The sequence below is a fragment of the Pseudomonas kuykendallii genome (assembly GCF_900106975.1).
Classification (GTDB): Bacteria; Pseudomonadota; Gammaproteobacteria; order Pseudomonadales; family Pseudomonadaceae; genus Pseudomonas_O; species Pseudomonas_O kuykendallii.
Map to the genome: position 1 here is coordinate 108,082 of NZ_FNNU01000002.1, position 55,999 is coordinate 164,080.

Annotated in this window: 52 protein-coding genes and 2 pseudogenes (2 of these 54 running past the window's edge); 18 read left to right on the plus strand and 36 right to left on the minus strand. The window is 67.2% G+C overall.

The features are described 5' to 3' along the window. From BLV15_RS05650 to BLV15_RS05670, 5 genes are all read right to left on the minus strand, one after another. Positions 1–267 carry the 5' end (the start) of an isopenicillin N synthase family dioxygenase gene (locus tag BLV15_RS05650; protein ID WP_090225422.1) on the minus strand. Its footprint begins 705 nt before the window's first position, so only the first 267 of its 972 coding nucleotides appear in the window; it begins with the start codon at positions 265–267; the stop codon falls past the left edge of the window. 516 nt (positions 268–783) lie between these two features. Further along, entirely contained in the window at positions 784–1,734 is a 951-nt protein-coding gene (locus tag BLV15_RS05655) for a LysR family transcriptional regulator (protein WP_090225423.1), read from the minus strand. Positions 1,735–2,065: 331 nt separating this feature from the next. Further along, positions 2,066–2,731, minus strand: coding sequence for a TetR/AcrR family transcriptional regulator (locus tag BLV15_RS05660; RefSeq protein ID WP_090225425.1), 666 nt, complete (start codon positions 2,729–2,731; stop codon positions 2,066–2,068). 238 nt (positions 2,732–2,969) lie between these two features. Then, positions 2,970–4,355: a nucleobase:cation symporter-2 family protein gene (locus BLV15_RS05665; protein ID WP_090225427.1), complete on the minus strand. Its 1,386-nt coding sequence runs from the start codon at positions 4,353–4,355 to the stop codon at positions 2,970–2,972. Between the two features lie 238 nt (positions 4,356–4,593). Then, complete coding sequence (locus BLV15_RS05670; RefSeq protein WP_090225428.1) at positions 4,594–5,514, minus strand: LysR family transcriptional regulator; 921 nt, start codon at positions 5,512–5,514, stop codon at positions 4,594–4,596. Between the two features lie 207 nt (positions 5,515–5,721). Between BLV15_RS05670 and aptA the strand changes: the two genes are divergently transcribed. Together aptA and BLV15_RS05680 are read left to right on the plus strand one after the other, a co-directional pair. Further along, positions 5,722–7,068 carry an omega-aminotransferase AptA gene (gene aptA / locus BLV15_RS05675; RefSeq protein WP_090225430.1) on the plus strand — a complete coding sequence of 449 codons (1,347 nt, stop codon included), beginning with the start codon at positions 5,722–5,724 and terminating at the stop codon, positions 7,066–7,068. A 124-nt stretch (positions 7,069–7,192) separates the two neighbouring features. Then, the gene (locus BLV15_RS05680) at positions 7,193–8,692 is read left to right on the plus strand and encodes a CoA-acylating methylmalonate-semialdehyde dehydrogenase (RefSeq protein WP_090225431.1); all 1,500 of its coding nucleotides are present in this window, start codon (positions 7,193–7,195) and stop codon (positions 8,690–8,692) included. 105 nt (positions 8,693–8,797) lie between these two features. Here the strand turns inward: BLV15_RS05680 and yecR are convergent, their stop codons facing one another. The 5 genes from yecR to BLV15_RS05705 form a co-directional block, all read right to left on the minus strand. After that, positions 8,798–9,268 (minus strand): YecR family lipoprotein, encoded by a 471-nt coding sequence (yecR, locus tag BLV15_RS05685; protein ID WP_090225433.1) that lies wholly within the window; start codon positions 9,266–9,268, stop codon positions 8,798–8,800. A 254-nt stretch (positions 9,269–9,522) separates the two neighbouring features. Then, on the minus strand, positions 9,523–10,338 hold the full coding sequence (locus tag BLV15_RS05690) for an NYN domain-containing protein (protein WP_090227347.1): 816 nt from the start codon (positions 10,336–10,338) through the stop codon (positions 9,523–9,525). Between the two features lie 166 nt (positions 10,339–10,504). Next, complete coding sequence (locus BLV15_RS05695; protein WP_139210690.1) at positions 10,505–10,939, minus strand: hypothetical protein; 435 nt, start codon at positions 10,937–10,939, stop codon at positions 10,505–10,507. Further along, entirely contained in the window at positions 10,936–11,613 is a 678-nt protein-coding gene (locus tag BLV15_RS05700) for a hypothetical protein (RefSeq protein WP_090225436.1), read from the minus strand. The genes BLV15_RS05695 and BLV15_RS05700 overlap by 4 nt, the downstream gene beginning before the upstream one ends. Before the next feature lie 25 nt (positions 11,614–11,638). Then, complete coding sequence (locus tag BLV15_RS05705; RefSeq protein ID WP_090225437.1) at positions 11,639–12,151, minus strand: PAAR domain-containing protein; 513 nt, start codon at positions 12,149–12,151, stop codon at positions 11,639–11,641. 324 nt (positions 12,152–12,475) lie between these two features. Here BLV15_RS05705 and BLV15_RS05710 point away from each other — a divergent pair, with 324 nt between their 5' ends. From BLV15_RS05710 to BLV15_RS05720, 4 genes and pseudogenes are all read left to right on the plus strand, one after another. Further along, positions 12,476–13,240 carry a hypothetical protein gene (locus BLV15_RS05710; protein WP_245728144.1) on the plus strand — a complete coding sequence of 255 codons (765 nt, stop codon included), beginning with the start codon at positions 12,476–12,478 and terminating at the stop codon, positions 13,238–13,240. Positions 13,241–13,496: 256 nt separating this feature from the next. After that, positions 13,497–14,528: pseudogene (locus BLV15_RS22460) on the plus strand (HAMP domain-containing protein); the annotation flags it as partial. Between the two features lie 312 nt (positions 14,529–14,840). Beyond that, positions 14,841–15,389, plus strand: a pseudogene (locus BLV15_RS22465) (methyl-accepting chemotaxis protein); the annotation flags it as partial. Positions 15,390–15,657: 268 nt separating this feature from the next. After that, positions 15,658–16,287: a c-type cytochrome gene (locus BLV15_RS05720; RefSeq protein WP_090225441.1), complete on the plus strand. Its 630-nt coding sequence runs from the start codon at positions 15,658–15,660 to the stop codon at positions 16,285–16,287. Between the two features lie 56 nt (positions 16,288–16,343). On the opposite strand, the gene BLV15_RS05725 is transcribed toward BLV15_RS05720, so the two are convergent. Beyond that, the gene (locus BLV15_RS05725) at positions 16,344–16,685 is read right to left on the minus strand and encodes a zinc ribbon domain-containing protein YjdM (protein ID WP_090225443.1); all 342 of its coding nucleotides are present in this window, start codon (positions 16,683–16,685) and stop codon (positions 16,344–16,346) included. A 106-nt stretch (positions 16,686–16,791) separates the two neighbouring features. Then, positions 16,792–17,715, minus strand: a complete 924-nt coding sequence (locus BLV15_RS05730) for a LysR family transcriptional regulator (RefSeq protein ID WP_090225444.1) — start codon at positions 17,713–17,715, stop codon at positions 16,792–16,794. A 113-nt stretch (positions 17,716–17,828) separates the two neighbouring features. On the opposite strand from BLV15_RS05730, the gene BLV15_RS05735 reads away from it, so the two are divergent. Further along, positions 17,829–18,584 (plus strand): 3-oxoacyl-ACP reductase family protein, encoded by a 756-nt coding sequence (locus BLV15_RS05735; protein WP_090225446.1) that lies wholly within the window; start codon positions 17,829–17,831, stop codon positions 18,582–18,584. A 1-nt stretch (position 18,585) separates the two neighbouring features. On the opposite strand, the gene BLV15_RS05740 is transcribed toward BLV15_RS05735, so the two are convergent. Continuing rightward, a complete protein-coding gene (locus BLV15_RS05740; protein WP_090225448.1) occupies positions 18,586–19,443 on the minus strand; it encodes an SDR family oxidoreductase in 858 nt (285 codons plus the stop codon). A gap of 86 nt (positions 19,444–19,529) precedes the next feature. Between BLV15_RS05740 and BLV15_RS05745 the strand changes: the two genes are divergently transcribed. Then, the gene (locus BLV15_RS05745; protein ID WP_090225450.1) at positions 19,530–19,928 is read left to right on the plus strand and encodes a winged helix-turn-helix transcriptional regulator; all 399 of its coding nucleotides are present in this window, start codon (positions 19,530–19,532) and stop codon (positions 19,926–19,928) included. Between the two features lie 6 nt (positions 19,929–19,934). Here the strand turns inward: BLV15_RS05745 and BLV15_RS05750 are convergent, their stop codons facing one another. The 3 genes from BLV15_RS05750 to BLV15_RS05760 form a co-directional block, all read right to left on the minus strand. After that, positions 19,935–20,426 carry an LEA/WHy family protein gene (locus tag BLV15_RS05750; RefSeq protein WP_090225451.1) on the minus strand — a complete coding sequence of 164 codons (492 nt, stop codon included), beginning with the start codon at positions 20,424–20,426 and terminating at the stop codon, positions 19,935–19,937. A gap of 104 nt (positions 20,427–20,530) precedes the next feature. Next, positions 20,531–21,286 carry a COG4705 family protein gene (locus BLV15_RS05755; protein WP_090225453.1) on the minus strand — a complete coding sequence of 252 codons (756 nt, stop codon included), beginning with the start codon at positions 21,284–21,286 and terminating at the stop codon, positions 20,531–20,533. A gap of 333 nt (positions 21,287–21,619) precedes the next feature. After that, the gene (locus BLV15_RS05760; protein WP_090225454.1) at positions 21,620–22,306 is read right to left on the minus strand and encodes a hypothetical protein; all 687 of its coding nucleotides are present in this window, start codon (positions 22,304–22,306) and stop codon (positions 21,620–21,622) included. Between the two features lie 209 nt (positions 22,307–22,515). Here BLV15_RS05760 and BLV15_RS05765 point away from each other — a divergent pair, with 209 nt between their 5' ends. Beyond that, a complete protein-coding gene (locus tag BLV15_RS05765; protein WP_175534303.1) occupies positions 22,516–23,574 on the plus strand; it encodes a YeiH family protein in 1,059 nt (352 codons plus the stop codon). 34 nt (positions 23,575–23,608) lie between these two features. On the opposite strand, the gene BLV15_RS05770 is transcribed toward BLV15_RS05765, so the two are convergent. Both BLV15_RS05770 and BLV15_RS05775 read right to left on the minus strand, forming a co-directional pair. Further along, positions 23,609–25,336 carry a cobaltochelatase CobT-related protein gene (locus BLV15_RS05770; protein ID WP_090225456.1) on the minus strand — a complete coding sequence of 576 codons (1,728 nt, stop codon included), beginning with the start codon at positions 25,334–25,336 and terminating at the stop codon, positions 23,609–23,611. Further along, the gene (locus BLV15_RS05775; RefSeq protein ID WP_090225458.1) at positions 25,333–26,298 is read right to left on the minus strand and encodes an AAA family ATPase; all 966 of its coding nucleotides are present in this window, start codon (positions 26,296–26,298) and stop codon (positions 25,333–25,335) included. The genes BLV15_RS05770 and BLV15_RS05775 overlap by 4 nt, the downstream gene beginning before the upstream one ends. Positions 26,299–26,505: 207 nt before the next feature. Here BLV15_RS05775 and BLV15_RS05780 point away from each other — a divergent pair, with 207 nt between their 5' ends. Then, positions 26,506–26,748: a hypothetical protein gene (locus BLV15_RS05780; RefSeq protein WP_090225459.1), complete on the plus strand. Its 243-nt coding sequence runs from the start codon at positions 26,506–26,508 to the stop codon at positions 26,746–26,748. Positions 26,749–26,810: 62 nt separating this feature from the next. Next, positions 26,811–27,575 carry a TSUP family transporter gene (locus tag BLV15_RS05785; RefSeq protein WP_090225461.1) on the plus strand — a complete coding sequence of 255 codons (765 nt, stop codon included), beginning with the start codon at positions 26,811–26,813 and terminating at the stop codon, positions 27,573–27,575. On the opposite strand, the gene BLV15_RS05790 is transcribed toward BLV15_RS05785, so the two are convergent. The 7 genes from BLV15_RS05790 to BLV15_RS05820 form a co-directional block, all read right to left on the minus strand. Further along, complete coding sequence (locus BLV15_RS05790) at positions 27,576–28,484, minus strand: glycerophosphodiester phosphodiesterase family protein (RefSeq protein WP_090225463.1); 909 nt, start codon at positions 28,482–28,484, stop codon at positions 27,576–27,578. 165 nt (positions 28,485–28,649) lie between these two features. Then, entirely contained in the window at positions 28,650–29,222 is a 573-nt protein-coding gene (locus BLV15_RS05795) for a HupE/UreJ family protein (RefSeq protein WP_090225464.1), read from the minus strand. A 21-nt stretch (positions 29,223–29,243) separates the two neighbouring features. Further along, on the minus strand, positions 29,244–29,858 hold the full coding sequence (ureG, locus tag BLV15_RS05800) for an urease accessory protein UreG (protein WP_090225466.1): 615 nt from the start codon (positions 29,856–29,858) through the stop codon (positions 29,244–29,246). 70 nt (positions 29,859–29,928) lie between these two features. Then, positions 29,929–30,603 (minus strand): urease accessory protein UreF, encoded by a 675-nt coding sequence (locus BLV15_RS05805; protein ID WP_090225467.1) that lies wholly within the window; start codon positions 30,601–30,603, stop codon positions 29,929–29,931. After that, on the minus strand, positions 30,600–31,100 hold the full coding sequence (ureE, locus tag BLV15_RS05810; protein ID WP_090225469.1) for an urease accessory protein UreE: 501 nt from the start codon (positions 31,098–31,100) through the stop codon (positions 30,600–30,602). Before ureE ends, BLV15_RS05805 begins: the two co-directional genes overlap by 4 nt. Before the next feature lie 221 nt (positions 31,101–31,321). Continuing rightward, entirely contained in the window at positions 31,322–31,957 is a 636-nt protein-coding gene (locus BLV15_RS05815; protein ID WP_090225470.1) for a TetR family transcriptional regulator, read from the minus strand. Between the two features lie 185 nt (positions 31,958–32,142). Beyond that, positions 32,143–32,643, minus strand: a complete 501-nt coding sequence (locus BLV15_RS05820) for a hypothetical protein (RefSeq protein ID WP_090225472.1) — start codon at positions 32,641–32,643, stop codon at positions 32,143–32,145. Between the two features lie 309 nt (positions 32,644–32,952). Here BLV15_RS05820 and BLV15_RS05825 point away from each other — a divergent pair, with 309 nt between their 5' ends. After that, complete coding sequence (locus tag BLV15_RS05825; RefSeq protein WP_090225474.1) at positions 32,953–34,998, plus strand: AsmA family protein; 2,046 nt, start codon at positions 32,953–32,955, stop codon at positions 34,996–34,998. Between the two features lie 57 nt (positions 34,999–35,055). Here the strand turns inward: BLV15_RS05825 and dbpA are convergent, their stop codons facing one another. From dbpA to yrfG, 4 genes are all read right to left on the minus strand, one after another. Beyond that, positions 35,056–36,435, minus strand: coding sequence for an ATP-dependent RNA helicase DbpA (gene dbpA, locus BLV15_RS05830; protein WP_090225476.1), 1,380 nt, complete (start codon positions 36,433–36,435; stop codon positions 35,056–35,058). A 224-nt stretch (positions 36,436–36,659) separates the two neighbouring features. Next, positions 36,660–38,078 carry a multidrug transporter subunit MdtD gene (gene mdtD / locus BLV15_RS05835; protein ID WP_090225478.1) on the minus strand — a complete coding sequence of 473 codons (1,419 nt, stop codon included), beginning with the start codon at positions 38,076–38,078 and terminating at the stop codon, positions 36,660–36,662. A gap of 60 nt (positions 38,079–38,138) precedes the next feature. Continuing rightward, on the minus strand, positions 38,139–39,035 hold the full coding sequence (locus tag BLV15_RS05840) for a LysR family transcriptional regulator (RefSeq protein ID WP_090225479.1): 897 nt from the start codon (positions 39,033–39,035) through the stop codon (positions 38,139–38,141). Positions 39,036–39,038: 3 nt separating this feature from the next. Further along, complete coding sequence (yrfG, locus tag BLV15_RS05845) at positions 39,039–39,713, minus strand: GMP/IMP nucleotidase (protein ID WP_090225481.1); 675 nt, start codon at positions 39,711–39,713, stop codon at positions 39,039–39,041. A gap of 100 nt (positions 39,714–39,813) precedes the next feature. Between yrfG and nudE the strand changes: the two genes are divergently transcribed. The 6 genes from nudE to BLV15_RS05875 all read left to right on the plus strand — a co-directional run bounded on the left by nudE (position 39,814) and on the right by BLV15_RS05875 (position 46,535). Beyond that, on the plus strand, positions 39,814–40,380 hold the full coding sequence (nudE, locus tag BLV15_RS05850; RefSeq protein WP_090225482.1) for an ADP compounds hydrolase NudE: 567 nt from the start codon (positions 39,814–39,816) through the stop codon (positions 40,378–40,380). Next, a complete protein-coding gene (gene cysQ / locus BLV15_RS05855) occupies positions 40,368–41,198 on the plus strand; it encodes a 3'(2'),5'-bisphosphate nucleotidase CysQ (RefSeq protein WP_407072451.1) in 831 nt (276 codons plus the stop codon). The genes nudE and cysQ overlap by 13 nt, the downstream gene beginning before the upstream one ends. 62 nt (positions 41,199–41,260) lie before the next feature. Then, positions 41,261–41,776, plus strand: coding sequence for a sigma-70 family RNA polymerase sigma factor (locus tag BLV15_RS05860; RefSeq protein WP_090225485.1), 516 nt, complete (start codon positions 41,261–41,263; stop codon positions 41,774–41,776). Then, positions 41,776–42,717, plus strand: a complete 942-nt coding sequence (locus BLV15_RS05865) for a DUF4880 domain-containing protein (protein WP_090225487.1) — start codon at positions 41,776–41,778, stop codon at positions 42,715–42,717. The genes BLV15_RS05860 and BLV15_RS05865 overlap by 1 nt, the downstream gene beginning before the upstream one ends. A gap of 99 nt (positions 42,718–42,816) precedes the next feature. Beyond that, the gene (locus BLV15_RS05870; protein ID WP_090225489.1) at positions 42,817–45,285 is read left to right on the plus strand and encodes a TonB-dependent siderophore receptor; all 2,469 of its coding nucleotides are present in this window, start codon (positions 42,817–42,819) and stop codon (positions 45,283–45,285) included. Between the two features lie 65 nt (positions 45,286–45,350). After that, on the plus strand, positions 45,351–46,535 hold the full coding sequence (locus BLV15_RS05875; RefSeq protein ID WP_090225490.1) for a PepSY-associated TM helix domain-containing protein: 1,185 nt from the start codon (positions 45,351–45,353) through the stop codon (positions 46,533–46,535). Here the strand turns inward: BLV15_RS05875 and BLV15_RS05880 are convergent. From BLV15_RS05880 to BLV15_RS05910, 7 genes are all read right to left on the minus strand, one after another. After that, positions 46,511–48,421 carry a beta-ketoacyl synthase gene (locus BLV15_RS05880; protein ID WP_090225492.1) on the minus strand — a complete coding sequence of 637 codons (1,911 nt, stop codon included), beginning with the start codon at positions 48,419–48,421 and terminating at the stop codon, positions 46,511–46,513. The two genes, BLV15_RS05875 and BLV15_RS05880, sit on opposite strands and share 25 nt — an antisense overlap. Before the next feature lie 229 nt (positions 48,422–48,650). Next, positions 48,651–49,580 (minus strand): carbamate kinase, encoded by a 930-nt coding sequence (gene arcC, locus BLV15_RS05885; protein WP_090225493.1) that lies wholly within the window; start codon positions 49,578–49,580, stop codon positions 48,651–48,653. Between the two features lie 55 nt (positions 49,581–49,635). After that, positions 49,636–50,646: an ornithine carbamoyltransferase gene (locus BLV15_RS05890; protein WP_090225495.1), complete on the minus strand. Its 1,011-nt coding sequence runs from the start codon at positions 50,644–50,646 to the stop codon at positions 49,636–49,638. 53 nt (positions 50,647–50,699) lie between these two features. Continuing rightward, on the minus strand, positions 50,700–51,956 hold the full coding sequence (gene arcA, locus BLV15_RS05895) for an arginine deiminase (RefSeq protein WP_090225497.1): 1,257 nt from the start codon (positions 51,954–51,956) through the stop codon (positions 50,700–50,702). Positions 51,957–51,981: 25 nt separating this feature from the next. After that, positions 51,982–53,412 (minus strand): arginine-ornithine antiporter, encoded by a 1,431-nt coding sequence (gene arcD / locus BLV15_RS05900; protein WP_090225499.1) that lies wholly within the window; start codon positions 53,410–53,412, stop codon positions 51,982–51,984. 163 nt (positions 53,413–53,575) lie between these two features. Continuing rightward, positions 53,576–54,949: a sigma-54-dependent transcriptional regulator gene (locus tag BLV15_RS05905; protein ID WP_090225501.1), complete on the minus strand. Its 1,374-nt coding sequence runs from the start codon at positions 54,947–54,949 to the stop codon at positions 53,576–53,578. Beyond that, a protein-coding gene (locus BLV15_RS05910) for a sensor histidine kinase (RefSeq protein WP_090225502.1) crosses the window boundary here: on the minus strand, positions 54,946–55,999 show its 3' portion. 755 nt of this gene lie beyond the right edge of the window; the window shows 1,054 of its 1,809 coding nt (coding positions 756–1,809); its start codon lies off the right edge, out of view — the gene reads right to left on this strand; its stop codon occupies positions 54,946–54,948. The genes BLV15_RS05905 and BLV15_RS05910 overlap by 4 nt, the downstream gene beginning before the upstream one ends.

Genomic DNA, 55,999 nt, shown 5'->3' on the forward strand with positions numbered 1-55,999 from the left:
GTTGGCGCTGGAGTTGGCCTTGTGCAGCGCCAGCTTGTCCGCCTCCGGCAGGGCGAAGAACTGCCGCGACTGCTCGAACATCGCCGCCTGCAACGCCGGGTCGATGCCGTGTCCGACGACGTAGAAGAAGCCCTTGTCGCGGCACGCGCTGCCGATCTCGGCGGCGATTTCGGCCAGGCGCTGCGGGTCGCCGGATTCGGCGCCGGAGAGGTCGATGATGGGCAGGCTGGTGCTGGGCAGGTCGCGGGCGTCGAGTGAGGTGGGCATGTGCTGTCTCCAAGGTTGGCCCGAGCATACGGCGCGCACGCTGATGCTCCCAAGAAGAGAATTACGCCTGCCCCGATGCCAAAACGGCATCGCTCGTCGCTGCCCTTGCACTGCGCGTTCCGTAGGGTGGATCACGCTCCACCGATCCACCGGGCGGTGCTGCGGTGGATGAAAAAGCGTCATCCACCCTTCGTGCTCAGGGAGGGTAAGGACGCGGCTCGCAGCCTTCCGGCCCTCTCCCCCGGCCCCTCTCCCATGAATGGGAGAGGGGAGCGGTTCCGTAGGGTGGATCACGCTCCATCGATCCACCGGTCGGTGCTGCGGTGGATGAAAAAGCGTCATCCACCCTTCGTGCTCAGGGAGGGTAAGGACGCGGCTCGCAGCCTTCCGGCCCTCTCCCCCGGCCCCTCTCCCATGAATGGGAGAGGGGAGCGGTTCCGTAGGGTGAATTACGATCCACCGATCCACCGATCCACCGATCCACCGATCCACCGGGCGGCGTTGCGGTGGCGGAAGTCAGCCGCGTTGCGCCTCGATTTCCTGCGCCTCGGCCCGTTCGAGCTGAGCGATCTCCTCGCCCAGGGCGCGGACGAAGGCGTCCACCGCCACCGGCAGGTAGCGGCCGCTGCGCACGTAGACGCCGAGATCGCTGAACACGCCGCCGTTGTCGTTCAGCGGCAGGTGCTGGAGGAGGCCGCTGTGGCGGTCGGCCTCGACGCCGATGCGGGTCTGGAACGCCACGCCCATGCCGCGCCGCACCAGCTGGCGCGACAGCTCGACCGAGTTCGACTCGATCACCGGGCGCAGGCGCTGGGCGTGGCGGGCGAGGATCGGCTTGAGCAGGTGATGGATCGACAGCTCGCTCTTGGCCAGGATCAGGGTGTGCTCGGCGCAGGTGGCGAAGCTGACATCCTTGCGTCCGGCCAGCGGGTGCGCGGCATCCACCAGCGCGCCGAGGCGGAAATGCCCGACCGCCATCTGGTTGAGGTCGGTGGTGCGCGGCAGGGCGAAGGCCAGGCCGATGTCCGCCGCGCCACTGATCACCGCTTCGGGAATCGCCGTCGAGCCGAGCGTGGTGACGCCGACGGTCACCCGTGGGTAGCGCTCGCGCAGGCGCATCAGCAGGTTCGGCAGCAGGTCGACGGTCGGCCCTTCCACCGTGGCGATCTCCACGTGCCCGGTGCGCAGCCCCTGCATGGCGTCCAGCTCGGAGCGCGCGCGCTCGGCGTCCTGCAGCACCAGCTTGACGTGGCGGGCCAGGGTTTCACCGGCGCTGGTCAGTTGCAGGCCGCCCGGAAGGCGGTCGAACAGCGGCACGCCAAGTTCGTGTTCGAGCTTGAGGATCTGCCGGTTGACCGCCGAGGAAGCGACGTTCAGCTGGCGCGCCGCCTCGCGGATCGAGCGCGAGCGGCAGACCATGTCGAAGTAGTACACGGCGGGGGAATGGATGCGCAGCGGACGACTCATGGCAACTCCGGAAAACGGGGTGAAGGGTGGGGCGCTGCAGTCCTTGCCGGGCCTGCTTTCCAGGCGGTTTTCCGCAGACTTATCCACAGGTTCGCGGCTGGCGGGGATCGTCTCTGCGGCAGCCTGCCACGGCAGCTGCGAAAAACCCGCATGGCGCCGCTGTCAAGCAGGAAAAACCAATAAAGTCAGTGGGTTGTACTGTCGCACCCCAAGCCGTTGGCGATTTTTTGAGCAGCGCCGGCGAAGCCCCGCGAGGCGCGGGATCGGTGCGCCTGTCCCCGTGTTATGCACATTTTTGTGCACAGATTCTGTGGGCGGTTGCGCGGCCGGATCAGGCGCTCGGCGGCGTCAGGCCGCAGCCCTTGAGGATGATGTGGATGAGGTTCTCGGTGGCGACGGCGAAGTCGTCGCGGGTGAGCTTCTTGCGGCCCATCAGGCTGCAGATCTGGCTAGAGAAGTCGGCGTAGTGCTGGGTGCTGCCCCACAGCAGGAAGATCAGGTGGATCGGGTCGACCGGGTCCATCTTGCCCTGGGCGATCCAGGCCTCGAACACCGCGGCGCGGCCGCGTACCCAGTCGCGGTAGTCCTGGCTGAAGTGCTCGGACAGGCAGGCTCCGCCGCTGATCACTTCCATGGCGAAGATCTTCGAGGCCAGCGGTTCGCGTCGCGAGTATTCCATCTTGGCGCGGATGTAGTTGGCCAGCGCGGTGCTCGGGTCGTCCTCGGCGCGCAGGTGGCTGAAGGTGCCGTCCCAGAGTTCGAGGATGTTGCGCATCACCTCGATGTACAGTCCCAGCTTGTTGCTGAAGTAGTAATGCAGGTTGGCCTTGGGCAGCCCCGCGCGCAGGGCGATGGTGTTCATGCTGGTGCCCTTGAAACCGTGCCGGGCGAATTCTTCGGTGGCGGCCGTGAGGATGGTTTCTTCGTTCTTCTGGCGGATGCGACCGGCGGGCTTTCCGTTGGACGGTGCGGTCACGGCGGGGGTATCGGCGGTCATTACCTATCCGGTGAGTCAGCTTGGGCGGGAGAACAGATACTCCACAGATCGGCGCGAGACAAGCCTGCGAAACGATAATCCTGAAAATTGCCGAGGCCTGCCCGATCGCGGTGCGTGGCGGCGTCGTGCTTGCCTTTTTCCGGGGCGTTCGCGGGCGTGTATCGAGCGTCTCGCCAGGTGAAAAAAAGCCCCTCGCGAGGAGGGGCGGTCAGGTCAACCAAAAAGGAGAAGGTCAGGCTCAGAGCGGTTCGGAAGTTTCCGCGCCGGTCCGGGCCGCTGTGTTCGCCTGTTCCAGGGGCAACACCAGGTTGAGGATGATCGCGGTCAGGCCGCCGCAGGTGATCGCCGAGTCGAACAGGTTCTGCACGATCTTCGGCAACTCGTGCAGCAGCGTCGGCTGCGCGGCGATGCCCAGGCCGACGCCGAACGAGGCGGCGATGATCAGCATGCTGCGGCGGTCCAGCGGCGCGCGGGCGAGGATGCGGATGCCGGCGGCGGCGACGCTGCCGAACATCACCAGGGTGGCGCCGCCGAGCACCGGCTTGGGAATCTGCTGCAGCACCGCGCCCAGCAGCGGAAACAGGCCGAGGGCGAAGAGGATCGCGCCGATGTAGAGGCCGACATGGCGGCTGGCCACGCCGGTCATCTGGATGACCCCGTTGTTCTGCGCGAAGGTGGTGTTGGGGAAGGCGCTGAAGGTGGCCGCCAGCAGGCAGCTGACGCCGTCCCCGAGCACGCCGCCCTTGAGTCGCTGCACGTAGCTCGGGCCTTCGATGGGCTTGCGCGAGAGCATGCAGTTGGCGGTCAGGTCGCCGACGGTTTCGATGGTGCTGATCACGTAGATCAGCGCGACCGGAAGGAACGCCGTCCAGTCGAAGGCGAAACCGAAGCGGAACGGGATCGGCAGGCTGATCAGCGGCAGCTCGGGCAACGGCTGCGGGACCAGTTTGCCGCTGAACCAGGCGGCCAGGCTGCCGATCGCCAGCCCGATGATGATCGCCGAGAGGCGCACCCAGGGGCGGTTGGAGCGGTTCAGCAGGATGATGGTGACCAGTACCAGCGCGCCCAGCGCGAGGTTGCGTGGGGCACCGAAGTCCGGCGCGTTGAAGCCGCCGCCGAGGTCGGTGACGCCGACCTTGATCAGGCTGACGCCGATCAGGGTGATGACGATGCCGGTCACCAGCGGGGTGACCAGGCGCTGCAGCCGGCCGATGAAGCGGCTCAGGACGATCTGCACGAAGGCGCCGAAGAAGCACACGCCGAAGATCATCGCGAGGATGTCCTCCGGGCTGCCGCCGCGGCTCTTGACGATGAAGCCGGCGGACAGCACCGCGCCGAGGAAGGCGAAGCTGGTGCCCTGCAGGCAGATCATCCCGGCGCCGATGCCGAACGGGCGACGCGCCTGGATGAAGGTGCCGACGCCCGAGACCATCAGCGCCATGCTGATCAGATACGGCAGGTGGGCGCCGAGGCCGAGCACCGAGCCGATCACCAGGGGCGGCGTGATGATGCCGACGAAGCTCGCCAGCACGTGTTGCAGGGCGGCGAACACGGCGGCGACGGGGGCCGGGCGGTCTTCCAGTCCGTAGATCAGATCGGGGGCGTTTTCGGATTCGGCGTTCATGCGGGGCTCGATAGGTGGCAGTGGCCCGGTGGCGGGCGTCTGCCTGAAGCAAAAAGCTGACCATGTGCCCAGGTTTTGTTCCCGGGTGACGTCTTCAAGTTTTTATTTTTCTATTTGAATCAATTGCTTGTGAAAAGGATCGCGCTTCAGCGCTGGATTCGCGTCGACGTCGACGAGCGTTCCCTGTGCACCGAAATGACGCGCCGAGGGGTTGGCGGCGCACCCGCACAGCGTCCGTTCAGCCCGTCGCGTCGAGCGCTTCCAGAAAACTCTCCAGCACCAGATGCGGGCGCCGGCCCTTGCGCGTCACCGATGCCAGGCTCAGGTCGTAGAAGCGCGTCCCCGGTTTCAGCGCCCGCAGGCGGCCTTGCTGCACCCACTGCCTCGCGTAGTGGTCGGGCAGATAGCCGATGTAGCGCCCGGTGAGGATCAGGAAGGCCATGCCCTCGCGGTCCGAGGCGCTGGCGCTGCAGTTCAGCGCGCCGTAGTGCGCCTGGATTTCGGTGGGCAGGCGGAAGGTCGGCGCGATGGCGTTCTGGTCGTTCAGGCGGCGGTCTTCCAGCGCATCGTCGTCGACGTAGAACAGCGGGTGGCCCACCGCGCAATAGAGCTGCGAACGTTCGCTGTACAGTGGCAGGTATTCCAGGCCGGGCAGGGCGCCGGCCTGCGGCACCACGCCGACGTGCAGGCTGCCGCCGAGCACGCCCTGTTCGACTTCGCCGGGTGGAATCATGCGGATCTGGATGCGCACGTCCGGGCCGCGCTCCTTGAGCCGGGCGAGGGCGTGGGTGATGCGCATCTGCGGCACCGTGACCAGGTTGTCGGTGAGGCCGATGTTCAGCTCGCCGCGCAGGTGGCGGTGCAGCCCGTTGACCTCGGTGCGGAAGGTCTCCAGCGCGCTGAGCACCTGTTGCGACGCCTGGTAGACCTCGCGGCCTTCTTCGGTCAGGGCGAAGCCGGCGCGACCGCGCTGGCACAGACGCAGGCCGAGGCGCTGTTCCAGATCGCTCATCTGCTGGCTGATCGCCGAACGGCCGATGCCGAGCGCGCCCTCGGCGGCGGAAAAGCCGCCGCATTCCACCACGCTGCGAAACAGCCTGAGCAGACGGATATCGAAGTCGCTGACCTGGGCCAGCGGGTCGGGGCGGCGGATGCTCATGCGAGGCTCTCTTGCGTAGGGTGCGCCGCGCGCACCGGGGCTTTTGCAGGGGGCTGCAATTGTTTAGTGGTTGGTAAACCGAAGATAGGAATAATCGGATTTTAGAGAATCTATGCGCGTGTCACTGTCGCCGGCAAGTGCTATTCCGTAGAGGCGAGCCAGCCGCCGCTGCTACGACTCCCTGTCCGCCTTCGCGAGGATTCGCCGATGAACATGCCGCAGACCGCCACTCCGCCCCTGGCCAGCCAGCTCAAGCTCGACGCCCACTGGATGCCGTTCACCGCCAACCGCGCATTCCAGAAGGACCCGCGGATCATCGTCGGTGCCGAAGGCAGCTACCTGTTCGACGACAAGGGCCGCAAGATCTACGACAGCCTCTCCGGCCTGTGGACCTGCGGTGCCGGGCACACGCGCAAGGAAATCCAGGAAGCGGTGGCCAAACAGCTCGGCACGCTCGACTACTCGCCGGGCTTCCAGCACGGCCACCCGCTGTCGTTCCAGCTGGCCGAGAAGATCGCCGAGCTGACGCCGGGCGAACTCAACCACGTCTTCTATACCAACTCCGGTTCCGAGTGCGCCGACACCGCGGTGAAGATGGCGCGCGCCTACTGGCGCCTGAAGGGCCAGCCGGCGAAGACCAAGCTGATCGGCCGCGCCCGTGGCTATCACGGCGTGAACATCGCCGGCACCGCGCTCGGCGGCATCGGCGGCAACCGCAAGATGTTCGGCCAGTTGATGGATGCCGACCACCTGCCGCATACCCTGCAGCCGGGCATGGCGTTCACCCGCGGCATGGCGCAGACCGGCGGCGTGGAGCTGGCAAACGAGCTGCTCAAGCTGATCGAACTGCACGACGCCTCGAACATCGCCGCGGTGATCGTCGAGCCGATGTCCGGCTCGGCCGGCGTCATCGTGCCGCCCACCGGCTACCTGCAGCGCCTGCGCGAAATCTGCGACGCCCACAACATCCTGCTGATCTTCGACGAAGTGATCACCGGTTTCGGGCGCATGGGCAAGGCCACCGGCGCCGAGTATTTCGGCGTTACCCCGGACATCATGAACGTCGCCAAACAGATCACCAACGGCGCCATTCCGCTCGGCGCGGTGATCGCCAGTCGCGAGATCTACCAGACCTTCATGGGTCAGGCCACGCCCGACTACGCGGTGGAATTCGGCCACGGCTACACCTACTCCGCGCACCCGGTAGCCTGCGCCGCCGGCCTCGCCTCGCTGGAACTGCTGGCCAAGGAAAACCTGATCCAGCAGTCGCTGGAACTGGCGCCGCACTTCGAGAAGGCGCTGCACGGAGTGAAAGGCGCCAGCCACGTGGTAGACATCCGCAACTGCGGCCTGGCCGGTGCGATCCAGATCGCCCCGCGTGACGGCGACGCCATCGTGCGTCCCTACGAGATCGGCCTGAAGCTCTGGGCTGAGGGCTTCTACGTGCGCTTCGGCGGCGACACCCTGCAGTTCGGGCCGACCTTCAACGCCAAGCCGGAAGACCTCGACCGCTTGATGAGCGCCGTCGGCGACGCGCTGAACAGCGTTGCCTGATTCCCAGGGCGGGGCGACCAGCACGCCCCGCAATCCACCCCCTCGCAAACGCGTGAACGCCCTTGCGGAGCGACGCGGCGGCACGAGCCCCGCGACCGACACGCCTTAAAAAAGAGAACCGGACATGAGCAACATCCAGCACCTGATCAACGGTGAATTCGTCACCGATACCGGCCGCACCGCCAACGTCTTCAACCCGTCCACCGGCGAAGCCATCCACAAGGTGCCGCTGGCCAGCCGCGCCACCGTGCAGCAGGCCATCGACGCCGCCAAGGCCGCCTTTCCGGCCTGGCGCAACACCCCGGCGGCCAAGCGCGCCCAGGTGATGTTCCGCTTCAAGCAACTGCTGGAGCAGAACGAGGCGAAGATCGCCGAGCTGATCAGCCAGGAACACGGCAAGACCCTCGAGGACGCCGCCGGCGAACTCAAGCGCGGCATCGAGAACGTCGAATACGCCAGCGCCGCCCCGGAAATCCTCAAGGGCGAATACAGCCGCAACGCCGGCCCCAACATCGACGCCTGGAGCGACTTCCAGCCGCTCGGCGTGGTCGCCGGCATCACCCCGTTCAACTTCCCGGCGATGGTCCCGCTGTGGATGTACCCGCTGGCCATTGCCTGCGGCAACTGCTTCATCCTCAAGCCTTCCGAGCGCGATCCCAGCTCCACCCTGCTGATCGCCGAGCTGCTGCAGCGCGCCGGCCTGCCCAAGGGCGTGCTCAACGTCGTGCACGGCGACAAGGAAGCGGTGGACGCGCTGATCGAAGCGCCGGAGGTCAAGGCCATCAGCTTCGTCGGCTCCACGCCGATCGCCGAATACATCTACAGCGAAGGCGCCAAGCGCGGCAAACGCGTGCAGGCCCTCGGCGGCGCGAAGAACCACGCCGTGCTGATGCCCGACGCCGACCTCGACAACGCAGTCAGCGCGCTGATGGGCGCCGCCTACGGTTCCTGCGGCGAACGCTGCATGGCGATCTCCGTCGCCGTCTGCGTCGGCGACCAGATCGCCGATGCGCTGGTCGAGAAGATCGTCCCGCAGATCAAGGGCCTGAAGATCGGGGCCGGCACCAGCTGCGGCCTGGACATGGGCCCGCTGGTGACCGCCGCCGCGCGCGACAAGGTGGTCGGCTACATCGACGACGGTGTCGCCGCCGGTGCCGAACTGGTAGTGGACGGCCGCGGCTACCGCGTCGCCGGCAACGAGGACGGCTACTTCGTCGGCGGCACGCTGTTCGACCGCGTGACCCCGCAGATGCGTATCTACAGGGAGGAGATCTTCGGCCCGGTGCTGTGCATCGTCCGCGTCGACAGCCTGGAAGACGCCATGCAGCTGATCAACGACCACGAATACGGCAACGGCACCTGCATCTTCACCCGTGACGGCGAGGCGGCGCGGCTGTTCTGCGACGAGATCGAGGTCGGCATGGTCGGCGTCAACGTACCGCTGCCGGTTCCGGTGGCCTACCACAGCTTCGGCGGCTGGAAGCGCTCGCTGTTCGGCGACCTCCACGCCTACGGTCCGGACGGCGTGCGCTTCTACACCCGGCGCAAATCCATCACTCAGCGCTGGCCGCAACGCGCCAGCCACGAAGCCGCGCAATTCGCCTTCCCGAGCAACAACTCCTGAGTAGGCGATGAATGAAAAAGGCCAGTCGAGAGACTGGCCTTTTTCGTTTGATAGCGATGGGTGTCGCTACGCTCGACCCATCCTACGGCTCACATTTTTGAAAAGTTACTCCGCTTGGATCGCATTGAACTGGCGCATGTATTCGTCGTAAGGAAGGTTCTGGTTCAGCAGGGCCTTTAGGCGAGAGTCCTTGTACTGCTGCTTGCTCATTAAACCGTTGGCCGCTCCCGGGCCAGGAGCCGACACCGGAGCTGCTGCAGTATCGAGATTACCGAGGCACTGATACTTAACAATCACCTGACCTGCGATACAGTCGCCAAAACCATTGCGAGCAAAGCAGTTTTGGGTTTTTCCACCGAATGCCTCTGCGTCGCTGTACCCCCAAACTGCACATTTGGACTTGGCGACCCCGTATGCCTGCTGCAGGCTCACGACTGGCTTCTCGAATTGCTTGAAGTCGTAGGCCATGTCAATGCTTCCATCGGCCCGGCTTCCGCCCGTTGCATAGAAGTCTTTTTTTACTGCACAGCCTGATGCCAGAAACATGAAGAATATGATGGAAAGAGCCTTGGCCATGGAGAAATCCTTTTCAGATGATGGGGGCTGATAATATCAGCAGGCCATCACGCTAGCATCCGATGACAAGGTTTCAAACAGGCTCGTTTGCTTCCCTTTGCCTTCCATGTTTCGCCAGCTTCGTAGGATGGGGCGAACGAAGCGGTCTCCATCACTCCACTTTTCGAACTAAATCCTTGCCGTGCTCGGTGGGACTTTTCGTCTCGTCCGTTTGTAATGGATAAAGCGAGTGGATCGGCCATCCATCGTCAGTGCTATTTGCTCTTCCGATTTCGCACATACAGTGACTTTCCTCCCGTAGCCGTTGCTCCGCGTTCTTCCAGTTCAAACTGGGCGCTGTAATGGCGTATCAGGTCGCTGAGCTTGGAGTAGCCGTATAACCTCACATCGAAGTCCGATTGCAGTTTGGTGATGTTCTGGCCGAGGGCGCCGAGATGGCTCCAGCCGTCTTCGTCTGAGATGTCTTCGATGGCTTTGGTGATCAGGGCGACCGGGGTTTTCTGCTTGACCGGTTTGGGTGGTGGTGGCGTAACCACCTTTGTTCCAGCGGGGATTGGAGACTCCTCTCTTTCCGGTATGTTGAAAGCCGCTTGGGTTTTAGTCGCTTCCGTTTCCGCTCTAAGAATTTCCGTATAGATGAACTTGTCGCAAGCAGACACGAACGGTTTGGGCGTCTTTTGCTCGCCAAAGCCATATACGGTCAGCCCTTCCTCTCGCAACCGCACCGCAAGGCGGGTGAAGTCGCTGTCGCTGGAGACCAGGCAGAAGCCATCGAAGCGTCCGGTGTAGAGAAGGTCCATGGCGTCGATGATCAGCGAGCTGTCGGTGGCGTTCTTACCGGTGGTATAGGCGAACTGCTGCATCGGCTGGATGGAATAGTCGAGCAGCGTTTTCTTCCAGCCGCCGAGTTGCGGGCTGGTCCAGTCACCGTAGATACGTTTAACGCTGGCGATGCCGTACTTGGCAATTTCCTCGAACAGGCCTTCGACGATGGCGGCGGGTGCGTTGTCAGCGTCGATGAGCACGGCGAGATGCTTCTGTTGGCGTGTTGGCGCTGCTTTGCTGGCCATCATGGGTCCTTTCGCAGAGTGATGGCCGACCATACTGCGCCACGCATACGATTAGCCATTTTTTCAGGCAAGGGCGCGTGAAGCGCGGCGTACTGATGGTGACCAGGGAAGGAAAAGGCCAGTCGAGCGACTGGCCTTTTCGTTTGCGTGCGCTGTGGGGCCGGGCTCAGTCGACCCACTCCAGAACCATCTGCTCCAGTTCCTCGCGAGTGACCTGGCGGGCCTTGAGGATGCGTATCAGGTCTTCCTTGCTCAGCGGATAATCAGCGAGCAGCCCCTTCAGGTCATCGGTTTCCACGGCAAAAAGCTGCAGCGGTGGAGCAGACTCGTCGGGCGCGAGACGCTCCATCGAAAGTCGGCCGTTGACCATCACCTGGAGCGCGTAAATTTCGGGGCCTTCTTCCAGTGCGTACTGATGGTAGAGCACTGTTTCTGAGGGCAGCAGGTAGTACGGCTGGCCGAGTGGGGTAGAGATCAGCGCGGGCTCTTTCAGGCGAAAGGCGGAGGTTTTATCCATGGCGGGGGCTCTCAGTTGAGTGATCGCGAGGGTGAGGGCTGCGGCAGATAACGCGGCGGCCAGATGAGTGATACCTGCTTTCATTGCCTGCTCCCGTAGGTGTCGATCCTTTCGGCTGGCAGGCGTTTGTTGGCCGCGAGCATCGCGCGCAGGTCTTCGGGCATGAACAGCTGTGCCGGCCAGCCGCTGACTCGTGCTGCGGCACGCTCCACCAGGCTCATTCCGCGTCCCTGATTGTGCCTGGCCGTTTCCTGCTCCAACTGCGGCAGCGCCAAGCGCGCGCCGGCCATGGATAGGGTCACGCAGTTGTTGTTCAGCGCATGATAATCGTCCTGCAGGCGGTACTCGGCCATGTACTTGCCGGATGCCCGCAGAGGCTTGCGCCCAGCCAGCAGCGCATCGAAGTGAAGGTTGATCGCCCGTGCCTTCGCTTCGGGTACCGGATAGTGGAAGCCGGCAGTAACGCGCTTGTAGCTGTTCTGGCTGGCGATGTAGCGAGAGAAGTCACTCCATACCCTCAGGCGACCTTCGCCGGTCGGGCCTTTCTCACCCGCATATCTACCGAAATCGTAAACATGATCGGTGCCCTCGGTCGTCACCCGCAGTGCGACGTGACCGTAGGTGTGCTCCTCTCCCTGCGCGTCGGTATAGGGGCCGCCGATCAGCACTTCCAGTGACGCCGGCTTGACGACGATGGGCGTATGGGCGCCGGTTTTGACTGCCAGGCCGCTTCTGGCCTGGCCGTTGGTACTGTCCATGTTCGTGACGTCCTTGTTGGGTAGCTCAGACGCTGCGGGTGATGCCCAGGCGCGGGAACTGCAGGGTGCAGCCGCCGCGCCTGACGCCGTCCAGGCGCGCATGGCCGTTCGCATCCAGAGCGCCCTGGTGGGTGGCGCCGGCACTGTCGGTTAGCACGTAGGCTTCGTCGGCGTAGGCGCTGCCGTGAATGTCGTGCAGGTCGAAGCTGACCCAGGTCGGCGTGTCGCGCAGGTGATTGAGGAACGACACCGGCGCGAAGCTGGCGCCGCCGCCCACCAGCACGTTCCCCGAGCCGGAAACGATCGCGCCGCCGTGCGCGGTGGCGCTGCCGAGGTAGGCGATCGGCTTGCCGTTGACGTAGATGCCCGGCATGCCGGTGCTGATCGCGTCGCCGCAGCCGGTGGGGTCGCCGATCCGCGCGGCGGGCAGGTGGTTGATCAGTACATCGGGGGAGCCGGCGCTGATCGGGTTGGGCCCGTGCCCGGGCTTTGGGCAGGCGTCGGTATCGGAAACGCGTGCGGCGGGTTTTCCTGACATGGCGAGCTCCTTGTCTGTCGATACGGCGTTTGCCGCGATCGCCCCGATCCCTGGGGCCTGGTCAAGTTGCCAGCTTTGCGGGCTCCGGGCCTGATCCAAGTCAGGCCGTGGGAACACGCGCGGCGTGCGATGCGACGGGCTTCACGATTGCGCATGGGGGCAGGCGACGTCGCAGACACATGGCGCGCCGCGCCTGGCGCCCCGACGGCGAAGTTGCCTTGCGAGCGGCATTGCGGCACTTCTATTGCTTGTGTCCGTCACATCAGCACAACCTGGGTGCGCTTTACTCATGCGCGCCCTTCGATGATCTAAGGACCAGATCCGATGTACCTGTCTTTTCGCGACCTTGTCGCCCGTCTGCCTCGTGCGCTGCCCGTGCGCGCGGGTTGGTTGCTGCTAGCGCTGCTGGCGCTGACGGGCGGCTGCGCCCGGCATCAGGACCACCAGGCGTTCGTCGGCAACAAGAGCCCGGTCAAGCCCAGCGAGTTCTTCCAGACCCATTCCGACCGCCTGGCCACGATCGCCATGCGCAACAACCTGAACAGCCTCTACCAGTTGCTCGACAAGCTCTACCGGCGTAACCCGCGGGAATGGCGCAAGACCGGCCTGCCGAGCATCGAGGCGGCGGAGAAACGGGTGCAGATGGGCATCGAGAAGGACCAGCCGCTGGCTTCGCTCGGCGGGCGCAAGGACGTGGCGGCGCTCAGCTATGCGCTGAGCAACGAGTTTCAGGGCGACCGCGTCGGCGCTTTCATCTACGCCGTCGGCAGCATGCTGATCACCGCCCACGGCGGCAGCACCGAGTTCTACCTCACCGACTCGCTGAACGCGCAGTTCATCAACAACGCCGCGCGCAACATCGAGAAGGCCACCTGGATGCTGACCAGCAGGCGCGACCTTCAGGGCAATCCCTGGCTGCTGTCCAACGAGATTTCCGCCGACGCGCGCAACCTCAGCTTCGCCGTGGAATTCGGCAAGATCGTCGCGCGACTGGACCTGCTCAGCGACGTGCTCGATGAGCGCTACCGGCGCATCGGCGTCAATTACGCCCAGGGCCTGCTGTTCCTCAACTTCCTGCCGGTGCAGTAGCGCGTGCCGCCTTTGCGGCCAGCAACTACGCTGATGTTGGCCCTGATTGCCTGCCCTCATCAAAAGCCGCGGCGGGCCGATACCCTCGACCAGAACGCGGCGTCCCCGCCGTCCCCGTAGCGTTTGGCCCCCCGGAAGGCTGCCCAGCATGAACGCACTGCATACCATCAAGGCTCGCTACACCCTGACTTTCGTCGTCTTCATCGTTCTGCTGGTGATCGCCACGGTGCTCGGCATCCGCCGGTTCGTCACGCCGATGCTGGTGGATGCCGGCAAGCAGATCACCCTGGCGCAGGTCGGCGAGATCGGCTCGCGGATCAAGCTGGAGCTGGCCCAGGTCCAGGCTCAGTCGCGCAGCATCACGCAGACCATCCCGCTGCTCGACAGCGACACGATCGACCGCGTGCTGCCCGGGCTGGTCGACCAGTACGGCGACGCCAAGGTGTTCGGCGGCGGCATCTGGCCGCTGCCGGACAAACGCACGCCGGGGCGCGCCAAGCACAGCACGTTCTACCACCGCGATGCCTCGGGAAAGCTGACGCTCAACGAGCACTGGAACTCCGCCGAATCGCTCAACTACTTCGAGCAGCCCTGGCACCGCGCCGGCATGCAGGCCCCGCGCGGTCATTGCGCGTGGGCCGCGGCCTACCAGGACGAAGCCAGCGCCGAACCGCGCACCAACTGCGCGATGACCATCTACAAGGACGGCGAGCCCTACGGCGTGTCCACCATCGACCTGACGCTGGGCTTCTTCAACGCGCTGGTGGCGCAGAAGGAGAAGGACATCCAGGGCGAGGTCATGGTGGTCGAGGCCGACGGCAAGATCCTCAGCAACCAGCCGGAGATCAGCGGCAACATCGTGCTGAAGAACGTCTCCGACCTGGCCGCGCAGTCGCCCTTCATCGCCGCCGTTCAGGCGGCGCTGAAGGTGCCGAACCGTGCCGAGCGCTATGAAAGCGAGTACGAAAGCGCCGGCGGCGAAGACTTCACCTTCTTCCTTTCGCTCATCGAGGGCACGCCCTGGCTGCTGGCCGCGGCGTTGCCGACCAGCCACCTGACGGCCAAGAGCGACACCGTGCTGAAGACCCTCAGCTGGCTGCAGATTCCCATGGTGATCGTGCTGCTGCTGCTGATGCTGTTCGCCCTCGGCCAGTTGATGGGTCGCCTGGGGGTGCTCAAGGCGAACATCGACTCGCTCTCCGCCGGCGACGCCGACCTGACCCGGCGCATCGCCCTCAAGGGCCACGACGAGGTCGACGACGTGGGTGTGTCGGTCAACCGCTTCATCGAGTACCTGCAGAACATGATGGTCGACGTGAGCAAGGCGACAACCCAGATCGCCAGCGAGATCGGCCACCTCAAGCAGCTGTCGCAGCAGACCAACCTGGCGCTGTCGCGGCACGCGTCGGAGACCGATCAGGCGGTGACGGCGATCACCGAGATGAGCTCCACCGCCGACTCGGTGGCGCAGAGCGCCACGGAAACCGCCAGCTTCACCCAGCGCGCCAACATGAACGCACAGAGCACCCGCGAGGTGGTGGAAGACGCCGCGGGCAGCGTGCGTGCGCTGGTCGACGAGGTGGACGCCGCCACCGCCAAGGTGCAGGCCATGCAGGACGATGCGCAGCGCATCAACACCGTGCTCGGCGTGATCGGCGAGATCGCCGGGCAGACCAACCTGCTGGCCCTCAACGCGGCCATCGAGGCGGCCCGCGCCGGCGAGCAGGGCCGCGGTTTCGCCGTGGTCGCCGATGAGGTCCGCGCGCTGGCCGGGCGCACCCAGCAGAGCACCTCGGAGATCAACGACATGCTCACGCGCCTGCAGCAGGGCGTCAGTTCCGCGGTCAGCGCCATGGAGAAGACCAAGTCCAGCTGCCAGGCGACGGCCGACAACACCGCCCGGGTTACCCAGGGGCTCGACGAGATGGTCACCTCGGTGGTGCACATCACCGACCTCAGCACGCAGATCGCCACCGCCGCCGAGGAGCAGAGCGCGGTGTCCGAGGAGATCAACAAGAACATGGTGGCGGTGCGCGAACTGGTCGAGGAACTGGTCGGCAGCGGCGTCAGCGTCGACCGCAGCACCGAAGGGCTGATGAGTTCCAACCAGCGGCTGATCGCGCTGGTGCAGCGCTTCAGGGTGCACTGAGAACCTGTCCGGGATCGGGCGCCTTCTCATTTCACAACGCGAAAACGTCGCCTCCTCGGGTGTTCGCCTTGCCTGGCGTTGTCGCCGGATCGTGAACAGATTCCGATACCCGGAATTCCGTCTCGCTGCGCAGGGCCGGTCGGCGCGGAGTGCGTCTCGCGCGTTCGCATCGGCGCTTTCCTTGACGTGCGTCCGCCAGTGTCGCGATGCCGCGCGGCATAGTCGGCGGCGACGCGGGCCACCGGCCCGCGGTAAAGGACGACTCTCGATGCGTATTCCGTTTCTCCTGCTGATCAGCCTGCTGGCCTTCGGCGCGCACGCCGACGACGAAGACGCGATGGCGCGCTTCAACTACCTGATGGGCGACGCCACGCTGCGCCAGAAGGCCTACGAGGCCGGCCAGGAGCGCATCGTCCTGTGCGGGCATTGCCACGGCAAGGATGGCAACAGCAAGCGCGACTACATCCCCAACCTGGCGGCGCAGAATCCGCTGTACCTGTTCCGCTCGTTCGAGAAGTTCGCCGACGGCGAACGCAACAACTACGTCATGTCGAGCCTGGCGAAATCGCTGAGCCTGGAGGAGCGCGTCGACATCGCCATCTACTTCAGTCAGCAGAAGGTCGTGCCGTTGCCGGCGGTTGGCGACGCAGCGCAGCGCGCGCACGGCAAGGCGCTGTTCGACAGCGTCTGCCATGCCTGTCACGGTCCCCGTGGCGAAGGCCAGGAAAAGGCCCCGCGGCTGGCCGGGCAGTCGGCGGAATACGTGCGCCTGGCGCTGACCCGCTACCACGACAAGGACCCGCGCCGCGCGTTGTCGGTGATGTACTCGGTGGCCGCCGGCCTGACGCCGGATGACATCGAAGGCGTCGCCGCCTACGTCCAGCAACTGACGCCCTGAGCGTCAGCGCAAAAAAAAGCCCGGCATTGGCCGGGCTTTTTCGTGTCCGAGTCGCATCAGACCTTGCGGACGAATTCCGACTTGAGCTTCATCGCGCCGATGCCGTCGATCTTGCAGTCGATGTCGTGGTCGCCGTCGACCAGGCGGATGCCCTTGACCTTGGTGCCGACCTTGACCACCAGCGAGGAGCCCTTGACCTTGAGGTCCTTGATCACGCTGACGGTGTCGCCGTCCTGCAGCACGTTGCCGACCGAATCCTTGATCACCTTCGCGTCCTCGCCGGGTGCGGCTTCGGCGCTGGCCGACCATTCGTGGGCGCACTCCGGGCACACCAGCATGGCGCCGTCTTCATAGGTGTATTCGGAATTGCACTGGGGGCAGGCTGGCAGGGTGCTCACGGGAGACTCCTCGGTCGGAAAGCGAAAGGCCGCGGATTGTATAGGGTTTTGTCTTCCTTGGCCCGCGCGTGGCCACTCCGTGGCGGCGATCACGGCCCCGGCCGCTCTAGATCGCGGACAGGCGCGTGGCCAGGTCGTGCTGGCGGAAATGCTCGACGACGAAGTCGATGAACGCCCGCGTCTTCGCCGGCAGGATGCGCTGCGCCGGGAAGTAGAGACTCAGTGCGCCGCCGTCCACGTACCACTCCGGCAGCACGCGGCGCAGGCGGCCGTCGTTCAGGTACGCCGCCGCGTGCGGCAGGCTGACCAGCGCCACTCCGTAACCCAGGCTGGCGGCCTGGCACGCGGCGCCCGGGTCGCTCAGGGTCATGCGCGGCTTCAGCGTGACCGGCGCCTGCTGGTTGTCGCGTGTGCGCAGCGGCCAGGTACGGATGCGCCCGGTCTGTGGCGAGCGGATCAGGATGCCGTCCAGCGCCGCCAGGTCCTGCGGATGCCGTGGCTCGGCACCGCCGGCGAAGTAGTCCGGCGCGGCCACCAGCACGCGATGCGCCGGGGCGAGCTCGCGGGCGATCACGCCGGGCGGCAGCTCGAAGCCGCCGCCGATGGCGGCGTCGAAGCCCTGGCCGATGAGGTCGACCTGACGATTGTCGAAATGCCAGTCCGGTTCGATGGCCGGGTAGCGGGCGAGAAACTCGCCCAGCAGCGGCACCATGTAGTCGATGGCGAACGCCAGCCCCATGCTGACCTTCAGCGTGCCGGAGGGCTGCCCGGCGCTGTTGCCAAGATTGGCCAGCGCGCTCTTGATGCTGGCCAGGCCCTCGCTGACCTCGCCGAGGAAGCGCTCGCCGTCCTCGGTGAGGCTCAACCTCCGCGTGCTGCGCTGGAACAGCCGCACGCCCATGCTCGCTTCCAGCCGGGCGACGTTCTTGCCCACCGCTGCGGGCGTCAATCCAAGGCGCCGCGCGGCTTCGGCGAAGCTGCCGGCCTCCGCGCTGCGGACGAAGCAATCGATGGCGTTGAGCGTTTCCATGGGCGCCTACGTAAACCGTTGGTTCATTCAGCGTATAGGGATTGCCGGCTAATCGGTATCGATTGAGCGGTAGATACTGGACCTCTCTTTCACCGAACACCCAGGAGACACCCATGAGCACATTCGGTAGCAACACCCTTGGCGGCAAGATTGCCCTGGTCCAGGGCGGTTCGCGCGGCATCGGCGCCGCCATCGTCGAGCGCCTGGCCGCGGAAGGCGCGGCGGTCGCCTTCACCTACGTCAGCTCGGCGCAGAAAGCCGATGAACTGGCCGCGGCGATCCAGGCGAAAGGCGGCAAGGCCCTGGCGATTCGCGCCGACAGCGCCGACGAGCAGGCGGTACGCGCGGCGGTCGCCGCCACCGTGAAGGCCTTTGGCAGGCTCGACATCCTGGTCAACAACGCCGGCGTGCTGGCGCTGGGTCAACTGGACGAACTGAGCCTGGAGGACTTCGATCGCACCGTGGCGATCAACGTGCGCAGCGTCTTCGTCGCCACCCAGGAAGCCGCGCGGCACATGGGCGAGGGCGGCCGCATCATCAGTATCGGCAGCACCAACGCCGAGCGCATGCCGTTCGCCGGCGGCGCCGCGTACGCCATGAGCAAGGCCGCGCTGGTCGGCCTGACCCGCGGCCTGGCGCGCGACCTCGGTCCGCGCGGCATCACCATCAACAATGTCCAGCCGGGCCCGGTGGACACCGACATGAACCCCGATGACGGCGACTTCGCGGACACCCTGAAAGGCCTGATGGCGCTGCCGCGCTATGGCCGCGCCGAGGAAATCGCCAGCTTCGTCGCCTACCTCGCGGGGCCCGAAGCCGGCTACATCACCGGTGCCAGCCTGACCATCGACGGCGGTTTCGCCGCCTGAGTCAGCCGCGCAACTGCTGCGCCACCGCGTCCGCCAGCGTCAGCGTCGGCCGGCCGATGAGTCGGCCGAGCTGGCGGCCGTCGTCGAACAGCGCGCCACGGCTGGCTCCGGCGTCGGAATCGGCAAGCATCGCGGCCAGCCAGTCCGGCAGGCCGGCGCCCTGCAGCGCGGCCTGGTAGTCCGCCTGCGGCAGGTCCTGGTAGGGAATCGTCTTGCCCGTCTGGCGGGAGATTTCCGCGGCCAGCTCGGCAAGGCTGTAGGACGTGTCGCCGGCCAGTTCGTAGACGCGCCCGGCCTGCGCCTGCTCCGCGGTGAGCACGGCCACCGCCGCGGCGGCGTAGTCGGCGCGCCCGGCCGAGGCGATGCGGCCTTCGCCGGCGCAGCCATAGAGGGCGCCCAGTTGCAGCGCGGCGGGGATGCCCGCGGTGTAGTTCTCGCTGTACCAGCCGTTGCGCAGCAGCACGTACGGCACGCCGGAGTCGGCCAGTGCCGCTTCCGTCTCGCGGTGTTCGTCGGCCAGCCCGAGCGGCGAGCGGTCGGCGTGCAGCAGGCTGGTGTAGGCCAGCAGCTTGACCCCGGCGGTGCCTGCTGCGGCGATGGCGGCGCGGTGCTGCGGCGCGCGCTTGCCGACCTCGCTGGAGGAAATCAGCAGCACTTTCTCGGCACCGGCGAAGGCGCGCTCGAGGCTGGAAGGCTGGTCGTAGTCGGCCTGGCGCACCTGCACGCCGAGGGCGGCGAAGGCCTCGACCTTGGCCGGGTCGCGTACCGCGGCGACGACCTGTGCGGCGGGCAGTTTTTCCAGGAGGCCCTGGATGACGAGGCGGCCCAGTTGGCCGCTGGCTCCGGTGACGACGATCATGGTCTGGCTCCGTGTATCGGATAAGGAGCACGGAGCGTATTCTCTACGCTAACTTTTAGTAAGTACGCACGAGAAGGTAAGTGTCGATGGACTCATCCGAAGCCACCCTCGCCGCACAGATGGGCCGCGGCGCGCTGTTTTCCGAGGCGTGCCCGTCGCGTGACGTGCTGCGCCACGTGACCAGCCGCTGGGGCGTGCTGATCCTCGTCGCGCTGCTCGGCGGCACGCACCGCTTCGCCGACCTGCGGCGCAAGGTCAACGGCGTCAGCGAGAAGATGCTCGCGCAGACCCTGCAACTGCTCGAAGGCGACGGACTGCTGCTGCGCATCGCCTACCCGGTGTTGCCGCCGCACGTGGAGTATTCGCTGACGCCGCTGGGCGAGGAGCTGGCCGCCAAGGTCGAGGCGCTGGCCGACTGGATCGAGATCAACCTGCCGCGCATCCAGCAGGCGCAGCGTCAGGTCGCCGCCAGCGTGGCGGAGTGAATACCGTCAGGGGGCGGTCGGCGGCTCGGGCCAGGTCAGGGTGCCGCTGTCGCTGAAGCGCTGGGTGCCGAACAGCCCGCTGGCGAACTTGCCCTTGAGCCGATAGGGCAGCCCCTGGCCAAGCTGGTAAAGGCCCAGGCCCCAGGTCTGGCGCATCACCGAGAACGCCGAGATCGTCACCGGCACGCTGACCAGCGCCTCGCCGAAGCGCGGGATTTCGCCGCGCTGGTCGCTGACGCCGCTGGCCAGCGGCTGGCCGTTCACTTCCAGGTCCAGCGCCACGCCGTCGTAGTCGAGGGCGGCGTCGTTGGGGTTCTGCACGCGCAACTGCACGGCGAAGCGCATTTCCAGGCCCTGGCCGGGCAGCGGCTCGATCCCGGCCAGGTCGATGCGCAGCGGATCGCGCGGGGCCAGGCTGCTGCAGGCGGCGAGACTCGCCAACAGCAGCAGGAGGATGGGCAGGCGAATGGGGGCGAGTGACGCGTGACGGTGGCGCATGCGGGTGGTCCGGTCCGGGGAACATGTTCAGCAGACCGGAACCGGGACGGATTTGCTCATCCGGGCGGGCCCTGGCGGGAAGGTTTTCCGCCAGGGCGCGTCGGTCACAGCACGGGTAGCGGCGCCGCGCGCAGGCGCTTGCGCTGCACCTGGGTGGCGACGATCACCAGGCCCACCAGTATCGCGCCGAGGAAGGCCGAGGCGCCGACGGTGCCGAAGTCCAGCCCGCCTTTTTCCAGAGGCTTGGTGAGGAAGTCGCCCAGCGTGGCGCCGAACGGTCGGGTCAGCACGAAGGCCACCCAGAACAGCAGGACGGTGGAAATCCGCGTGCGGTAGTGCAGCACCGCGATGCCGGCGATCAGGCTGCCGATCAGCAGCGCGCCGCCGCCGAAGCCAAGGCCCGAGTCGTCCGCCAGGTAGTCGCCCAGCGCGGTGCCCAGGGTGTTGGAAAAGAGGATCGCGACCCAGTAGAACATCTCGCCCTTGAAACCACGGATACGATCCACCGCCAGCGTGCTGCCGCTGAGTTTCCACACCGCGAAGATCACCGCGAGAATCCCGATCAGCAGCGCCGAGCCGCTGGCGTAGCCGAGCCCGAGGGTGCGGTCCATGAAGTCCGACATCGTGGTGCCGGCGGTGCTGGTGGAGAGAATCACTGCCCAGTACAGCGGCGGGTTGTAGCGTTTGGAGGCGAGCTGAGCCACCAGGGTGACGAGGAACGCGCTGAGCAGGATCAGCGAACTCATGGCATAGCCGACATCGAGGGTCATCGACAGCAGGTCGCCAGCGGTTTCACCTAGCGTGGTGGCGCAGATCTTCATGATCCAGAAGGCGAGCGTGATCTGCGGGAGTTTGTTCATGGGGCGAATTCCGAAAGCGACAGGGGCGGCGGGGCCGACGATTGCAGTCGGCCGCCATGCAGGCTTTCGACGCGATCCCAGAATGCCGTTCGGAACATCAAGAATGGGTTAAAAAAACATCAATAGAATATGTGTTACAGGTTTTTTCTGCGGCACTGATAGCTAATTGAAAGGCTTCTGCGTTTACCATGCGCGCCCCGCATGGCTGCGCTGCAGTCGTGCCGGGCGACACGCCGTCACGAGCGTCGCGTTGTTCTCCCACTGACGTCATTTCCCTTGCGAAGCGACAGCGGTACCGCCACAAGCGGCACCGCGATTTCGCCTGTCCGCGAATCAGGCCGGCCCGCCGCCCAGTTGCTCGAGCCACTGCGCCAGCACGCGCCGGCGCCACCAGTCGCTGTTCTCGATCAGCTGGCGCACCCTTCGCTGTTCGTCGGGGTTGCCGGCGAACTGGCGCGGCGCCGGCAGCACCGGCATTTCCTTCAGCAACGCCGCGCAGGCGTGCTGGTAGTCGCTGGCGTCGAGGCCGAGCTGGCCGTCGGCTAGCAGTTCCAGGCCGCGCAGGCCGGCGTGGTTTTTGGGCAGCAGCGGCAGGCGGGGGCAGAGCCAGAAGAGGATCTGGCTACCGACCTCGCCGTTGCCTGGCTCGCCGAACAGGCCGGCCTCCAGCGATTCGATCAGGCGCCCGGGCGGTTCCGCCTCGGCGTTCTCCGTCAGCGCCACCCAGCGCGGCACCAGCTGTTCGCGGATGAAGGAGTCCAGGCGCGCGGCCAGTTCGTCCGCGCTCAGGCCCTGGTAATCCAGTGCCGCGCCGCTGAACAGGATGCGCAGGTAGGTCTTGTCGACCAGCGTACGGCCGGCGTTCTGCCAGGCGTAATCCGCTGCGTGCGCGAGGCTGCCGTGGAACAGCAGCAATAGCCCGTTATCGCTGCTGCGCGGGTCGTTGCCGGTGGCGCAGTCCGGGTTTGGATTTCGCCATCGCTGCAGCGCGACGGCGGTGGCTTGGGCGAGTCGATGCACGGGAATTGCCACGCGGGTTCTCACGGGTTGTCGGTGGGGCAGCCTGGAGGCCTGGGTGGCCGTCGCGGTAGGTCCAGTTGCCAGGGCGCGCGGGTGCCATTTCAAATCTGGCCCAGCCTGTGCGGTGATAGTGGTTCTAATGGTGCCAGTTTCGATTCTCTAGCATGCGCTTATGCATTTATGCCCAAGCAATGCAAGGAATCGGAATAATGAGTTCCAAAAACAACAATAATTCAGTGGCTGCCCTTCCGCCTACCGACAGTTGGCTCAGCCGGCGCCGGGAGCGTTTCCTGGAGGTCTCGCCCGGCCTGCTGGTGGCCGTCGTCGTCGCTGCCGGCGCGACCTTTCTGTCCGAGCACTACGGGGCGCCGGTGATGCTGATGGCCCTGCTGCTGGGCATGGCGCTGGGCTTCCTGCACGAGGAAGGCCGCGCGGTGGCGGGCATCAAGTTCACCTCCAGCACCATCTTGCGCATCGGCGTCGCGCTGCTGGGCATGCGCATCACCGTGGAACAGATCTTCTCCCTGGGCGGCACCCTGATGATGGTGGTGATCGGCGCGGTGCTGCTGACCATCGCGGTCGGCGTGGGGCTGTCGAAGCTGCTCGGCCTGGGGCGCGATTTCGGCGTGCTCAGCGGCGGCAGCGTCGGCATCTGCGGCGCTTCGGCGGCGTTGGCGATTTCGGCGGTGCTGCCGCAGGACAAGGACGCCGAGCGCAATACCATCTTCACCGTGATCAGCGTGACCGCGCTGAGCACGCTGGCGATGATCGTCTACCCGATCCTGGCCAAGAGCCTCGGCCTGGACGACCAGCAGGCCGGGGTGTTCCTCGGTGCGACCATCCACGACGTGGCGCAGGTGGTCGGTGCCGGCTACAGCATGTCCAACGAGACCGGCGACACCGCCACGGTGATCAAGCTGCTGCGGGTGGCGATGCTGGTGCCCATCGTGTTCTCCCTCTCGCTGCTGCTGCGTCGTCGCGACGGCGCGGCTGCGGGCGGCTCGAAGACGGCATTGCCGCTGCCGCTGTTCATCATCTTCTTCGTGGTTTTCGTCGGCCTGAACAGCAGCGGCGTGATGCCGGAGTGGTCGCAGAAGATGGCCATCGGCGTATCGAGCTGGTGCCTGGTCACGGCGATCGCCGCGCTGGGCATGAAGACCTCGATCAAGGCGCTGCTGGCGGTGGGCTGGCGACCGGCGACCTTGCTGGTGACGGAAACCCTGTTCCTCGCCGCGCTGATCCTTGTGATCCTCAAGTTCTTCGTCTGAACCGGCGCGGCCGTCCCGGGTGACGGCCGCGGCCTCAACGCCGCGCGCGGCCCCGGCCGAGCAGCCCGAGCACCTCGCCGAACAGCGCGTTCTCGACGCCCTGCTGCAGGTCCAGTTCGAGACTGTGGCGGTAGTAGGCGCTCAGGTCGAGGCCGACGCCCAGCGCGTACAGCTCGATTTCCCCTTCGTCCTCGATCTGCCGCGCCACCTGGCGCAGGTGTAGGTCGAGGATGTCCTCGCGGTTGGCCTGATGGGTGGCGCTGTCCATCGGGCAGCCGTCGCTGATGACGATCAGCAGGCGTCGCGGTTCGTTGCGCTGGCGCAGCCGCTGGCGTGCCCAGAGCAGTGCCTCGCCGTCCACGCCTTCGCGGAACAGGTCGGACTTGAGCAGCCCGGCGATGGCCGGGCGGGCGCGGCGCCAGGGCGTGTCGGCGTCCTTGTAGATCATGTGGCAGAGCTCGTTGAGGCGCCCCGGGTCGGCCGGCGAGCCCTGCCCGCGCCAGCGCTTGAACGGGCGGCCGCCGTTCCACTGGCCGGTGGTGAAACCGAGGATCTCGGTTTTCGCGCCGGCCAGCTCGAGCGCGCGGGACAGGCAGTCGACCAGCAGCGCCAGGCTTTCGATGTGCGTGCGCATCGAGCCCGAGTTGTCGATCAGGAAGGTCACCACGCACTCGCTGTGCGGGCGCAGCGGTTCGCGGCGGAACAGGTCGCGCTGGTTCGGGTTGGTCACCAGGCGGCTCAGCCGACCGCCGTCGAGGCGGCCTTCCTCCTGGGCGAATTCCCAGCCCTGCAGGCGAGGCGCGGCGAGCAGCGCGGACAACTGGCGCGCCAGCCGTTGCAGGTTCAGGCCCTGGCGGAGGATGCGCTGGTCGAGGCGTTGGCGCAGTTCCAGCAGCAGTTCGGCGCGTACCCGTTTGCCGACGACCTGCTCGACATCGTGGTCGCGGCTGAACACCCGGTAGCGGAAACCGTCCTGGGCGCCTGCACGGTCGTTGGCGCCCGCGATGCCGCCGCCGTCGCCGTCTTCGCCGCCGTCGTTTTCCAGCAGCAGGGCGAATGCCGCCAGGCTCTTTTCGCTGGCGGTGTCGCGGCGCTCGTCGGCGCTGCCCAGTTGCTGTTCGAGCTGATCGATCAGCGCGGCGATGCAGAAGGCGATGTTCAGCGCGTGGGTGGCGAAGGCGGCCTGGTCGTGGCGGGTCTTGCGCAGCAGGCCGAACTCCGCGCCGAACTGGCCGAGCAGGCCCATGCGTGGCGCTTCCAGCAGGTCCTGGATGCGCTCCGGCGTGTGCCCGTTGCAGAGCAGCCGCCAGCTCATCAGGGCGAGGGTGAAGAGCATCAGGCCGAGGTGGTTTTCCAGCTGGCCGGAGTCGATGAACTGCTCCGCCCACTGGCTGAAGCGGTGCATCAGGTTGTGGCGCACGCCCGGGAGCTGCTCGCTCACCAGCGCTTCGCAGCGCAACTGTTCGAGCAGGTCGAAGACCAGCCGCTCGATCGGCGAGGCCGGCATCCGGCTGCGGTGCAGGGCCCGATCGCTGTGACGCAGGCGCAGGGCGAGGCTGTCGGCGACACCGCGAAAGGAGCGGAAATCATCGCGGGCGAACTCCGGGTGCAGGTGTGGCGCGCGGATCGGGAAGGCCCGTCCGGCCAGTTCCAGGCGGTTGCCGCGATAGCGCAGGCGCGGGCTCGCGGCCAGCGCACGGAGCACCGCGGCGCAGAGTTCCTCGACCTGTTGCTGGCGCTTTTCCAGGCGCTGCGCGGTCACGAGGATTGCTGCCGCGCGTGGGATTCGGCCAGTTCGACGTCGAAGCAGCGCTGGTAGTACTCGGCCACCAGCGCGCGCTCGCTGTCGTCGCACTTGTTGAGGAAAGTCAGGCGGAAGGCGCGCGCCGTGTCGCCGAAGATCTCGACATTCTCCGCCCAGGAGATCACCGCGCGCGGCGACATCAGCGTGGACAGGTCGCCGGCGGCGAAGCCCTGGCGGGTGAGGTTGGCCAGCGCCACCATGCGCCCGATCAGCGCCGGATCGGTGCCCGGCGCCTGCCCGGTGACGATCGCCACTTCCTGTTCGGCGGGCAGGTAGTCCAGGCGGGCGACCACGTTCCAGCGGTCCAGCTGGGCCTGGTTGAGCACCTGGGCGCCGTGGTAGAGGCCGTTGAGGTTGCCCAGGCCGATGGTGTTGGCGGTGGCGAACAGGCGGAAGTACGGGTGCGGGGTGAGCACCTGGTTCTGATCCAGCAGGGTCAGCTTGCCGTCGCGTTCGAGCACGCGCTGGATGACGAACATCACGTCCGGACGGCCGGCATCGTATTCGTCGAAGATCAGCGCCATCGGCCGGCGCAGCGCCCAGGGCAGGATGCCTTCCTGGAATTCGGTGACCTGCTGGCCGTCGCGCAGGACGATGCCGTCCTTGCCGATCAGGTCCAGGCGGCTGACGTGTCCGTCGAGGTTGACGCGCATGCACGGCCAATTGAGGCGCGCGGCGACCTGTTCGATGTGCGTCGACTTGCCGGTGCCATGCAGGCCCTGCAGCAGCACCCGACGGTTGCGCATGAAGCCGGCGAGGATCGCCAGGGTGGCGTCCTGATCGAAACGGTAGGCGGGGTCGATGTCCGGCACCTGCGCATCGCGCTCGAGGAACACCGGCACCTGCAGGTCGGCGTCGATGCCGAACAGGTCGCGACAGGAAACCAGGCGGCTGGCGTGTTCGAAGTGCAGGTCGGTCATCGGGCGGGTCCGGGTCGAGTGGGGATAGCCGATTCTAGGCAGCGGGCGGCGCCGGCTCTGGCACCAGATGCCGCGCAATCGTGCGTCCAGTGACTGCAACTGGCCCCATTGCCGGGCCAGTTGTGGTTCTGGACCCAGCCCTGGCTCTTTTCCGACCATGCGAACCTGTAGACCCGAGCCGTATCGGCATCACCCACGGAGCGCACGATGAGCGAAACACTTGAATTGAACCTGTCCGACGACCAGTTGCAGCTGCTTCGGCGCTACCATGCGCACACCGGCGTCAGCGCCGAGGATTATGTGATCGCGTTGCTGACCCAGACCCGGCCGACGCTGGAGGCCGTGGTGGAAGCATTCGACGAGGCCGGCGGCGACGGCGAGGCGGTGGGCCGGCTGTTCGGCAGCAGGATGGCGGACGTGTTGCGCGAGCGCGAGGCGAACGCGCGCTGACGCCGGCGATACCCTGAAAACGCGGCGGCGCACCGCACGCCCCAAGGTCCTGAGTACAGGGTATGAGCATCTGGTTGCATCTGGCTTTTCTGATCTGCGTGGCGCTGGCCACCTTCGCCCAGAGCCTCACCGGTTTCGCCTTCGGGCTGATCCTGCTGGGCCTGGTCGCGATGCTGCACCTGGCGCCGCTCAACGAGGTGTCCATCGCGGTCAGCGTGCTGACGTTGTTCAACGCGGCGGTGACCCTGGCCGGCTCGAAGACACGCATGGACATGAGCGTGCTGCGTCCGCTGCTGGTCACCAGCCTGCCCGGCGTGGTGATCGGCATCCTGCTGCTCGGCTGGCTTAGCGGCAGCCAGGTGACGCTGCTGCGGGTGCTGCTGGGCGGGGTGATCCTGCTCTGCAGCCTGATGCTGGTGATGCAGACCCGGCCGCGCGCGCAGCGCTCCGGGCCGCTGTCGTTCCACGTCGCCGGCGCGCTCACCGGCCTGCTCGGCGGGCTCTTCGCCAGCGGCGGGCCGCCGGTTGTCTATCACCTGTATCGCCAGCCGCTGCCCTACGAAGTCATCCGCAACACGCTGGTCGCGGTGTTCGCCGCCAATGCGCTGCTGCGCATCGCCCTGGTGCTGGTGCAGGGGCATTTCACCCTCAACGTGCTGCTGCTTAGCGCCGAGGCCTTGCCGTTGGTGCTGGTCCTCAGTTGGCTGGTCAAGCGCTATCCGCCGCCGCTGTCTCTGCGGGCGATCCGCTGGATCGTCTTCAGCCTGCTGGTGATCGCCGGCAGCAGCCTGATCGGCGAGGCACTGCCAGGCCTGCTGGGGCGCTGATCAGGGCCTGGGGGCGATGCGCGTCGGCCGGCCGAGCAGTTGCAGGGCGCGCTCGGGGTAGTCGGTGATCAGCCCGTCGGCGCCCATGTCCAGCAACTGACGCATTTCCGGTTGCTCGTTGATCGTCCACAGCTGCACCGCCAGGCCGCGCGCCCTCGCGTTGGCGAACAGCCGCGCGGAGGCGAGCTGGGCGTCGCCGCTGCGCGGTGGAATCTGCAGCACCTGGTAGGACGGCGAGAGCACGCCGGCCAGGCCGACCCAGTTCAGCGCCGCCAGCAGGCGCACCGAGGTCGGCCCGGCGGCGGTGGCGACGCCGGGGCAGAGCTCGCGGAACAGTTGCAGGCTGCGCTCGTGGAAGCTGGCGACGATCACCTTGTCGCGCTGGCCGGCACTTTTCAGCAGCGCACACAGGCGCTCCTCCACGCCGGCGTCGGCGCTCTTGATCTCGATCGACTTGGGCCGCTCCGGCAGCCGCGCGAAGACTTCGGCCAGGCTCGGGATGCGGATGCCCTGGCCGCGGTATGGGTAGGTTTCACCACCGTCGGCGGTCCAGGTGTAGCCGGCATCGAGCGCCTGCAACTGCGCCAGGCTCAGCGCCGCCACTGGCCCGCGGCCGTTGCTGGTGCGCTCCAGCGCCTCGTCGTGGATCACCACCAGGTCGCCGTCCCGGCTGGCGCGCACGTCAAGTTCCAGCATGTCCACGCCCAGCGCATCGGCGCGCTCGAAGGCGAACAGGGTGTTCTCCGGCCACAGGCCCATGCCGCCGCGGTGGGCGATCACCAGCGGCTGCTCGCCGAGTTCGACGAGCACCGGCGGGCGGCTGGCCGGATGGCTGGTCAGCAGCAGGCCAAGCAGCACGGCAGCGAGCAGCAGCAGGGGAATCAGCAGGAAGCGGACGAAGCGCAGCATGGTCGGTCCATCGGACGAGGCGGGAGTGGTCGACTATGCCAAAGCGGCCGGTGAAAGGGCAGGTGCGACGTTGCGTGGAGCGGGTGATTGGTGCGCACGGCGCACCCTACGAGAGCGGCGCGCACACCGTAGGGTGCGCCATGCGCACCCTCAGTGTTGCGGTCATCAGCCGGCCAGCATCCATGCGCCGGTGATGGCCGAGGCGGCGCCGGCGAGGCGGACCAGCGGCGCGGCGGCTTGCGGCAGGACGCGCACCAGCGCATAGCCGATGGCATGCAGCGCGGCGGTGGCGGCGACGAAGCCGGCGGCATAGCCCCAGGGGCTGGCGATTTCCGGCAGCTCGAGACCATGGGCGACGCCGTGGGCGAGGGCGAACAGCGCGGTCAGGGCGACCGCCACGGCCATCGGCGGACGTACCGCGACGGCGACCAGCAGGCCGAGGGCGAGCACCGAGCTGGCGATGCCTTGTTCCATGAACGGCAGTTCCATGCCCTCGAAGCCGAACAGCCCGCCGATCAGCATGGTGCCGACGAAGGTCGCCGGCAGCGCCCAGCGCGCGGCACCTTTCTGCTGCGCCGCCCAGAGGCCGACGGCGAGCATCGCCAGCAGGTGGTCCAGGCCGGTGATCGGGTGGGCGATGCCCGACATCAGCCCGGAAGCGTCATGGCCCGGATGGGCGAAGGCCAGCGCCGGGGTGAAGGCGAGGGCAAGGGCGTAAAGCGAGTGGCGAAGCTTCATGGAGGTCTCCTGGTGATGGGCTCAGGCGGCGCTGAGCATGCCGTGGCGTTCGATGAAGGCGATGATCTGGTCCAGACCCTGGCCGACTTTCTGGTTGCTGAAGACGAACGGCTTGTCGCCGCGCATCTTGCGGGTGTCGCTGTCCATCATCTCCAGCGAAGCGCCGACCAGCGGGGCGAGGTCGATCTTGTTGATCACCAGCAGGTCGGACTTGCAGATGCCCGGGCCGCCCTTGCGCGGCAGCTTGTCGCCGGCGGACACGTCGATCACGTAGATGGTCAGGTCGGACAGCTCGGGACTGAAGGTCGCCGAGAGGTTGTCGCCGCCGGATTCGACGATGATCAGGTCAAGCCCCGGGAAGCGCCGGTTGAGCTGGTCGACGGCTTCCAGGTTGATCGAGGCGTCCTCGCGGATCGCCGTGTGCGGGCAACCGCCGGTTTCCACGCCGATGATCCGCTCCGGCGCCAGGGCTTCGTTGCGCACCAGGAACTGCGCGTCTTCCTGGGTATAGATGTCGTTGGTCACCACGGCGAGGTTGTAGCGTTCGCGCAGCGCCAGGCACAGCGCGAGGGTCAGCGCGGTCTTGCCGGAACCGACCGGACCGCCGATGCCGACACGCAAGGGTTGGCTGTTCATATCGTTGTCTCTCCCATGTCTATCCGTGTGCCGCGCACACGGGGCGCGCGGCGGCTGATTGGTTGCGCCTTCACGAGCGGAACAGGCGGCTGTACTGGCGTTCGTGGGCCATGCTGCTCAGGGCCAGGCCGAAGGCGGCACTGCCCCAGGTGTCCGCGGTGCGTTCGCTGGCCTCGCGCTGTGCCTGCTGCAAGGCGGGCAACAGCTCGGAGGTCAGCCGCTGCGCGGCCTGCTGGCCGAGCGGCAGGGTCTTCATCAATACCGCCAGCTGGTTTTCCAGCCAGCCCCAGAGCCAGGCGGCGAGGGCATCCTGCGCGTCGATCTTCCAGGCGCGGGCGGCCAGCGCCCAGGTTACCGCCAGGCCGGGTTCGTCGAGTTCGCCGAGCAGCGTGCGGGCCGCTTCATCCATCTCGGGCAGGCCTTCGAGCAACTGCTGCAGCGAGTAGCCCATCTGCCGGCTCTCCAGGCGCAGCTCGCGGGTTTCCCGGCTGGCGCGCTGCTCGCCGGCGAGGCGTTTGAGTTCATCCCAGTCGCCCTCGGCGGCGGCCACGCAGTGGGCCAGCAGCAGCGGCGCCTCGAAGCGCGCGAGGTTGAGCAGCAACTGGTCGGCGATCCAGCGCCGGGCGCTGGCGCTGTCCTTCACCTGCGCCTGCTCGACGGCCATTTCCAGCCCCTGGGAATAGCTGTAGCCGCCGATCGGCAACTGCGGGCTGGCCAGGCGCAACAGGGCCCAGGCGGGATTCACGGTTTGCTGCCGAACTGGTGCAGGCGCGGCGCGTAGCTGAATTCGGCTTCGCCGGCGTGCGAGTGGTGATGACCGCCGCCGTAGGCGCCGTGCTCCGGTTGGTACGGCGCCTCGATGGCTTCGACGTGGGCGCCGAGCTGTTCGAGCATGTCCCGGAGCACGTAGTCGTCGGGCAGGCGCAGCCAGCCGTCGCCCAGTTGCAGGGCGACGTGGCGGTTGCCCAGGTGGTAGGCGGCGCGGGTCAGTTCGAAGGCGTTGGCGCAGGTCACGTGCATCAGCGGTTCGGCGCGGGCGCGAACGCGGACGATGCGGCCGTCCTCGGCCTGCAGGCATTCGCCATCGGCGAGCGGTGGCTGGCCGCGTTCGAGGAACAGGCCGACGTCTTCGCCGGTGCTGCTGAAGCAGCGCAGGCGACTCTTGCTGCGCGCCTCAAAGGTCATTTCCAGTTCCGCGTCCCATTCGGTGCGGGGTTCGATGCGACGGTGAATCACGAGCATGGTGGTTTCCGGGGCTGAACGTGGCGTAGGCAGAGCAAGGGACTTGCCAAGTCCGTGCCGCCCTCGGGCGGCGCGCTGCGGCGGGGGACTGCGCGAAATTGAACCCCTGGTCAGGTTTGCTTTGGTGCCGAGGTGCGATGGGTGCGCCGTTATGGTGCGCAAAGCCCGTGCGCGGGTGGGCCAGTATGCCAAAGCAGGGCAAGCGTGGGGCGTCTCGGCGCTCAGCCCTGCGAGCCGTTCAGCCCGAGCCAGTGCTTGCCGCCGATGAAGATGAAGCGCAGCTGCTGGGTGATCTTGGCTTCGGCGCTCAGGTGCGCGGGCAGCGAATCGGAGGGTGGGTCGATGAGTTCGGGGAGGGTGGCGAACACCGCTTTCACCACCAGATCGGAGATCACGTCCAGCGCCGCGTCGTCGAGCTGCGGCATGCGGTTCATCAGCTTGAGGTCGGCCGCGAGGTCGTCGGTGATGCGCTGGCGCAGGCTGGAGATGGCCTGGCGCACCGGGCGCGAGCCGCCGTACTGCTCGCGGGCGAGGAAGAGGAACTGCTCGCGGTTGGCGCTCACCGCGTCTAGGAAAATCCGCGTGCTGGCCTCGACCAGCCCGCCCAGCTCGAACTCGTTGCGGCGCACCACGCGCAGGGTTTCGCGAAAGGTCTCGCCGACTTCCTCGACCAGCGCCAAGCCAAGCTGATCCATGCCCTCGAAGTGGCGATAGAAGCCCGTGGGGACGATGCCGGCGCAGCGTGCGACTTCGCGCAGGCTCAGGCTGCCGAAGCCGCGCCCGCTGTCCATCAGGCTGCGCGCGGCGGCCAGCAGGGCGTGGCGGGTCTGCAGTTTCTGTTCGGCGCGTGGAGGCATGCGAGGGCGACGGCGAGCGGGGAGGTGGCCGCACTCTAGCAAAAGGATTTCGCGCCCGTCGATGTCTGGTGATCAGTCGTGCACTGAGCGTGCGGGCGGGGTGTTGCTTGGGCATTCGCGGAAAAGCGCTGGCCGAAAATGAACAAAGCCCGGACGGGCCGGGCTTTTGTCATCTATCGAGGGCTTCAAGCGACTTTACCGCCGGTACGTTCGAAACCGCTGTCGGCGACTTTACCGCCGGTACGCTCGAAACCGCTGTCGGCAACTTTACCGCCAGTGCGTTCGAAGCCGCTGTCGGCAACTTTGCCACCGGTGCGTTCGAAGCCGCTGTCGGCGACTTTGCCACCGGTGCGCTCGAAACCGCTGTCGGCGACTTTGCCACCGGTGCGTTCGAAGCCGCTGTCGGCGACTTTGCCACCGGTGCGCTCGAAACCGCTGTCGGCGACTTTGCCACCGGTGCGCTCGAAACCGCTGTCGGCGACTTTGCCACCGGTGCGTTCGAAACCGCTGTCAGCGACCTTGCCGCCGATACGCTCGAAGCCACTGTCGGCTTGGGGATTGACGATCTGGTGGTAGGCGCTGGCGGCCTTGGCTTCGCCCAGGAACGGTTGGGGCGACTGCGGAAGGGCGAAAGCGGTGGAGGTCAGGGTGGCCAGAATCACGCTTGCAAGGATTTGAGTTTTCATTTGAGTGGCTCCTCATGGGGGGCGATAAGTGGGGTACGGAGCCAATACTACTCAGGAAAATTCGATCAAAAAGTCGTTCCAGGGAATAGTAAAGATCGACTTCATTGATGCTTGGTGAAAATCCAGCCATTTCAGGCAGTTAAGGCTGCACCAAAGCGATTCGCCGGCTTTGGTGGCGCCCTTTGGGTGTGCATTTTCAGTCGCCGCCGCTGGGATGTTGGCGAAGCTTTCGGGGAGTCATCGCCGGGGTTTTCCAGTCGATAGGTAGGAGCGCTGCATCCGTCCGCGGCGCCTGGCTGGAGGGAGCGCATGACGCGTGCAAAGAAGATTCTGATCTGGAGTGTTGCCGGGCTGCTGCTGTTGCTGGCCGCGCTGGTGGTGTTCGTCGCCACCTTCGACTGGAACCGCGCGAAGCCGACGATCAACGAGAAGGTGTCGGAGGCGCTCGGACGGCCGTTCGCCATCGACGGCAATCTCGCCGTGGAGTGGCGCCGCGAGCCCGACGAGAAAGGCTGGCGCGGGCAGGTGCCCTGGCCGCACGTGAGCGCCGAGAAGCTGCGTGTCGGCAACCCGGAATGGGCCAAGGGCGATCATATGGTGGCGCTGGAGCGGGTCGAGGCGAGTCTGTCGCCGCTGGCCCTGCTGTCGAAGACCGTGCGCATTCCGCGCATCCAGCTGACCGCCGCCGATGCCGAGCTCGAACGCCTCGCCGATGGCCGCGACAACTGGACCTTCGATCTGGGCAGTGACGAGCCGAAGGACGAGGAGCCGTCGCCCTGGACGCTGGACATCGGCACCATCGGCTTCGACAAGGGCCAGGTGCGCTATGACGACCGAACCCTGCAGGCCAAGGTCCAGGTCGACGTGCAGCCGCTGGGCAAGCCGATCCCGTTCAGCGATATCGTCGGCAAGGCGCGGGCCGACGCCGGCACGCAACAGGGCGCTGCGGCGCAGGATTATGCGTTCGCCTGGCAGGCCAAGGGCAGCTACCGCGCGCAGCCGGTGAGCGGCGAGGGCAAGGTCGGCGGCCTGCTGGCGCTGCAGGACGCCGCCCAGCCGTTCCCGGTGCAGGTGGATCTGCGCGCCGGCGCGACCCGCGTGCAGGTGGAAGGCACGCTCACCGATCCGAAGAACCTCGGCGCGCTCGACCTGCGCCTGCGGATGTCCGGTGACAGCCTCGGCAACCTGCAGCCGCTGATCGGCGTGGTCCTGCCGGACAGTCCGAAATACGCCACCGACGGGCGCCTGATCGCGCGGCTGCGGGACGCCGACGGCGCCAGCTACGAATACCGCGAGTTCAACGGCCGCATCGGCGACAGCGACATCCATGGCAGCCTGACCTTCGTCGCGCGCCAGCCGCGGCCGAAGCTTTCCGGCACGCTGACCTCCAACCAGTTGCTGTTCAGCGACCTGGCCCCGTTGATCGGCGCCGACTCCAACGAAGAGAAGAAAGCCCGTGGCGAATCCAGCGTGCAGCCGACGGACAAGGTGCTGCCTTACGAGCGGTTCGAGACCGAGGCCTGGCGCAGCATGGACGCCGACGTCAGCTTCACCGGCAGGAAGATCGTGCATGGCGAGACGCTACCGATCAGCGACCTGACCACCCATGTGGTCCTCAACGACGGCGCGCTGAGCCTGGAACCGCTGCGCTTCGGCATGGCCGGCGGCACGCTGGATACGCACATCGTCCTCGACGGCCGGCAGACGCCGTTGCGCGGCAGCGCGCAGCTCAAGGCGCGCCAGCTCAAGCTCAAGCAGCTGTTCCCGTCGGTGCAGGCGATGCAGAGCAGCCTCGGCGAGCTGAACGGCGACGCCAGCATCGCCGGCACCGGCAACTCGGTGGCGGCGCTGCTCGGTTCGGCCAACGGCGACCTGCGCCTGCTGATGAACGACGGCGTGGTTAGTCGCGGCCTGATGGAAATCGCCGGGTTGAACGTCGGGAATTACCTGGCGAGCCGGTTGTTCGGCGACGACGAGGTGCAGATCAACTGCGCCGCTGCCGACCTCGGCATCAAGGACGGCCTGGCCACCAGCCGGGTGTTCCTGCTCGATACCGAGAACTCGGTGATCCGCATCGACGGCTGGGCGAACATGAAGACCGAGCAGCTGGATTTCGACATCGTGCCCAAGTCCAAGGGTGTGCGGATCATCTCGCTGCGCTCGCCGCTCTATGTGCGCGGAACCTTCAAGGAGCCGAAGCCGGGCGTTCACGCCGGCCAGTTGGTGGCGCGCGGTGCGGGGCTGATCGCGCTGGGCGTGGCAGTGGCGCCGGTGGCCGGGTTGCTGGCGCTGGTGGCGCCCAGCGGTGGCCAGGCCGACCAGTGCGCGCCGGTGCTCCAGCAGATGAAGAAGTGAGCCGCAGCGCCGTCGGACGGACATGGCGGGCGCTCGACGGCCCGCCATGCGCCGCCCTCAGAGCATCCGGACCTTGAACGACTTGCCCTTGATCCTGCCCTCGGCGAGGCGCTTGAGCGCCTGACGGGCGATCCCGCGTTCGACGGCGACGAACGCCTGGAAGTCGAAGATCGCGATCTTGCCGACCTGGGCGCCGGGAATGCCGGCCTCGCCGGTGAGCGCGCCGAGGATGTCGCCGGGGCGGATCTTCTCCTTGCGTCCGCCGTTGATGCACAAGGTCGTCATTGGCGCCTGCAGCGGCGCGCCATCGCGGGGTTTCAGGCTGTTCAGCGGGTGCCAGTTGAGCGGCGCCTTCTGCAGCGTCTCGATGGCCTGGGCGCGATGCGCCTCGGCGGGAGCGACCAGGCTCATCGCCAGGCCCTTGTTGCCGGCGCGCCCGGTGCGGCCGACCCGGTGGATGTGGATTTCCGGATCGCGCGCCAGTTCGACGTTGATCACCATGTCCAGCGCATCGATGTCCAGCCCGCGGGCCGCGACATCGGTGGCCACCAGCACCGACAGGCTGCGGTTGGCGAACATCGCCAGCACCTGGTCGCGGTCGCGCTGCTCCAGGTCGCCGTTCAGCGCCATCGCCGAAATGCCGTGGGCGCCGAGGTGCTCGACCAGCTCCTGGCACTGCTGCTTGGTGAAGCAGAAGGCCACGCAGGATTCCGGTCGGTAGGCCGCGAGCAGCTTGAGCACGGCATCCATGCGCTGCTCGGGTGCGATCTCGTAGAAGCGCTGCTCGATCTGCTCGCCATCGTGCAGGGCTTCGATGCGGACCTGCTGCGGGTCGCGCATGAACACCGCGGAGAGCTGCTTGATCGCCGCCGGGTAGGTGGCGGAGAACAGCAGCGTCTGCCGCTTCTTCGGGGTCTGCCCGATGATCTCGGCGATGGCGTCGTAGAAGCCCATGTCGAGCATGCGGTCGGCTTCGTCGAGTATCAGCGTATTGAGCCCGTCGAGTTTCAGCGTGCCCTTCTTCAGGTGCTCCTGGATGCGTCCCGGCGTCCCGACGATGACGTGGGCGCCGTGCTCCAGCGAGCCGATCTGCGGGCCGATGGAGACGCCGCCGCAGAGCGTGAGGATCTTGATGTTGTCGGCGGCGCGGGCCAGCCGGCGCAGCTCCTTGGCGACCTGGTCGGCGAGTTCGCGGGTCGGGCAGAGCACCAGGGCCTGGCAGCCGAAGTAGCGCGGGTTGAGCGGGTTCAGCAGGCCGATGCCGAACGCGGCGGTCTTGCCGCTGCCGGTCTTGGCCTGGGCGATCAGGTCCATGCCCTTGAGAATCACCGGCAGGCTCTGCGCCTGGATCGGCGTCATCGACGCGTAGCCGAGCGCCTCTAGGTTGGCCAGCATGGCCGCGGAAAGCGGCAGGGAGGAAAAAGCGGTCGTGGTCACGGAAGCGGCCTGGGGTGCGGAAATGTCGCGCAGTGTAACAGGCGCGCCGCGCGCGGCTCAGGCCGCCAGGCGGCTCTCGGGCGCGAGCCCGGGCCGGCAGCGTAGCAAGATCGTCGGTACTGCACCCCTCTCCCATTCATGGGAGAGGGGCTGGGGGAGAGGGAGGAGGCTGATCGAGTTCGACCACCGCTGACGTGAACAGCCTTACGGGCCTGAACCGCGCCTCAGCCTTCCACCTCGATCTTGCTGTCGATGTCCGTGCCGTTGCGGCCCTGGCGGTCATCGAGCTGGAGGAAAATGAACGCGGCCAGCATCGACAGCCCGCCGATGCAGAGGAAGGTCATCTGGAAGGCGTGCAGCACCGAGCCGCCGTCGTCCAGGGTGAAGCCGCCGAGCAGCGCCGCGGCGGAGGCCACGCCGAGGCTCATCGCCAGTTGCACCACCACCGAGAGCAGGCTGTTGCCACTGCTGGCTTCCTCGTCGCGCAAGCCGATCAGGGTGATGGTGTTCATCGCGGTGAACTGCAGCGAGTTGATCGCGCCGATGAAGGCCAACTGGACCAGCAGCACCGGGTACGGCAGGCCCTCGCCGGCCAGCGCCAGGCTGGCGATCAGCGCGCCGAGCAGCAGGGTGTTGCCGGTGAGGATGTTGCGGTAGCCGAGACGGTCGATCAGCGGCTTTGCCAGCGGCTTCATCGCCATCGCCGCGGCGGCCAGCGGGATCATGCTCATCCCGGCCTGGGCCGGCGAATAACCCATCGCCACCTGCAGCAGCAGCGGCGTGAGGAACGGCAGCGCGCCGCTGCCCAAGCGTGCGAACAGGTTGCCGAGGATGCCCACGGCGAAGCTGCGGTTGGCGAACAGACTGGGGCTGAACAGCGGTTTGTCGACCTTGCCGGCACGCAGCCAGTAGGCGGCGAGGCAGGCGAGGCCGCCGACCAGCAGGAGCATCACCCGCACGTGTGGCAGTTTCAGCTCGCCGAGGCCCTCCAGAGCGATGGTGATCAGCACCATCGCCGCGCCGAACAGGGCGAAGCCGACGCCGTCGAAGCGCGTGCGTTCGGCGCCGCGCAGGTCCGGCATGTAGCGCAGCGCGGCCCAGCAGCCGAGCGCGCCGACCGGCAGGTTGATCAGGAAGATCCAGTGCCAGGAGGCGTATTCCACCAGCCAGCCGCCGAGGGTCGGGCCTATCAGCGGGCCTACCAGGCCGGGCAGGGTGATGAAGCTCATGATCCGCACCAGGTCGCTGCGCGGGTAGGCGCGCAGCACCACCAGGCGTCCCACCGGCATCATCAGCGCGCCGCCGATGGCCTGCAGCACACGGGCGCAGACCAGTTGGCTGAAATTGTGCGAGAGCGCGCAGAGCAGCGAACCGACGCTGAACAGCAGGATCGCGGCGAAGAAGATCCGCCGCGTGCCGAAGCGGTCGGCGATCCAGCCGGAGGCTGGGATCAGCAGTGCCACGGTGAGCATGTAGGCGATCACCACGCCCTGCATGCGCAGCGGGTTCTCGGCGAGATCGGCGGCCATCGCCGGCAGCGCGGTGTTGAGGATGGTCCCGTCCAGGGTCTGCATGAAGAAGGCGATGGCCACGATCCAGGGCAGGAAGCGGGCGGTGCGGGCGTCGAGCGTAGGCAGAGGCATGGCGATCCGGATCAGAAGGGCGTGCTGTTTAGATAGCGTGCGCAGGCGGGGTTCCGGCGGTCAACCGCTTCCGGCTGCCTCCAGAAGCTCGATCATCTGCGCGAAACAGGCATCGGCGAGCGCCGAGCGCGGCTCGCTGTGACGCATGATCAGGCCCAGCGGCGCGAGCGTATGGGCGTCGTCGATCGGGTGCAGGCAAAGATTCTCCACCAGCCCGGCGAGCCCGCTGTCCAGCGGCATCACCGCGCAGCAGAGGCCGCCGCGCACCGCCTGGAGCAACTGGTGCACCGCGTCGGTCTCCAGCAGCGGCTGTACCTTCAGACCGCGGGAACGGAACGCGTGGTCGATGGACTGGCGAAAGTGCATGCCGCCGGACAGCATTCCCAGCGGCAGCTCGATGAGCGCGTCCCAGCTCAGCGCGCCAGCACCGAACGTGAAGTGGGCCGGATCGTAGAGCAGGCCCATGCGCGTCTCGAGCAGCGCCAGGCTGTGGAAATGCCGCGCATCCAGCCCGTCCAGGTAGGAGAGGCCGAGGTCCAGCCGGTTGCTCGCGAGCTGTTCGAGGATCTGCTCCGAACTCAGTGCCGAGAGCTGGAAGCGCAGGCTCGGGTGGCGCTGGTTGAGGCGTCGCAGCAGCGGCAACGGGTCGAAGCTGGACAGCGGCACCATGCCTAGCCGCAGGGTGCCGACCAGGTTGCCGCGGCAGGCGGCGGCCTCCGCCTGCAGGCCGTCGACCGCCGCCAGAGTGGTCCGCGCCCAGGCCAGGATGCGTTCGCCCGGCTCGGTGAAACCCTCGAAACGCTGGCCGCGCCGCACCAGCTCCAGGCCGAGTTCCTCTTCCAGGCCGCGCAGGCGCATCGACAGGGTCGGCTGGGTGATATGGCAGCGCGCCGCGGCCTGGCCGAAATGGCGCGTCTCGTCGAGGGCGATCAGAAAACGCAGCTGCTTGATGTCCACGGCTCAGGCCTCCGCCAGAGTGCCGGGCAGCACCTGGCGATAATCCTCGACGGCGGCGAACTCCTCGGTGTCGCGCAACTGGCCGCGGCTGTCCGGCTGGCGCACGGCGAGCAACTGGGCGACGCCGAACTGCCGCGCGCTGCGCAGGATCGGCAGGCTGTCGTCGATGAACAGGCTGCGCGCCGGATCGAACCCGAAGTCCTCTTGCAGGGCGAACCAGAACTGCTGGTCTTCCTTGGGAAAGCCGTAGTCGTGGGAGCTGATGAGGCGGTCGAAATAGGGCGCCAGGGCGACCTTCTCCATCTTCAGCGACAGCGAATCGCGGTGTGCGTTGGTGATCAGCGCGACCCGCTTGCCGGCGGCGCGCACGGCGGCGAGGAAGGTGTCGGCGTCGGGCCGCAGGGCGATCAGGTGGGCCACTTCACGCTTGATCTCGCGGATCGACAGGCCCAGCTCGCGGCTCCAGAAATCCGTGCAGTACCAGTTCAGCGTGCCGGCGTGCTCGCGGAACAGCGGCAGCAGCTCGGCGCGGGCCCGCTCGGCGGACACGCCGTGATGCTCGGCATAGCGCCGCGGCAGGTGTTCCAGCCAGAAGTGGTTGTCGAAGTGCAGGTCGAGCAGGGTGCCGTCCATGTCGAGCAGCACGGTGTCGATTTCGGACCAGGGCAGGGTGGTCATGGCGGGTTCCTCGCGGCCGGTCGCGCTGGGCGGTGAATCTCCGACGGGGATAATCGGGAAAGGCGCGGTATGATACCCGTTCGCGCCAAGGAGTCAGCCCATGCGTCAGAAACCCACCGTACTCGCCCGCGAGATCGTCGCCAAAAGTCGCCTGTTTTCCGTCGAGGAGTTGCAGTTGCGCTTCTCCAACGGCGTCGAGCGGACCTACGAACGGCTCGCCAGCAAGGGCGTCGGCTACGGCGCGGTGATGATCGTGGCGCTGACCGACAGCGATCACGCGCTGCTGGTGGAGGAGTATTGCGCGGGCACCGACGACTACCAGTTGTCGCTGCCCAAGGGCCTCATCGAGCCGGGCGAGGACGTGCTGGTCGCCGCCGAGCGCGAGCTCAAGGAAGAGGCCGGCTTCGGCGCGCGGCGCCTGGAATACCTCACCGAGCTGTCGCTGTCGCCGGGCTACATGAGCCAGAAGATCCAGGTGGTGCTGGCCCGCGACCTTTATCCGGAAAGCCTGCCGGGCGACGAGCCCGAGCCGCTGGGCGTCAGCCAGGTCAACCTGCGCGAACTGTCGAGCCTGGTGCAGCACCCGCAGTTCAGCGAGGGCCGCGCCCTGGCGGCGTTGTACCTGGCGCGCGACCTGCTTGCCCAGCGCGGCGAATTCGTCCTGTGAGCGCCGCTCTGCTGCCCGCGGTGATCGAGCTGGTGCAGCGCGCCGGCGCGGCGATCATGCCCTACTGGCGCAGCGACCTGGCGGTGCGGGAAAAGTCCGACGCCTCGCCGGTCACCGCCGCCGATCTCGCCGCCCATCGGGTGCTGGCGGACGGCCTGCGGGCGCTCGATCCGACGATTCCGGTGCTGTCCGAGGAGGATTGCGAGATCGCCCTGGGCGAGCGCGAACGCTGGCAGCGCTGGTGGCTGGTCGACCCGCTGGACGGCACCAAGGAGTTCATCGCCGGCTCCGAGGAATTCACCGTCAACGTCGCCCTGATCGAGCGCGGCCGCGTGCTGTTCGGTGTGGTCGGGATTCCCTGTTCCGGGCGCTGCTATTACGGCGGCGCCGGCAGCGGTGCGTTCCTGTGCGAGCGCGATGGCGCGCCCATGCCGATCGCCGTGCGCGCGCAGCCGGCGGAGCGTTTCACCGTAGTTGCCAGCCGCCGCCATTCCAGCCCGGCGCAGGAACGCCTGCTGCAGGGGCTGAGCGAGCGCTTTGGCGACCTGCAGCTGGCCAGCGTCGGCAGCTCGTTGAAGTTCTGCCTGCTCGCCGAGGGCGCGGCCGACTGTTATCCGCGCCTGGCCCCCACCTCGCAGTGGGACACCGCGGCGGCCCAGGGCGTGCTCGAAGGCGCGGGCGGCGAGGTGCTCGACATCCACGGCGCGCCGCTGGCCTACGAGGCGCGCGAGTCCTACCTCAACCCGCATTTCCTCGCCCTGCCGAAGGCGGTGGACTGGCGCGACGACCTGGTGCGGCTGGCGCAACGGCTGGACTGATCGCCGCTGGAAGCCCTTTATGATATTAATTATCATTTGCTCGAAATGGGCGGGGGATTTCCATGAACAGCGAAGGCATAGTCAGGCCGAACGACCTGCAGCGGCTCTATGCCGATCACCACGGCTGGCTGCAAGGCTGGCTGAGGCACCAGCTCGGATGCGCGCATAACGCCGCCGACCTCGCCCAGGACACCTTCCTCCGCGTGCTCGCCCGCGATCACGACGTCGCCACCATCCGCGAGCCACGTGCCTACCTGCACACCATCGCCAAAAGCCTGCTGGTCAACCACTGGCGGCGCCGGCAGATCGAGCAGGCGTATCTCGATGCGCTTGCGCTGCAACCGGAGACACTGGCGCCCTCGCCGGAAACCCGGGCGCTGATCGTCGAGACGCTGCTGCAGGTGGATGCGCTGCTGGCGCGGCTGCCGGAAAAGGTCCGCCGCGCCTTTCTGCTCTCCCAGCTGCACGGCCTCACCTACGTGCAGATCGCCGGCGAGCTGGGCGTCTCCGAGCGGATGGTGAAGAAGTACATGGCGCAGGCGATGCTGCAGTGCCTGACGCTGATGGACGACGCCTGATGAGCCAGAATTTCCGCGTGTTGCAGGAAGCGGCGGACTGGTTCGCCGTGCTGCATTCCGGGCGCGTGGGCGAGGACGAGCGGCAGGCCTGGCAGGCCTGGCTGGCGCACCCGGATCATGCCCATGCCTGGCGCAAGGTGGAGCGCCTCAGCGGCCAGCTGCAACGCCTCTCCAGCGAGCCTGGCGGCCGCGCAGCCGCCGGCGTGCTGCGCAGCCGCGGCGGTCGTAGACAGGCGCTGAAGACACTTGGCGTGCTCTGTGGCGGTGGCGCGCTGGCCTGGCTCGGCGGTGATCGGCTGACCGCGCGCGGCTGGTTCGCCAGCCAGCGCAGCGCGGTCGGCGAGATCCGCGACCTGCGCCTGGCGGATGGCTCGCAGCTGTGGCTGAACACCGACAGCGCGGTGGACATCGCTTTCGACGATGCCGCGCGGACCCTGTCGCTGTACCGCGGCGAGATCCTCGTCGACGCCCCGACCGAGCGCCGCCCGCTGTTGTTGCGCAGTGCCGAGGGCGTGCTGCGCAGCGAACGGGGCGCGCGCTTTTCGCTGCGCCAGCTCGACGGTGAAACCCAGCTCAGCCTGTATGCCGGCGACTTCCTGCTGCGCGGCGCCGGGCAGTCGGCGGCGACGCTCTTGTCGGCGGGCCGGCAATGGCGGTTTTCCTCCGCCGGGTCGATCGCCAGCGGGCCGCTGGAGCGCGCGCGGCAGGCCTGGGCCAGCGGCATGCTGCTGGCCGACGATATGCGCCTGGACGCGTTCCTCGCCGAACTGGCTCGCTACCGCCACGGCTACCTCGGCTGCGATCCGCGCATCGCCGGGCTGCGCGTGGTCGGTGCCTTCCCGCTGGCCGATACCGAGCGCGTGCTCGATGCGCTCGCCGGCACCCTGCCGGTGCGCGTGCAGCGTCGGTTGCCATGGTGGGTGAGCCTGGAGCCGGCCTGATTCCGGCAGCAAAAAAAACCGTTCGGGCGGTTCCCCTTTTTCGTTCTCGCTTGGCTTTAGAGGCAATCACCGCCCTTCAACGAGAACAAAGGTCCTGCCATGCGCTCCCGCTCTCTGCCTTGCACACCGCGTCCGCTGACGCGCGCCGTCCGTGCCGCCGCCATCGCGCTGCCGCTGAGCATTCTCGCCGCACCGCCGGCGAGTGCCGCCGAAACCGATGCCCGCCGCTACGAAATCCCCGCCGGGCCGCTGTCCAGCGCGCTGAGCCGATTCGCCGGCGACGCCGGGGTGCTGCTGTCGGTGGATGGCAACCTGGTGCAAGGCTTGAACTCCAGCGGGCTGCGGGGTGAATACGCGGTCGACCAGGGTTTCGCCGCGCTGCTTCGCGGCAGCGGCCTGCGCGCGGTACGCGATGCCCAGGGCAACTATTCGCTGGTGGCGGAAAGCGCGCCGGTCGAGTTGCAGACGTTGCACGTGCAGGGCAGCCTGGGCAACGCGCTGGGTTCGATGGAGGGCTACAACGCCACCCACAGCAGCGTCGCCACCAAGACCAGCCTGCCGCTGCTGGAAACCTCGCAGAGCGTCTCGGTGGTCACCCGCCAGCAGATGGACGATCAGGGCTCGCAGACGGTCGCCCAGGCCCTGCGCTACACCCCGGGCCTGATGAGCACGCCCTACGGGGCGACCACCCGTTACGACTACGTGGCGTTGCGCGGGATCAACGACGGTTCGGTGGACAACCTGTTCCTCGACGGGCAGAAGATGCTCGGCGACAGCGGCACCTACAGCAGCCTGCAGGTCGACCCCTATTTCCTCGAGCGCATCGACGTGCTCAAGGGGCCGTCGTCGGTGCTCTATGGGCGCAGCAATCCGGGCGGGCTGGTGGCGTTGACCAGCAAGAAGCCGGAATACGAGGCGCACCGCCAGCTGCAGCTGACCCTGGGCAGCAACGACTTCAAGCAGGGCGCCTTCGACTTCACCGGCCCGCTGGGCGACGAGCAGCGCATGGCCTACCGACTGGTCGGGGTGGTCAAGGACGCCGACAACCAGGTGGACGGCATCGAAGAGCAGCGTTACGCGCTGATGCCCTCGTTGAGCATCGATTTCACCGACGACACCCGCCTGACCCTGCTGGCTATGCTCCAGCACGACCCGAAAAGTGGCTATCACGGCGGCCTGCCGGCCGACGGAACTGTTTATCAGCACAACGGGCAGCGCATCTCCACGCACTTCTTCGAGGGCGAGGACGACCGCGAGAAATTCGAGCGCGACCAGCAGATGCTCGGCTACCAGCTCGAACACCGCTTCAACGACGTGGTGTCCGCGCGGCAGAACTTCCAGTACCTGGATTCGCGCGTGGATTCCGAACAGGTCTACCAGTACGGCTACACGACCCAGTATGGCTACGGCGCCGATGGCGACCTCTATCGCGCCTACACCGGCGCCCAGGAGGCGTTGCACGCCTGGAGCGTGGATAACCAGCTGCAGTTCGAGTTCGCCACTGGAGCGTTCGAGCACACCCTGGTCACCGGCCTCGACTACCAGCGGCGCAAGGCGCGGGTGAACTACGACGGTGGCACCGCCAGCGCGGTCAACCCCTATACCGGGGTGCGGCCCGAGGCGACCTACAGCTTCTACCACCAGTACGACGAGAGCCGCCGCCTGGAGCAGACTGGCCTCTACCTGCAGGACCTGATCGCCCTCGACCGCTGGCGCTTCTCCCTCGGCCTGCGCCAGGACTGGGTGGAGACCTCGTTCGAGCAGACCAATTCGATCTACGGCGACCAATCGGACAGCGACAAGGAGAGCAAGCTCACCGGGCGTATCGGCGTGCTCTACGCCTTCGACAACGGCCTTTCGCCCTATGTCAGCTACTCGGATTCGTTCAACCCCAACACCTCGCCGGCCTACAACGGCACCACCGGCAACTTCGACGTGACGCTGCTCAAACCCACCGAGGGCGAGCAGTACGAGGTCGGCTTGAAGTACCAGCCGCCGGGCACCGACGACCTCTACACGCTGTCGTACTTCGACCTCACCCAGTCGAACCTGTCGAGCAAGGATTCCAGCGAGAACTTCTTCCGCTCGGTGGGCGAGATCCGTTCCAGGGGCGTCGAGCTGGAGGCGCGCACGCGTCCGACGCCGAACAGCAACCTGGTTGCCAGCTACACCTACATGGACGTGGAGTACACCAAGGACTACATCGCCACCTCCGGCGCCAACAACCGGGGCAACACGCCCAACGTGGTGGCGCGCAACATGGCCTCGCTGTGGGCGGACTACACCTTCGCCGACGGAGCGCTGGGCGGCCTGCAGGTCGGTGGCGGGGCGCGCTACTTCGGACGCAGCTGGGCGGACGCCGAGAACACCCTGCGGCTGCCGTCCTACACGTTGTTCGATGCCTCGCTCGGCTACGACCTGTCCCGCGTCGGGCTCGACGGCGTGGGCGTCCGGCTCAACCTGAACAACCTCACCAACGAGAAGTACGTCGCCGCCTGCAACAGCCTCTACCAGTGCTACTACGGTGAGGAACGCAACGTGATGGCCACCCTCAACTACGACTTCTGATACCGCCGGGCCGGCCGCCGCCGTTTCGGGACGGCGGCGGCCTGCTGTTTGCGGGAGGCCAATCGATGCGTACCGTCCTGCTGTTGCTGCACCGCTACATCGGTCTGGCCACGGCGCTGTTCCTGCTCCTCGCCGGGCTGACCGGCAGCGTGCTGGCCTTCCAGCACGAACTGGACGAATGGCTGAATCCGACGTTCTACCGCACGCCGGGCGTCGGCGAGCGGCTGCCGCCGGGGCGCCTGGTGGACCGCCTGGAGCGCGCCTATCCGCGGCTGCAGGTCTGGTACATGGAGTTCTCCGACGAGCCGCAGCACGCCGCGTTGCTGGCGATGGTGCCGCGCACCGATCCGGCCAGCGGCCAGCCGTTCGACGAGAAGGCGGTGGTGCGCTACCTCGACCCGGTGACCGCCGAAGAGGTGGGCCAGCGCCATTGGGGCGAATGCTGTTTCGCGCCGGACAAGCTGGTGCCCTTCCTGCTCGAGTTTCACTACAGCCTGGCGCTGCCGGGCAACTGGGGCCTGTGGCTGATGGGCGGGGTGGCGATCCTGTGGTTCCTCGACTGCTTCATCGCCCTGTGCCTGACCTTTCCGCGGCGCGGGCCGTTCTCCGGCAAATGGGCGACGGCCTGGAAGATCAAGCGCCAGCGGCTCAACCACGACCTGCACCGCGCCGGGGGCCTGTGGCTGTGGCTGCTGCTGACGCCGGTGGCGCTGAGCAGCGTAGCGATGAACCTCGCCGAACCGGTGTTCAAGCCCGTGGTTTCGCTGCTTTCACCGGTCGCGCCGAGCGTCTACGAAGCCCGCGCGCGGCTGCCGAAGGACCAATTGGGCGCCACCACCTACGGCTACGACCAGGCCTATCGCTACGCCGAGGCCCATGGCCGGCGGCTCGGCCTGAGCGCGCCGATCACCGAGCTGTACTACAGCTTCGAATACCACTTCTACGGTGCCGGTTTCGGTGACCACGCCAGCGACCAAGGCAACGCCTGGCTGTTCTTCGACGGCAGCGACGGACGCCTGCTCGGCCAGGAGATTCCCGGCCAGGGCAGTTGGGGCGAACGCTTCTATCGGTTGCAGCTGCCGATCCACGGCGGACGCATCTTCGGCTTCGCGGGACGGGTGCTGATCGCCGTGCTCGGCCTGGCGATCGCCGTGCTGGCGCTGACCGGGCTGGTGATCTGGTGGCGTAAGCGCCGCGCGCGCCTACATGCGCGCGGCCGGACGCGTCAGTCCTCGAGCATGTCGCGGTAGCGTGCGTCCTGCTTGTAGGCGAGCGGCTTGGCGAAGCCCGGCACCTTGACGCCGTCGGCGCTGATGTCGATCTCGCTGTCGTCGATGAGGTCCTGGCCGAAGTTGTAGATGACGTCGAACTGGCCGTTCAGCGCGCGGCTCTCGTAGGCGGCGGCCGCCGCGCGGGTCTGCTCGCGGCGCTCGCTGTAGGCGGCGAAGGCCGCTTCGCCGTGGCGTTTGCGCAGCATCTTCTCGACCAATCGCGGGGCCAGCACGTAGGCGCTGGCGTTGTTGCCGCCGAAGCCCTTGGAGTTGATGAAGCAGACGTCCAGCGCCTGTTCGCCCACCGCGGCGTCCTCGGTGAGGATGCGCAGGTGCTCGCGGTGCACATCGTCGGCCACCGCGTCGATGGTCTTGATGCCGGGAATGATCCCGTACTTGAAGCTGCCCAGGGCTGAGATCAACTGGTCGCCGCTGGCCGGCGCCAGGGAATGCCCGACGAACGCCTTCACCGCGGTCACCGGCCAGTCCTCGATGCCGAACGCCGCGGCGACGCGGTCGAGCAGCTGCGACTCGGTGACCCGGTTGGCCGGCGTGCTGGAGCCGTGGGCGTGGATGAAGCTGCGCTGGCGCACGCCGTCGAGGCCGACCAGCTGGCTGGCGGCGGCCACGGCCTGGGCCATGGTCAGGTAGTTGCCGGGACCGGGGGCGGAGATCGACTTCTTGAAGCCGTCGGCGTTGATGAACACGTCCGGCACAGCGCCGTGGATGTCGGCGCCCAGCTCCAGCGCCAGCTCGTCGTCCATCAGCACCACGTACTGGCTGGATTCGGCCAGGGTGAAGCCGCAGTTCTGCCCGAACGGGCGGCTGGAGCGGCGGAAGTCGACGTCGTCGCGGCCTTCGATCAGGCGCAGGTTTTCCTCGGTGGCCAGCGCGCCCATGGCCGCGTAGCCTTCGATGCATTCGGGAAGGATCGGGGCTTCGCTGTTGCCCACCACGACGACCCGCGAGCGGCCCGAGGCAATGCCTTCGATGCCTTTCTGCAGGTTGTAGAGGAAGGTCGCGCAGGCGCCGGTGATGGTCCCGGTTTCGCCGACGCTGCCCAGCACGTAGGCGTTGATGAAGTCGGTGGGCATGCTGTTGAAACCGAGTGGCAGATGCTTGGCGCTGACCCGGTGCCCGCGCAGGCGCGACTGCAGCAGCCCGCCGTTGCCGTACTCGTCCATCTGGGTCATCAGGCTGCCGGAGAACACGGCAATTTCGCCGGGCGCGACGCGTTCGACGATGCGCGCCCAGTCGATGCCCACCGAGCGCAGCGCGTCGGTGACGCCGACCACGGTCATCTGCAGGCCGCGGGGGTGGAAGCGCGAGTTGTACAGTTCGCCGGGCTCGAAGCCGGTGGGCAACTGGCCGGCGGATTTAACCGGCAGCTCGCGGTAGCTGTCGACCTTGATCTCGCAGCGCTCGTGCAGGGTGACGCAGACCTCGGTGTCGCTGATCGGCTCCACCGACCAGTTCGCCGGCAGCGGCTCCGGCAATTGCTTGGCGGCCACCGTGAAGCTCAGTGGCTGGCCGTTGGCGCCGCCGATCTCGAGGTTCTTGTGCCAGTGCGCGGCGTTCACGTCGAGGTGCTGCTTCTCGATCCGGCGGATCAGCGTGGAGGCGAGAATCTGCCCGGCGAAGCGCTCTTCGATCTGCGCCGGCGTCAGCGCGGCGCCCTCGGCGTCGCGGTATTCGCCGTCGACCACGCTGACCAGCTTCATCATCACGGCCAGGCCGGTCAGTGTCTGCTGGCGCGCCTGGGCGTCCAGCGACTCGATGACGGTGCGGCGGAAGCCGTGGTGGAACGAGCTGCGGCCCGCGGAGTTGTAACCACCGAAGCCGACGATGACGGGTAGGCGAGACATGACTCGAATAGCTCCTCACGCAAGGAAGACAGTGCCGGGAAACCCCGGTCTGTCGATTATTGGCGTTGAATCGGGCGTCTGCCGCCCCGTTCATGGGGCGGTCGGATCAAGCGAATGTACATGCTGACGAATTCGGTGACCGTCGAGTCACTGAATCCGTCGGCAAGTCGCGTGGCGGGGCGCGGCGAAAAGGCCGCGAAGGCCGGGCGGCCTTCGGGCGATGGCGGGATCAGCGGTAGGTGAGGGCGGCGGCGCCGAGGTCGACGCGGGTCCCGGCGCTTCCGGCGACGATGGCTTCGATATCGGCCAGCGAGCCGATCACCGCCGGCTTGCCGGTCTGCCGGGCGAACTCGCAGGCGGCCTGCACCTTCGGCCCCATGGAGCCGGCGGCGAAGTCCAGGGCGTCGAGGTCGTCCGGGCGCGCCTGGGCGATGGCGCGCTTGTCGGGCGTGCCCCAGTCCAGGTAGACGCCGTCGACGTCGGTGGCGATCACCAGCAGGTCGCACTCCAGTTGCCGGGCCAGCAACGCGGAGCAGAGGTCCTTGTCGATCACCGCCTCGACGCCTTCGAGCTTGCCCTCGGCGTCGTAGCGCACCGGGATGCCGCCGCCGCCGGCGCAGATCACCACGCAGCCCTTCTCCAGCAGCCAGCTCAGCGGGCGCAGCTCGAAGATCCGCTTGGGCCTGGGGCTGGCGACCACGCGGCGGAAGTGCTCGCCGTCGGCGGCGATGCTCCAGCCCTTTTCGGCGGCCAGGCGTTCGGCGTCGGCGCGCGTATACACCGGGCCGATCGGTTTGCTCGGCGCGGCGAACGCCGGGTCCGCGGCGTCCACCTCGACCTGGGTGAGGAGGGTGGCGAAGGGCACCTCGAGGGGCAGCAGGTTGCCCAGTTCCTGTTCGATCATGTAGCCGATCATGCCCTCGGTTTCGGCGCCGAGGACGTCCAGCGGATAGCTGGCGACGTCCTTGTAGGCGGCGCCCTGCAGGGCCAGCAGGCCGACCTGCGGGCCGTTGCCGTGGGCGATGACCAACTGGTTGCCGGCCGCCACCTTGGCGATCTGCGTGCAGGCGAGGCGCACGTTGCCACGCTGGTTTTCCGCGCTCAGGGGTTCGCCGCGGCGAAGCAGGGCGTTGCCGCCCAGGGCGATGGCGATGCGCATGGGGTTCTCCTTGTCAGGCCCGCCGCGCACCCGTCGGGCGTAGCGGGCGCGGGGGTCAGATTTCGGCGAGGGTCGAGACGAGGATCGCCTTGATCGTGTGCATGCGGTTTTCCGCCTGCTCGAAGGCGATGTTGGCCGGCGACTCGAAGACGTCCTCGGTCACTTCGATGCCGTTGGCGAGGTTCGGATACTGCGCGGCGATCTGCTGGCCGACCTTGGTTTCCGAGTTGTGGAACGCCGGCAGGCAGTGCATGAACTTCACCCGCGGGTTGCCCGCCGCCTTCATCAGCGCGGCGTTGACCTGGTACGGCAGCAGCTGGCCGATGCGCTCGGCCCAGGCTTCCACCGGTTCACCCATGGAGACCCAGACGTCGGTGTGGATGAAATCGACGCCCTTGACCGCCTCCAACGGGTCCTCGGTGAGCGTCAGGGTGGCGCCGCTGGCGTCGGCGAAGGCCTGGCAGGCGTCGATGTGTTCCTGGCTCGGCCACAGCGCCTTGGGCGCGCCGATACGCACGTCCATGCCGAGCTTGGCGCCGATCAGCAACAGCGACTTGCCCATGTTGAAACGCGCGTCGCCCAGGTAGGCGTAGCTGATCGAATGCATCGGCTTGTCGCTGTGTTCGCGCATGGTCATCACGTCGGCGATCATCTGCGTCGGGTGGTATTCGTCGGTCAGGCCGTTGAACACCGGCACCCCGGCGTATTTCGCCAGTTCCTCGACTATGGCCTGCTTGAAGCCGCGGTACTCGATGGCGTCGTACATCCGCCCGAGCACGCGGGCGGTGTCCTTCATGCTCTCCTTGTGGCCAATCTGCGAGGAGTTCGGGTCGATGTAGGTGACGTTGGCGCCCTGGTCGTAGGCCGCCACCTCGAAGGCGCAGCGGGTGCGCGTGGAGGTCTTCTCGAAGATCAGCGCGATGTTCTTGCCTTTCAGGTGCTGGCGTTCGGTGCCGGTGTACTTGGCGCGCTTGAGGTCCCGCGACAGGTCGAGCAGGTAGCAGAGTTCGCGCTCGCTGTGGTGCATCAGGCTGAGCAGGCTGCGGTTGTGGATGTTGAAGGCCATGGTCGCTGTTCCTTGTGTCGAGCGGCGCGCGGCCGGGACCGCGCGCTGTCGTATCAGTAGTCGATGGGGTCGCGGACGATCGGGCAGGTCATGCAGTGGCCGCCACCACGGCCGCGGCCCAGCTCGCTGGCGTCGATGGTGATGACCTCCACCCCGGCCTTGCGCAGGCGGGTGTTGGTGAAGGTGTTGCGGTCGTAGGCGATGACGACGCCGGGCTCCAGGGCGACCACGTTGTTGCCGTCGTCCCACTGTTCGCGTTCGGCCTCGAAGCTGTCGCCGCCGGTCTCGATGGTGCGCAGCTGCGGCAGGCCGAGTGCCCCGGCCACCACGTCGACGAAGCCTTTCTCCTCGCGGCGGATGTCGATGCCGCCGGGCTTGCTTTCGTCCGGGCGCAGGCTGAACGGCACGATGGCGTTCACCGCGGCGGGGAAGACCGTGACCAGGTCGCGGTCGCAGAAGCTGAACACCGTGTCCAGGTGCATGGAGGCGCGCGACTTCGGAAGCCCGGCGACGATCACCCGCTCGGCCGCGCCGTTGCGGAACAGCGACTGCGCGAGCTGGCCGATGGCCTGGCGCGAACTGCGCTCGCCCATGCCGATCAGCACCACGCCGTTGCCGATCGGCATCACGTCGCCGCCTTCCAGGGTCGCCTGGCCGTGGTCGACTTCAGGGTCGCCGTACCAGACCTGGAAGTCGGCGCCGGCGAATTCCGGATGGAAGCGATAGATCGCCGCGGCGAGCAGGGTTTCCTGGCGGCGCGCCGGCCAGTACATCGGGTTGAGCGTGACCCCGCCGTAGATCCAGCAGGTGGTGTCGCGGGTGAACACGGTGTTCGGTAGCGGCGGCAGGAGGAAGCTGCTGTGGCCGAGGTAGTCGCGGAACAGGCGGATCATCTCGCCGCCTTGGCTGCCCTTCAGGTCGGCGGCCGATACCCCGCCGATGAGGAATTCCGCCAGCGTGCGCGGCTCCAGGCCTTCCATCCAGCTGCGCAGCTCGTCCTGCAGGCCGACGCCGACCAGGTCGACGGCGAGCTTGTGGTCGAGAATCCATTTCAGCGCCTGCGGGTTCTTCACCGTCTCGGTGAGCAGGTTGTGCATCTCCAGCACCTCGACGCCGCGCTCGCGCATCTTGGTGACGAAGTCGAAGTGGTCGCGCTTGGCCTGGCTGACCCAGATGACATCGTCGAAGAGCAGTTCGTCGGCGTTGTCCGGTGTGAGCCTCAGGTGCGCGAGGCCGGGCGCGCAGACCATCACCTTGCGCAGCTTGCCGGCTTCGGAGTGCACGCCGAGTTTTTCTGTGGGGTTGGACATGGTGGTTCTCCTTGAACCGGGTGGATCAAAGGCTGAGGAAGCCGTCGTAGAGGCCGTAGGCGGCGACGGCCGCGCCGACCAGCACTGCGGCGAGAATGACTTTCTCCACGCCGGTGAAGACTGGCTGGCCCTGTTCGCGCTTGGCCTTGGCGAAGAACAGCGCGCCGGGTGCGTACAGCAGGGCCGACAGCAGCACGTACTTGAGGCCGCCGGCGTAGAGCAGCCAGACCGCGTAGAGCACCGCCACCGCGCCGATCGCCAGGTCGCGGCGGCGTGCGCCGGCGGCCTGCTCGTAGGTCTCGCCACGCAGGGCGAGCAGCGCGGCGTAGGCGGCCGACCAGAAGTACGGCACCAGGATCATCGAGGTGGCGAGGTAGAGCAGGTTGAGGTAGGTCGCCGAGTTGAACAGGGTGATGATCAGGAACAGCTGGATCAGTCCGTTGGACAGCCACAGCGCATTCGCCGGGACGCCGTTGGCATTCTCCTTCTTGAGGAAGTTCGGCATGGTGTGGTCGCGTGCACCGGCGAAAAGAATCTCCGCGCAGAGCAGCGTCCAGGACAGCAGCGCGCCGGTCAGCGACACCACCAGCCCGACGCTGATCAGCACCGCACCCCAGTGGCCGACCACATGTTCCAGCACGCCGGCCATGGAGGGATTCTTCAGCGTCGCCAGCTCGGCCTGTCCGAGCACGCCCATGGACAGTACGTTCACCAGTACCAGCAGCAGGAGCACGCTGTAGAAGCCGATCGCGGTGGCCTTTGCCACCTCGCTGCGGTGTTCGGCGCGCGCCGAGTAGATGCTGGCGCCCTCGATGCCGATGAACACCCAGACGGTGACCAGCATCATCCCGCGCACCTGGTTCAGCACGCTGCCCAGGTCGGGGTTGCCTTTACCCCAGAAGTCCGCGGTGAACAGGTCGACGTTGAAGGCCAGGGCGGTGATGACGATGAAGATCAGCAGCGGGACGATCTTCGCCACGGTGGTGATCAGGTTGACCAGCGCCGCCTCGTGGATCCCGCGCAGGACCAGGAAGTGCACGCCCCAGAGCAGCAGCGAGGCGCCGATGATCGAGGCCGGCGTGTTGCCTTCGCCGAAGACCGGGAAGAAGTAGCCCAAGGTGGCGAACAGCAGCACGAAGTAGCTGACGTTGCCGATCCAGGCGCTGATCCAGTAGCCCCAGGCGGACGAGAAACCCATGTAGTCGCCGAAGCCCGCTTTCGCGTAGGCGTAGACCCCGGTGTCCAGCTCGGGCTTGCGCACCGCGAGGTTTTGGAACACCAGCGCCAGGGTGAGCATGCCCACCGCGGTGATCGCCCAGCCGATCAGTACCGCGCCGGCGCCGGCGCTGGCCGCCATGTTCTGCGGCAGTGAGAAGATGCCGCCGCCGACCATCGAGCCGATGACCAGTGCGGTGAGTGCGCCGAGGCGCAGCTTGCGCGTCGTTTGTCGTTCCATGATGCCCTCCGGAATCGGTTAGCTGATTCCATTGGGCGCGCACCACCTTGGCGCAGGATGATCTGAGTCAAGCCGACGAGCGGCGCCGTGGCGGGGTGTCGCAGGAAGAACAGTAAATGGCGCGCCGCCGATCAAGGTGGCGAAACGCTATTCGGCTGACCGCTCAGTCACTTTCATCGCTGCCTTCGCCGAAGTGCAGACCGTGCTTGCGCAGCTTGTCGTGCAGGGTCTTGCGCGGCAGGCCGAGGGCTTCGGCGAGGCTGCGCATCGACCCGTGCGGCCGGCTCAACTCGGCGGCGATCAGCGCCCGCTCGAAGGCCTCGACCTGTTCGCTGAGGCCGCCCTGCACCGCCGGCAGGCTCGGCGCATGGTTGTCCAGCGCCAGTTCCAGGCCGAGGGCGAAACGCTCGGCGGCGTTCTGCAGTTCGCGCACGTTGCCCGGCCAGGCATGCCGCAGCAGCATCGCCCGTTGCAGCGGCTGCAACTCGCGCGGCGGCAGCCTGTGCCGCGCGCTGGCGGCTTCGGCGAAATGCTCGAACAGCAGCAGCGCGTCCTCGCCGCGCTCGCGCAACGGCGGAATGCGCAGCGGCGCGACGTTCAGCCGGTAGTACAGGTCGGCGCGAAAGCGGCCCTGGTCGGCGGCCTGGCGCAGATCTTCCTTGGTTGCGGCGACGACGCGGATGTCCAGCGGGATCAGCTGGTTCGAGCCCATCCGTTCGACGATGCGTTCCTGCAGCAGGCGCAGCAGCTTGACCTGCACGTCGAGGCTCATGCTCTCGATCTCGTCGAGGAACAGGGTGCCGCCGTTGGCGTGCTCGAACTTGCCGATGCGGCGTTTCTGCGCCCCGGTGAAGGCGCCGGCCTCATGGCCGAACAGCTCGCTTTCCACCACCGACTCGGCCAGCGCGCCGGCATTGATGGCGACGAAGGGGCCGTTGCGTCGTGCCGAGAGCTCGTGCAGGGCGCGCGCCACGACCTCCTTGCCGGAACCGGTTTCGCCCAGGATCAGCACGTCGGCGTTGGTCGCCGCCAGCGCGCCGATCTGCTCGCGCAGGCGACGGGTCGGCGCTGACTGGCCGAGCAGCCGGCCGGACAGTTCATGACGGTCGGCCAGGGCCAGGCGCAGGCTGCGGTTGTCCAGTTGCAGGCGGCGCAGGTCGAGGGCGCGGCGCACGCTGTCCAGCAGGTTCTCGCTGGGGAAGGGTTTCTCGAGGAAATCGTAGGCGCCGGCGCGCATCGCCTGCACCGCCAGCGGCACGTCGCCGTGCCCGGTGATCAGCAGTACCGGCAGGCCGGGGTCCTTGGCGTGCAGCGCTTCGAGCAGCTGCAGGCCATCGACGCCGGGCATGCGGATATCGCTGACCACCACGCCCGGCCAGTCGGCGTCCAGGCGCTCGCCGACGCCGTCGGCGCTGTCCAGTGCGAGTACCTTGAGCCCGGCCAGGTCCAGGGTCTGGCTGAGGGCCTGGCGCAGGTGCGGGTCGTCGTCGATCAGCAGGACCTCGACGCGGCCATCGATCGGCGAATCGGTACTCATGCAAAGTCCTCCGGCGGGTGCGGGTTGACGCCGGGCGCGGCGGCGCGCAGGCGCAGGGTGAGCAGGGCACCGCCCTCGGGATGGTTGGCGAGCAGCAGCTCGCCGCCCAGGGCGCGCATCAGGGTATCGCAGATCGCCAGCCCGAGGCCGAGGCCCTGGGTGCTGGTCTTGGTGGTGAAGAACGGCTCGCGGGCGCGCTGCAGGGCTTCCTCGCTGAAGCCCGGGCCGTTGTCGCGGATGCGCAGCTCGACGCCTTGGGCGGTCTGCTCGGCGTTCAGCCACAGGCGCCGCGGCGGGCCCTTGGCGGTGAGCGCGTCGAGGGCATTGGCGAGCAGGTTGCCGAGTACCTGGCGCAGGCGGGTTTCACCGGCCTGCACCCACAGCGGCGCATCCGGCAGGTCGCGGATCAGCTCCACCTCCATCGCCCGCCGACGCTGCGCCAGCAGGGCCAGGGCATCGTCCAGCGCCGGCTGCAGGGCGACGCTTTCCGGCGCATGCCGGTCGCGCCGGGCGAAAGCGCGCAGGTGGGCGATGATCGAGGCCATGCGCCCGGTCAGTTCGCCGATCAGCTTGAGGTTGCCGCGCGCGTCATCGATGCGCTGATGGTCGAGCAGCACGGCGGCGTTCTCGGCGTAGCTGCGGATCGCCGCCAGCGGCTGATTGAGCTCGTGGCTGATGCTCGCGCTCATGGTGCCGAGCACCGAGAGCTTGCCGGCCTGCACCAGCTCATCCTGGGCGCGGGCGGCTTCCTGCTGGGCGTGCTCGCGCTCGAGCACCTCGTCCTTCAGCCGGCTGTTGAGGGTTTCCAGGTCATGGGTCCGCTCCAGCACGCGGCTCTCCAGCTCCTGGCGCGCACGGCTGTCGAAGGCGATCCGTTCCAGGTAGTGACGGCGGCGCTGCATCATCAGACCGAGCATCAGCATCAGCAGGAGCAGGGCGCCGCCGCCGATCGCCACGCTGGTCTGCACGCGGCGCTCGATCATCGAGCGCGGCGCGAGGATGTTCACCGTCCAGCCGGTTTCCTGCAGCACCCGACTCTGCTCCATCCAG

Bases quoted from the DNA above. Each gene is read 5' to 3' on its own strand.
- BLV15_RS05870 (WP_090225489.1), top strand. From the start codon at position 42,817: ATGCGCTCCCGCTCTCTGCCTTGCACACCGCGTCCGCTGACGCGCGCC.
- BLV15_RS05815 (WP_090225470.1), bottom strand. From the start codon at position 31,957: ATGCCTCCACGCGCCGAACAGAAACTGCAGACCCGCCACGCCCTGCTG.
- yrfG (WP_090225481.1), bottom strand. From the start codon at position 39,713: ATGACCACCCTGCCCTGGTCCGAAATCGACACCGTGCTGCTCGACATG.
- BLV15_RS05730 (WP_090225444.1), bottom strand. From the start codon at position 17,715: ATGGAAACGCTCAACGCCATCGATTGCTTCGTCCGCAGCGCGGAGGCC.
- BLV15_RS05745 (WP_090225450.1), top strand. From the start codon at position 19,530: ATGGACTCATCCGAAGCCACCCTCGCCGCACAGATGGGCCGCGGCGCG.
- BLV15_RS05795 (WP_090225464.1), bottom strand. From the start codon at position 29,222: ATGAAGCTTCGCCACTCGCTTTACGCCCTTGCCCTCGCCTTCACCCCG.
- BLV15_RS05700 (WP_090225436.1), bottom strand. From the start codon at position 11,613: ATGGACAGTACCAACGGCCAGGCCAGAAGCGGCCTGGCAGTCAAAACC.
- BLV15_RS05710 (WP_245728144.1), top strand. From the start codon at position 12,476: ATGTACCTGTCTTTTCGCGACCTTGTCGCCCGTCTGCCTCGTGCGCTG.
- BLV15_RS05670 (WP_090225428.1), bottom strand. From the start codon at position 5,514: ATGAGCATCCGCCGCCCCGACCCGCTGGCCCAGGTCAGCGACTTCGAT.
- arcC (WP_090225493.1), bottom strand. From the start codon at position 49,580: ATGCGCATCGCCATCGCCCTGGGCGGCAACGCCCTGCTTCGCCGCGGC.
- BLV15_RS05820 (WP_090225472.1), bottom strand. From the start codon at position 32,643: ATGAAAACTCAAATCCTTGCAAGCGTGATTCTGGCCACCCTGACCTCC.
- mdtD (WP_090225478.1), bottom strand. From the start codon at position 38,078: ATGCCTCTGCCTACGCTCGACGCCCGCACCGCCCGCTTCCTGCCCTGG.
- BLV15_RS05720 (WP_090225441.1), top strand. From the start codon at position 15,658: ATGCGTATTCCGTTTCTCCTGCTGATCAGCCTGCTGGCCTTCGGCGCG.
- BLV15_RS05750 (WP_090225451.1), bottom strand. From the start codon at position 20,426: ATGCGCCACCGTCACGCGTCACTCGCCCCCATTCGCCTGCCCATCCTC.
- BLV15_RS05690 (WP_090227347.1), bottom strand. From the start codon at position 10,338: ATGGCCAGCAAAGCAGCGCCAACACGCCAACAGAAGCATCTCGCCGTG.
- BLV15_RS05860 (WP_090225485.1), top strand. From the start codon at position 41,261: ATGAACAGCGAAGGCATAGTCAGGCCGAACGACCTGCAGCGGCTCTAT.
- BLV15_RS05880 (WP_090225492.1), bottom strand. From the start codon at position 48,421: ATGTCTCGCCTACCCGTCATCGTCGGCTTCGGTGGTTACAACTCCGCG.
- aptA (WP_090225430.1), top strand. From the start codon at position 5,722: ATGAACATGCCGCAGACCGCCACTCCGCCCCTGGCCAGCCAGCTCAAG.
- BLV15_RS05785 (WP_090225461.1), top strand. From the start codon at position 26,811: ATGAGCATCTGGTTGCATCTGGCTTTTCTGATCTGCGTGGCGCTGGCC.
- BLV15_RS05655 (WP_090225423.1), bottom strand. From the start codon at position 1,734: ATGAGTCGTCCGCTGCGCATCCATTCCCCCGCCGTGTACTACTTCGAC.
- BLV15_RS05775 (WP_090225458.1), bottom strand. From the start codon at position 26,298: ATGACCGACCTGCACTTCGAACACGCCAGCCGCCTGGTTTCCTGTCGC.
- BLV15_RS05765 (WP_175534303.1), top strand. From the start codon at position 22,516: ATGAGTTCCAAAAACAACAATAATTCAGTGGCTGCCCTTCCGCCTACC.
- yecR (WP_090225433.1), bottom strand. From the start codon at position 9,268: ATGGCCAAGGCTCTTTCCATCATATTCTTCATGTTTCTGGCATCAGGC.
- BLV15_RS05735 (WP_090225446.1), top strand. From the start codon at position 17,829: ATGAGCACATTCGGTAGCAACACCCTTGGCGGCAAGATTGCCCTGGTC.
- arcD (WP_090225499.1), bottom strand. From the start codon at position 53,412: ATGGAACGACAAACGACGCGCAAGCTGCGCCTCGGCGCACTCACCGCA.
- BLV15_RS05755 (WP_090225453.1), bottom strand. From the start codon at position 21,286: ATGAACAAACTCCCGCAGATCACGCTCGCCTTCTGGATCATGAAGATC.
- BLV15_RS05780 (WP_090225459.1), top strand. From the start codon at position 26,506: ATGAGCGAAACACTTGAATTGAACCTGTCCGACGACCAGTTGCAGCTG.
- BLV15_RS05665 (WP_090225427.1), bottom strand. From the start codon at position 4,355: ATGAACGCCGAATCCGAAAACGCCCCCGATCTGATCTACGGACTGGAA.
- BLV15_RS05790 (WP_090225463.1), bottom strand. From the start codon at position 28,484: ATGCTGCGCTTCGTCCGCTTCCTGCTGATTCCCCTGCTGCTGCTCGCT.
- BLV15_RS05825 (WP_090225474.1), top strand. From the start codon at position 32,953: ATGACGCGTGCAAAGAAGATTCTGATCTGGAGTGTTGCCGGGCTGCTG.
- BLV15_RS05680 (WP_090225431.1), top strand. From the start codon at position 7,193: ATGAGCAACATCCAGCACCTGATCAACGGTGAATTCGTCACCGATACC.
- BLV15_RS05695 (WP_139210690.1), bottom strand. From the start codon at position 10,939: ATGAAAGCAGGTATCACTCATCTGGCCGCCGCGTTATCTGCCGCAGCC.
- BLV15_RS05740 (WP_090225448.1), bottom strand. From the start codon at position 19,443: ATGATCGTCGTCACCGGAGCCAGCGGCCAACTGGGCCGCCTCGTCATC.
- arcA (WP_090225497.1), bottom strand. From the start codon at position 51,956: ATGTCCAACCCCACAGAAAAACTCGGCGTGCACTCCGAAGCCGGCAAG.
- BLV15_RS05890 (WP_090225495.1), bottom strand. From the start codon at position 50,646: ATGGCCTTCAACATCCACAACCGCAGCCTGCTCAGCCTGATGCACCAC.
- nudE (WP_090225482.1), top strand. From the start codon at position 39,814: ATGCGTCAGAAACCCACCGTACTCGCCCGCGAGATCGTCGCCAAAAGT.
- BLV15_RS05705 (WP_090225437.1), bottom strand. From the start codon at position 12,151: ATGTCAGGAAAACCCGCCGCACGCGTTTCCGATACCGACGCCTGCCCA.
- BLV15_RS05660 (WP_090225425.1), bottom strand. From the start codon at position 2,731: ATGACCGCCGATACCCCCGCCGTGACCGCACCGTCCAACGGAAAGCCC.
- BLV15_RS05905 (WP_090225501.1), bottom strand. From the start codon at position 54,949: ATGAGTACCGATTCGCCGATCGATGGCCGCGTCGAGGTCCTGCTGATC.
- BLV15_RS05865 (WP_090225487.1), top strand. From the start codon at position 41,776: ATGAGCCAGAATTTCCGCGTGTTGCAGGAAGCGGCGGACTGGTTCGCC.
- ureG (WP_090225466.1), bottom strand. From the start codon at position 29,858: ATGAACAGCCAACCCTTGCGTGTCGGCATCGGCGGTCCGGTCGGTTCC.
- ureE (WP_090225469.1), bottom strand. From the start codon at position 31,100: ATGCTCGTGATTCACCGTCGCATCGAACCCCGCACCGAATGGGACGCG.
- BLV15_RS05875 (WP_090225490.1), top strand. From the start codon at position 45,351: ATGCGTACCGTCCTGCTGTTGCTGCACCGCTACATCGGTCTGGCCACG.